Annotated in this window: 59 protein-coding genes (1 of these 59 cut by a window edge); 34 read left to right on the top strand and 25 right to left on the bottom strand. The window is 73.8% G+C overall.

From position 1 onward, the window contains the following. Together LG395_RS18990 and rhaI are read right to left on the bottom strand one after the other, a co-directional pair. On the bottom strand, window positions 1-49 hold the beginning of the coding sequence (locus LG395_RS18990) for a bifunctional aldolase/short-chain dehydrogenase (RefSeq protein ID WP_225810577.1). 1,991 nt of this gene lie to the left of the window's left edge; only the first 49 of its 2,040 coding nucleotides appear in the window; its start codon is at window positions 47-49; its stop codon lies beyond the left edge, outside the window. Between the two features lie 135 nt (window positions 50-184). Next, window positions 185-1,345 (bottom strand): L-rhamnose isomerase, encoded by a 1,161-nt coding sequence (gene rhaI, locus LG395_RS18995; protein WP_225810578.1) that lies wholly within the window; start codon window positions 1,343-1,345, stop codon window positions 185-187. A 305-nt stretch (window positions 1,346-1,650) separates the two neighbouring features. On the opposite strand from rhaI, the gene LG395_RS19000 reads away from it, so the two are divergent. The 9 genes from LG395_RS19000 to LG395_RS19040 all read left to right on the top strand — a co-directional run bounded on the left by LG395_RS19000 (window position 1,651) and on the right by LG395_RS19040 (window position 12,048). Next, window positions 1,651-3,168, top strand: coding sequence for a sugar ABC transporter ATP-binding protein (locus LG395_RS19000; RefSeq protein WP_171150529.1), 1,518 nt, complete (start codon window positions 1,651-1,653; stop codon window positions 3,166-3,168). Then, window positions 3,165-4,232: an ABC transporter permease gene (locus LG395_RS19005; RefSeq protein WP_171150528.1), complete on the top strand. Its 1,068-nt coding sequence runs from the start codon at window positions 3,165-3,167 to the stop codon at window positions 4,230-4,232. The genes LG395_RS19000 and LG395_RS19005 overlap by 4 nt, the downstream gene beginning before the upstream one ends. Further along, a complete protein-coding gene (locus LG395_RS19010) occupies window positions 4,225-5,199 on the top strand; it encodes an ABC transporter permease (RefSeq protein ID WP_225810579.1) in 975 nt (324 codons plus the stop codon). The genes LG395_RS19005 and LG395_RS19010 overlap by 8 nt, the downstream gene beginning before the upstream one ends. A gap of 123 nt (window positions 5,200-5,322) precedes the next feature. Then, a complete protein-coding gene (gene rhaS, locus LG395_RS19015; protein WP_225810580.1) occupies window positions 5,323-6,402 on the top strand; it encodes a rhamnose ABC transporter substrate-binding protein in 1,080 nt (359 codons plus the stop codon). Window positions 6,403-6,420: 18 nt separating this feature from the next. Continuing rightward, on the top strand, window positions 6,421-6,741 hold the full coding sequence (locus LG395_RS19020; RefSeq protein WP_225810581.1) for an L-rhamnose mutarotase: 321 nt from the start codon (window positions 6,421-6,423) through the stop codon (window positions 6,739-6,741). 939 nt (window positions 6,742-7,680) lie between these two features. Continuing rightward, complete coding sequence (locus LG395_RS19025) at window positions 7,681-8,718, top strand: LacI family DNA-binding transcriptional regulator (protein WP_225810582.1); 1,038 nt, start codon at window positions 7,681-7,683, stop codon at window positions 8,716-8,718. 257 nt (window positions 8,719-8,975) lie between these two features. After that, window positions 8,976-10,277 carry an alpha/beta fold hydrolase gene (locus tag LG395_RS19030; protein WP_225810583.1) on the top strand — a complete coding sequence of 434 codons (1,302 nt, stop codon included), beginning with the start codon at window positions 8,976-8,978 and terminating at the stop codon, window positions 10,275-10,277. 442 nt (window positions 10,278-10,719) lie between these two features. Then, window positions 10,720-11,034 (top strand): hypothetical protein, encoded by a 315-nt coding sequence (locus LG395_RS19035; RefSeq protein ID WP_171150522.1) that lies wholly within the window; start codon window positions 10,720-10,722, stop codon window positions 11,032-11,034. 162 nt (window positions 11,035-11,196) lie between these two features. Next, window positions 11,197-12,048 carry a pentapeptide repeat-containing protein gene (locus LG395_RS19040; RefSeq protein WP_225810584.1) on the top strand — a complete coding sequence of 284 codons (852 nt, stop codon included), beginning with the start codon at window positions 11,197-11,199 and terminating at the stop codon, window positions 12,046-12,048. On the opposite strand, the gene LG395_RS19045 is transcribed toward LG395_RS19040, so the two are convergent. Next, a complete protein-coding gene (locus tag LG395_RS19045) occupies window positions 12,010-13,593 on the bottom strand; it encodes a cytochrome P450 (protein ID WP_225810585.1) in 1,584 nt (527 codons plus the stop codon). The two genes, LG395_RS19040 and LG395_RS19045, sit on opposite strands and share 39 nt — an antisense overlap. Window positions 13,594-13,713: 120 nt before the next feature. Between LG395_RS19045 and LG395_RS19050 the strand changes: the two genes are divergently transcribed. Next, on the top strand, window positions 13,714-14,322 hold the full coding sequence (locus LG395_RS19050; protein ID WP_171150519.1) for a TetR/AcrR family transcriptional regulator: 609 nt from the start codon (window positions 13,714-13,716) through the stop codon (window positions 14,320-14,322). Window positions 14,323-14,352: 30 nt separating this feature from the next. Here LG395_RS19050 and LG395_RS19055 read toward each other — a convergent pair whose 3' ends face one another. Next, complete coding sequence (locus tag LG395_RS19055; protein ID WP_225810586.1) at window positions 14,353-14,613, bottom strand: hypothetical protein; 261 nt, start codon at window positions 14,611-14,613, stop codon at window positions 14,353-14,355. A gap of 96 nt (window positions 14,614-14,709) precedes the next feature. Between LG395_RS19055 and LG395_RS19060 the strand changes: the two genes are divergently transcribed. Then, a complete protein-coding gene (locus LG395_RS19060) occupies window positions 14,710-15,006 on the top strand; it encodes a GYD domain-containing protein (RefSeq protein WP_225810587.1) in 297 nt (98 codons plus the stop codon). Window positions 15,007-15,135: 129 nt separating this feature from the next. Here the strand turns inward: LG395_RS19060 and LG395_RS19065 are convergent, their stop codons facing one another. Beyond that, window positions 15,136-15,411 (bottom strand): hypothetical protein, encoded by a 276-nt coding sequence (locus LG395_RS19065; RefSeq protein ID WP_225810588.1) that lies wholly within the window; start codon window positions 15,409-15,411, stop codon window positions 15,136-15,138. 247 nt (window positions 15,412-15,658) lie between these two features. Between LG395_RS19065 and LG395_RS19070 the strand changes: the two genes are divergently transcribed. Beyond that, the gene (locus LG395_RS19070) at window positions 15,659-16,384 is read left to right on the top strand and encodes a DUF2470 domain-containing protein (RefSeq protein ID WP_225810589.1); all 726 of its coding nucleotides are present in this window, start codon (window positions 15,659-15,661) and stop codon (window positions 16,382-16,384) included. On the opposite strand, the gene LG395_RS19075 is transcribed toward LG395_RS19070, so the two are convergent. The 4 genes from LG395_RS19075 to LG395_RS19090 form a co-directional block, all read right to left on the bottom strand. Continuing rightward, window positions 16,352-17,467 (bottom strand): lactonase family protein, encoded by a 1,116-nt coding sequence (locus LG395_RS19075; RefSeq protein ID WP_225810651.1) that lies wholly within the window; start codon window positions 17,465-17,467, stop codon window positions 16,352-16,354. The two genes, LG395_RS19070 and LG395_RS19075, sit on opposite strands and share 33 nt — an antisense overlap. Window positions 17,468-17,712: 245 nt before the next feature. After that, the gene (locus tag LG395_RS19080; RefSeq protein WP_225810590.1) at window positions 17,713-18,792 is read right to left on the bottom strand and encodes a hypothetical protein; all 1,080 of its coding nucleotides are present in this window, start codon (window positions 18,790-18,792) and stop codon (window positions 17,713-17,715) included. A 112-nt stretch (window positions 18,793-18,904) separates the two neighbouring features. Beyond that, the gene (locus LG395_RS19085; protein ID WP_225810591.1) at window positions 18,905-20,155 is read right to left on the bottom strand and encodes an FUSC family protein; all 1,251 of its coding nucleotides are present in this window, start codon (window positions 20,153-20,155) and stop codon (window positions 18,905-18,907) included. Window positions 20,156-20,235: 80 nt separating this feature from the next. Then, window positions 20,236-20,730, bottom strand: coding sequence for an FBP domain-containing protein (locus LG395_RS19090; RefSeq protein WP_225810592.1), 495 nt, complete (start codon window positions 20,728-20,730; stop codon window positions 20,236-20,238). A gap of 81 nt (window positions 20,731-20,811) precedes the next feature. Here LG395_RS19090 and LG395_RS19095 point away from each other — a divergent pair, with 81 nt between their 5' ends. The 3 genes from LG395_RS19095 to LG395_RS19105 all read left to right on the top strand — a co-directional run bounded on the left by LG395_RS19095 (window position 20,812) and on the right by LG395_RS19105 (window position 23,773). After that, window positions 20,812-21,705 (top strand): DUF3626 domain-containing protein, encoded by an 894-nt coding sequence (locus LG395_RS19095; protein ID WP_225810593.1) that lies wholly within the window; start codon window positions 20,812-20,814, stop codon window positions 21,703-21,705. Window positions 21,706-22,013: 308 nt separating this feature from the next. Further along, entirely contained in the window at window positions 22,014-22,397 is a 384-nt protein-coding gene (locus LG395_RS19100; RefSeq protein WP_225810594.1) for a hypothetical protein, read from the top strand. Window positions 22,398-22,483: 86 nt separating this feature from the next. Next, window positions 22,484-23,773 carry an ROK family transcriptional regulator gene (locus tag LG395_RS19105; protein WP_171150511.1) on the top strand — a complete coding sequence of 430 codons (1,290 nt, stop codon included), beginning with the start codon at window positions 22,484-22,486 and terminating at the stop codon, window positions 23,771-23,773. 177 nt (window positions 23,774-23,950) lie between these two features. Here the strand turns inward: LG395_RS19105 and LG395_RS19110 are convergent, their stop codons facing one another. The 4 genes from LG395_RS19110 to LG395_RS19125 form a co-directional block, all read right to left on the bottom strand. Next, window positions 23,951-24,190 (bottom strand): hypothetical protein, encoded by a 240-nt coding sequence (locus tag LG395_RS19110; protein WP_225810595.1) that lies wholly within the window; start codon window positions 24,188-24,190, stop codon window positions 23,951-23,953. Window positions 24,191-24,232: 42 nt separating this feature from the next. Next, entirely contained in the window at window positions 24,233-25,264 is a 1,032-nt protein-coding gene (locus LG395_RS19115; RefSeq protein ID WP_225810596.1) for an SDR family oxidoreductase, read from the bottom strand. A 320-nt stretch (window positions 25,265-25,584) separates the two neighbouring features. Then, window positions 25,585-26,241, bottom strand: a complete 657-nt coding sequence (locus LG395_RS19120) for an HAD family hydrolase (protein WP_171150509.1) — start codon at window positions 26,239-26,241, stop codon at window positions 25,585-25,587. Between the two features lie 55 nt (window positions 26,242-26,296). Then, entirely contained in the window at window positions 26,297-27,364 is a 1,068-nt protein-coding gene (locus LG395_RS19125) for a PHP domain-containing protein (RefSeq protein ID WP_225810597.1), read from the bottom strand. Window positions 27,365-27,530: 166 nt separating this feature from the next. On the opposite strand from LG395_RS19125, the gene LG395_RS19130 reads away from it, so the two are divergent. Genes LG395_RS19130 through LG395_RS19140 form a run of 3 tightly spaced genes read left to right on the top strand, consistent with a single transcriptional unit; the run spans window position 27,531 to window position 29,681 of the window. Next, window positions 27,531-28,334, top strand: a complete 804-nt coding sequence (locus LG395_RS19130) for an SDR family oxidoreductase (protein ID WP_225810598.1) — start codon at window positions 27,531-27,533, stop codon at window positions 28,332-28,334. Window positions 28,335-28,374: 40 nt separating this feature from the next. Further along, entirely contained in the window at window positions 28,375-29,400 is a 1,026-nt protein-coding gene (locus LG395_RS19135) for a DNA topoisomerase IB (RefSeq protein ID WP_225810599.1), read from the top strand. A gap of 35 nt (window positions 29,401-29,435) precedes the next feature. Then, window positions 29,436-29,681, top strand: a complete 246-nt coding sequence (locus LG395_RS19140) for a hypothetical protein (RefSeq protein ID WP_171150505.1) — start codon at window positions 29,436-29,438, stop codon at window positions 29,679-29,681. 18 nt (window positions 29,682-29,699) lie between these two features. On the opposite strand, the gene LG395_RS19145 is transcribed toward LG395_RS19140, so the two are convergent. Together LG395_RS19145 and LG395_RS19150 are read right to left on the bottom strand one after the other, a co-directional pair. After that, window positions 29,700-30,932 (bottom strand): glycoside hydrolase family 16 protein, encoded by a 1,233-nt coding sequence (locus LG395_RS19145; RefSeq protein ID WP_171150504.1) that lies wholly within the window; start codon window positions 30,930-30,932, stop codon window positions 29,700-29,702. Window positions 30,933-31,066: 134 nt separating this feature from the next. After that, window positions 31,067-31,735 carry a VanZ family protein gene (locus LG395_RS19150; RefSeq protein ID WP_171150503.1) on the bottom strand — a complete coding sequence of 223 codons (669 nt, stop codon included), beginning with the start codon at window positions 31,733-31,735 and terminating at the stop codon, window positions 31,067-31,069. Window positions 31,736-31,965: 230 nt separating this feature from the next. Between LG395_RS19150 and LG395_RS19155 the strand changes: the two genes are divergently transcribed. The 6 genes from LG395_RS19155 (at window position 31,966) to LG395_RS19180 (ending at window position 35,810) form a co-directional block, all read left to right on the top strand. Next, a complete protein-coding gene (locus LG395_RS19155; RefSeq protein WP_225810600.1) occupies window positions 31,966-32,160 on the top strand; it encodes a hypothetical protein in 195 nt (64 codons plus the stop codon). Further along, on the top strand, window positions 32,157-32,609 hold the full coding sequence (locus LG395_RS19160) for an MrpF/PhaF family protein (RefSeq protein ID WP_225810601.1): 453 nt from the start codon (window positions 32,157-32,159) through the stop codon (window positions 32,607-32,609). Before LG395_RS19155 ends, LG395_RS19160 begins: the two co-directional genes overlap by 4 nt. Window positions 32,610-32,690: 81 nt before the next feature. Continuing rightward, on the top strand, window positions 32,691-32,951 hold the full coding sequence (locus tag LG395_RS19165; RefSeq protein ID WP_225810602.1) for a Na(+)/H(+) antiporter subunit B: 261 nt from the start codon (window positions 32,691-32,693) through the stop codon (window positions 32,949-32,951). Beyond that, window positions 32,948-33,694 (top strand): MnhB domain-containing protein, encoded by a 747-nt coding sequence (locus tag LG395_RS19170; RefSeq protein ID WP_171150499.1) that lies wholly within the window; start codon window positions 32,948-32,950, stop codon window positions 33,692-33,694. The genes LG395_RS19165 and LG395_RS19170 overlap by 4 nt, the downstream gene beginning before the upstream one ends. Then, on the top strand, window positions 33,694-34,041 hold the full coding sequence (locus tag LG395_RS19175; RefSeq protein ID WP_225810603.1) for a sodium:proton antiporter: 348 nt from the start codon (window positions 33,694-33,696) through the stop codon (window positions 34,039-34,041). The genes LG395_RS19170 and LG395_RS19175 overlap by 1 nt, the downstream gene beginning before the upstream one ends. Beyond that, on the top strand, window positions 34,041-35,810 hold the full coding sequence (locus LG395_RS19180; protein WP_225810604.1) for a complex I subunit 5 family protein: 1,770 nt from the start codon (window positions 34,041-34,043) through the stop codon (window positions 35,808-35,810). Before LG395_RS19175 ends, LG395_RS19180 begins: the two co-directional genes overlap by 1 nt. On the opposite strand, the gene LG395_RS19185 is transcribed toward LG395_RS19180, so the two are convergent. The 3 genes from LG395_RS19185 to LG395_RS19195 all read right to left on the bottom strand — a co-directional run bounded on the left by LG395_RS19185 (window position 35,811) and on the right by LG395_RS19195 (window position 38,038). Beyond that, window positions 35,811-36,461 (bottom strand): DUF4230 domain-containing protein, encoded by a 651-nt coding sequence (locus LG395_RS19185; RefSeq protein ID WP_171150496.1) that lies wholly within the window; start codon window positions 36,459-36,461, stop codon window positions 35,811-35,813. Between the two features lie 118 nt (window positions 36,462-36,579). After that, window positions 36,580-36,960, bottom strand: a complete 381-nt coding sequence (locus LG395_RS19190) for an anti-sigma factor antagonist (protein ID WP_225810605.1) — start codon at window positions 36,958-36,960, stop codon at window positions 36,580-36,582. A gap of 127 nt (window positions 36,961-37,087) precedes the next feature. Further along, window positions 37,088-38,038: an NADP-dependent oxidoreductase gene (locus tag LG395_RS19195; RefSeq protein ID WP_171150495.1), complete on the bottom strand. Its 951-nt coding sequence runs from the start codon at window positions 38,036-38,038 to the stop codon at window positions 37,088-37,090. Between the two features lie 71 nt (window positions 38,039-38,109). Between LG395_RS19195 and LG395_RS19200 the strand changes: the two genes are divergently transcribed. The 4 genes from LG395_RS19200 to LG395_RS19215 all read left to right on the top strand — a co-directional run bounded on the left by LG395_RS19200 (window position 38,110) and on the right by LG395_RS19215 (window position 41,017). Next, window positions 38,110-39,066 carry a GlxA family transcriptional regulator gene (locus LG395_RS19200; protein WP_171150494.1) on the top strand — a complete coding sequence of 319 codons (957 nt, stop codon included), beginning with the start codon at window positions 38,110-38,112 and terminating at the stop codon, window positions 39,064-39,066. Window positions 39,067-39,126: 60 nt separating this feature from the next. After that, entirely contained in the window at window positions 39,127-39,981 is an 855-nt protein-coding gene (locus LG395_RS19205; protein ID WP_171159509.1) for a hypothetical protein, read from the top strand. 126 nt (window positions 39,982-40,107) lie between these two features. After that, entirely contained in the window at window positions 40,108-40,572 is a 465-nt protein-coding gene (locus LG395_RS19210) for a pyridoxamine 5'-phosphate oxidase family protein (RefSeq protein ID WP_225810606.1), read from the top strand. Window positions 40,573-40,624: 52 nt separating this feature from the next. Then, window positions 40,625-41,017 (top strand): VOC family protein, encoded by a 393-nt coding sequence (locus LG395_RS19215; RefSeq protein ID WP_171150492.1) that lies wholly within the window; start codon window positions 40,625-40,627, stop codon window positions 41,015-41,017. Between the two features lie 108 nt (window positions 41,018-41,125). Here LG395_RS19215 and LG395_RS19220 read toward each other — a convergent pair whose 3' ends face one another. Together LG395_RS19220 and LG395_RS19225 are read right to left on the bottom strand one after the other, a co-directional pair. Further along, window positions 41,126-41,428 (bottom strand): DUF4235 domain-containing protein, encoded by a 303-nt coding sequence (locus tag LG395_RS19220; protein WP_225810607.1) that lies wholly within the window; start codon window positions 41,426-41,428, stop codon window positions 41,126-41,128. Window positions 41,429-41,456: 28 nt separating this feature from the next. Continuing rightward, on the bottom strand, window positions 41,457-42,473 hold the full coding sequence (locus LG395_RS19225; RefSeq protein ID WP_225810608.1) for a glutathione S-transferase family protein: 1,017 nt from the start codon (window positions 42,471-42,473) through the stop codon (window positions 41,457-41,459). 515 nt (window positions 42,474-42,988) lie between these two features. Here LG395_RS19225 and LG395_RS19230 point away from each other — a divergent pair. Next, window positions 42,989-43,915: a cation diffusion facilitator family transporter gene (locus LG395_RS19230; protein WP_225810652.1), complete on the top strand. Its 927-nt coding sequence runs from the start codon at window positions 42,989-42,991 to the stop codon at window positions 43,913-43,915. A 79-nt stretch (window positions 43,916-43,994) separates the two neighbouring features. On the opposite strand, the gene LG395_RS19235 is transcribed toward LG395_RS19230, so the two are convergent. After that, on the bottom strand, window positions 43,995-44,444 hold the full coding sequence (locus tag LG395_RS19235) for a nitroreductase family deazaflavin-dependent oxidoreductase (RefSeq protein ID WP_171150489.1): 450 nt from the start codon (window positions 44,442-44,444) through the stop codon (window positions 43,995-43,997). A 233-nt stretch (window positions 44,445-44,677) separates the two neighbouring features. Between LG395_RS19235 and LG395_RS19240 the strand changes: the two genes are divergently transcribed. From LG395_RS19240 to LG395_RS19250, 3 genes are all read left to right on the top strand, one after another. After that, entirely contained in the window at window positions 44,678-45,136 is a 459-nt protein-coding gene (locus LG395_RS19240) for a nuclear transport factor 2 family protein (protein WP_171150488.1), read from the top strand. Window positions 45,137-45,336: 200 nt separating this feature from the next. Beyond that, window positions 45,337-46,566 carry a cytochrome P450 gene (locus tag LG395_RS19245; protein ID WP_171150487.1) on the top strand — a complete coding sequence of 410 codons (1,230 nt, stop codon included), beginning with the start codon at window positions 45,337-45,339 and terminating at the stop codon, window positions 46,564-46,566. Window positions 46,567-46,578: 12 nt separating this feature from the next. Continuing rightward, window positions 46,579-46,779 (top strand): ferredoxin, encoded by a 201-nt coding sequence (locus tag LG395_RS19250; protein WP_014676634.1) that lies wholly within the window; start codon window positions 46,579-46,581, stop codon window positions 46,777-46,779. 66 nt (window positions 46,780-46,845) lie between these two features. Here LG395_RS19250 and LG395_RS19255 read toward each other — a convergent pair whose 3' ends face one another. Next, entirely contained in the window at window positions 46,846-47,700 is an 855-nt protein-coding gene (locus LG395_RS19255; RefSeq protein WP_225810609.1) for an endo alpha-1,4 polygalactosaminidase, read from the bottom strand. Between the two features lie 139 nt (window positions 47,701-47,839). Here LG395_RS19255 and LG395_RS19260 point away from each other — a divergent pair, with 139 nt between their 5' ends. Both LG395_RS19260 and LG395_RS19265 read left to right on the top strand, forming a co-directional pair. Beyond that, on the top strand, window positions 47,840-48,808 hold the full coding sequence (locus LG395_RS19260; protein ID WP_171150485.1) for an aldo/keto reductase: 969 nt from the start codon (window positions 47,840-47,842) through the stop codon (window positions 48,806-48,808). A gap of 371 nt (window positions 48,809-49,179) precedes the next feature. Further along, entirely contained in the window at window positions 49,180-51,213 is a 2,034-nt protein-coding gene (locus tag LG395_RS19265; RefSeq protein ID WP_225810610.1) for an RICIN domain-containing protein, read from the top strand. Window positions 51,214-51,249: 36 nt separating this feature from the next. On the opposite strand, the gene LG395_RS19270 is transcribed toward LG395_RS19265, so the two are convergent. From LG395_RS19270 to LG395_RS19280, 3 genes are all read right to left on the bottom strand, one after another. Next, entirely contained in the window at window positions 51,250-51,738 is a 489-nt protein-coding gene (locus LG395_RS19270; protein WP_171150483.1) for a universal stress protein, read from the bottom strand. Between the two features lie 27 nt (window positions 51,739-51,765). Beyond that, a complete protein-coding gene (locus LG395_RS19275) occupies window positions 51,766-53,019 on the bottom strand; it encodes an SLC13 family permease (RefSeq protein WP_225810653.1) in 1,254 nt (417 codons plus the stop codon). Window positions 53,020-53,082: 63 nt separating this feature from the next. Further along, window positions 53,083-54,324: a polysaccharide deacetylase family protein gene (locus LG395_RS19280; protein ID WP_225810611.1), complete on the bottom strand. Its 1,242-nt coding sequence runs from the start codon at window positions 54,322-54,324 to the stop codon at window positions 53,083-53,085. Window positions 54,325-54,496 lie beyond the last annotated feature (172 nt).

A 54,496-nucleotide genomic window follows, 5' to 3' on the forward strand; every position in this document is an offset into this window, starting at 1 on the left:
GCCGGTGGGAGCGGTCGAGGAGAGCGTCGACTTCGGGATGGGTGGTCATGAGCATGGGTTCCTTTCCAGGAGGGGGGAGTGTCGACAGGGGCCGCGGGGCCGTGTCGATATGCGGCTCCGCCGCGTGGGCGCGGGAAACCACGACGGGCCCGCACCCCGCGACGGCGCTCGAGTTGCGGACGCCTCACGCCCCCCAGCCGGCCTGCTCCCCGCCCACCCGCTCGGCGACGATCCGCTCGGCCCACCCGGACCGGGCGTACGCGCCCATCGGATCGGGATCCAGCCCCAGTTCCTGGCGGACCTCGCCGAGCAGGGCCCGCACATCCGTGTTGTACGCGTCCATCAGCACGGCGTTGGCCCCCAGCACGTCCCCGGAAGCCTGCGCCTCGGCCAGCGCCGCTCGGTCGACCAGCAGCGCCTTCGCCGTGGCCTCCTGCACGTTCATGACCGACCGGATGATCGCCGGGATCTTCGCCTCGATGTTGTGGCACTGGTCGAGCATGAAGGCGACGTCGGAGGTGAACCCCCCGCCGCGGATCACCTCGTACATGATCCGGAACAGCTGGAAGGGGTCGGCCGCACCCACCATCAGGTCGTCGTCGGCGTAGAAGCGCGAGTTGAAGTCGAACCCGCCGAGCTTCCCCTCCCGCAGCAGCAGCGCCACGATGAACTCGATGTTGGTCCCGGGCGCGTGGTGCCCGGTGTCGACGACCACCCGGGCCTTGTCGCCGAGCTTCAGGCAGTGCGCGTAGGCGGTGCCCCAGTCCGGCACGTCGGTCGTGTAGAAGGCCGGCTCGAAGAGCTTGTACTCCAGCAGCATCCGCTGCCCCTCGCCCAGCCGCGCGTACACCTCGGCCAGCCCCTCGGCGAGCCGGTCCTGGCGGGCCCGTACGTCGTCCTGCCCGGGGTAGTTCGTCCCGTCGGCGAACCACAGCTTCAGGTCCCGTGACCCGGTGGCGTCCATGATGTCGACGCACCGCAGCAGGTGGCCGACGGCCTTGCGCCGCACCGCCGCGTCCGGGTGGCAGATGCTGCCCAGCTTGTAGTCGTCGTCCTGGAAGGTGTTGGAGTTGACCGCGCCCAGCCGCACCCCTCGCTCCTCGGCGAACTTCGCGAGCGCCGCGTAGTCCTCCACGGTGTCCCACGGGATGTGCAGGGCGACCGTCGGCGCGACCCCGGTGAAGGCGTGCACCTGGGCGGCGTCCTGAAGCTTCTCCCAGGGCGAGCGCGGCACACCGGCCTGGGCGAACACCTTGAACCGGGTGCCCGAGTTCCCGTACGCCCACGACGGCGTCTCGACGGCCTGGGTCTTGAGCGCGGCCTTCACCGCGGCGAGGTCGGTCACTTCGGGGCTCCTGTGGTGTCGGGGGGCGACTGAGCGGATGTCGGACGGAACGACCGAGCATGTGGACGCCGGTTATGAAACGATTCAGAACGGCAAGCTAGGTGCCGCCCGCAGGGGTGTCAAGGACTCCGGCGCGCCCCGCCGTTCGTGATCCGGCTGTGACGTTTGGATATCGCAAGTTTTTCGACACGGACCCATTGACGTGACATGACTGTGGTGCCTACGGTCCCCGCAATCCACTTGAAACCTTTCACGACACCGTGGCGGCCTCGCGGCCCCTCCGCCGGTGTCGTCGAGGAGCCCCCATGACCCACCCGCCTGACACGGGACCGGCCCCGGTGCTGGCACTGAAGGGCGTCTCGAAGTCCTTCGGCGCCGTACGCGCCCTGAGGGACGTCTCCCTGGAGCTGCTGCCCGGCGAGGTGCACGCCCTCGCCGGTGAGAACGGCGCGGGCAAGTCGACGCTGATCAAGACCCTCGCCGGAGTGCACCGGCCGGACGCCGGTCAGGTGCTGCTCGACGGCGAGCCCGTCGTCTTCCACGGCCCCGGCGACGCCCGTGACGCCGGCATCGCCGTGATCTACCAGGAACCCACCCTCTTCCCCGACCTGTCGATCGCCGAGAACATCTTCATGGGCCGCCGTCCCAGGCGCGCCCTCGGCCGCATCGACCACAAGGCCACCCACGCCGCCACGGCGGCCCTGATGCGGCGGCTCGGCGTCGACCTCGACCCCGGCCGGCCGGCCCGCGGCCTGTCCATCGCCGACCAGCAGATCGTGGAGATCGCCAAGGCGCTCTCCTTCGACGCCCGGGTCCTGATCATGGACGAGCCCACCGCCGCGCTCACCGGCAGCGAGGTGGCCCGTCTCTTCGGCGTGGTCCGCACCCTGCGCGAACAGGGCGCGGCCGTGCTGTTCATCTCGCACCGGCTGGAGGAGATCTTCGAGATCTGCCAGCAGGTCACCACGCTGCGGGACGGCGCCTGGATCGCCGGTGAGCCGCTCGCCGGCATGAGCGAGGACGACCTGGTGCGCCGCATGGTCGGCCGCGACCTGGCCGAGCTGTACCCGAAACAGGAGGTCCGCGCGGGCGAGGTCGCGCTCAGCGTGCGGCGGCTGACCCGCGAGGGTGTCTTCACCGACGTCTCCTTCGAGGTCCGGCGCGGTGAGATCGTCGGCCTCGCCGGGCTGGTCGGGGCCGGCCGCACCGAGGTCGCCCGGGCCGTGTTCGGCGTCGACCGCCGGGACGCGGGCGAGGTCGAGGTCGGCGGGCGCCGGCTCGCGAACGGCGCCCCGTCCGCCGCGATGGCGGCCGGACTCGCCCTCGTGCCGGAGGACCGGCGGGCCCAGGGACTGGTGATGGACATGTCCATCGAGCGGAACATCGGCCTGACCGGGCTCCGTACGACCTCCCGGGCCGGGCTGGTGAACCGGACCGCCGAACGCAGCCGGTCCCTGGACTGGGCCGTGAGGCTCCAGGTGAAGTACGCCCGGATCGCGGACGCCGTGTCCACCCTGTCCGGCGGCAACCAGCAGAAGGTCGTCCTCGCCAAGTGGCTCGCCACCGGCCCCCGGGTGCTCATCGTGGACGAGCCGACCCGGGGCATCGACGTCGGCACCAAGGCGGAGGTGCACCGGCTGCTCGGCGAACTGGCCGCCGACGGCGTCGCCGTCCTGATGATCTCCTCCGACCTGCCCGAGATCCTCGGCATGGCCGACCGCGTCCTCGTGATGCACGAGGGCCGGATCACCGCCGAGATACCCCGCGCCGACGCCACCGAGGAGACCGTGATGGCCGCAGCCACCGGGAGGGCCACCGCATGACGGTCACCACCGACGAGACCCCCGTCGCCGGGGTGCCCCGCTCCGGCGGCACCCGGCTGGTCGACCGGGTCTTCAAGATGCGCGAACTCGCCATCCTGGCCGTCTTCCTGGTGATGATCGCCGTCACCCAGGCCGGCAACAGCGAGTTCCTGTCCGAGCAGGGCATCAAGGACCTGCTCCTGAACGCGACGATCCTGGTGCTGGTCGCCACCGGCCAGTCACTGGTCGTCCTCAGCCGCAACGTCGACCTGTCCGTCGGCTCCACGCTCGGCATCAGCGCCTTCGCCGCCGGAACCTACCTCCAGGGCGGCGGCAACGCGGTCGTCGCGATCCTCCTCGCCGTCCTGCTGGGCGTCGGCCTGGGGCTGCTCAACGGCCTGCTCGTCAGCCTCGGCCAGGTCCCCGCCCTCGTCGTCACCCTCGGCACCCTGTACGTCATCCGGGGCGTCGACTCCATCTGGGTCGGCTCCCGCCAGATCACCGCGGCCGACCTGCCCGGCGGCTTCGTCGACTTCGGCTCCGGCGGCGTCTCCGCGATTCCGTGGCTCGCCGTGATCGCGCTGGTGGTGCTCGTGGCGACGGGCTACTACCTCAAGCACTACGGCAGCGGGCGGGAACTGTACGCCCTCGGCTCCAACCCGGAGGCCGCCCGGCTGGCCGGCATCCCGGTCCGCAAACGCATCCTGGCCGCGTACACCTTCTGCGGAGCGCTCGCCGGACTCGCCGGCGCCATGTACCTGGCCCGGTTCGGCAACGTCGACTCCGGCACCGGCAACGGCTACGAACTCACCGTCGTCAGCGCCGTGGTGGTCGGCGGCATCGCCTTCACCGGCGGCTCCGGCAGCGTCTACGGCGCCGCCCTCGGCGCCCTGCTGCTCACCTCGATCAACAGTGTGCTCCCCGCGCTCGGCGTCAGCTCCGTGTGGGTGCTCGCCATCAACGGCGTCCTGCTGCTGCTCGCCATAGCCGTCGACCGGATCGTGGCGCTGCGCGTGGCCGCCGCCCTGAAGAAGACATCGGCCCCCAGGAGGTCCGCCATGGCGAAGGAGAAGGCCGGTGCCTGAGTCGCTCACCCGCGCGGTCCGCTGGGACACGGTCGTCGGCGCGCTGCTCATCGTCCTGTTGCTGCTGTCGTTCGGCTTCGTCGACGGCTTCGGCAACGCCCTCAACCTGTCGTTCCTCATCGGCAACACGCTCCCGATCGCGCTGATCGCCCTGCCGATGACCCTGCTGGTCGTCGCCGGCGAGATCGACCTGTCCGTCGCGTCCACGGCCGGGCTGTCCGGCGCGGTGATGGGCAAGCTGTGGAACGAGGGCATGGCCATCGAGACGATCATCCCGCTGTGCCTGCTGCTCGGGGTGGCGTGCGGACTGGTCAACGGCCTGCTGGTGACCCGGCTCGGGCTGCCGTCGCTGGCGGTCACCATCGGCACGCTGGCCGCCTACCGGGGTGTCGCGCAGATCGTGCTCGGCTCCGACGCGGTGACGGACTTCCCCTCGCGGTACCTGGACTTCGCCGCCGGCCGCATCGGTGACTCCTTCCTGCCGCAGGCCTTCCTGCCCTTCCTGGTGCTGCTCGCCGTCGCCGTGGTGCTGCTGCACGCCACGCCGTTCGGCCGCTCGCTGTTCGCGATCGGAGCGGGCGAGGAGGCGGCGCGGTTCGCCGGGATCCGGGTGAAGCGGACCAAACTCCTGCTGTTCGTCGCCACGGGGGCCATGTCGGCGCTGACCGGCGTCTTCTGGGCGCTGCACTACGCCAGTGCCCGGTACGACAACGCCACCGGGCTCGAACTGTCCGTCGTCGCCGCCGTGCTGCTGGGCGGGATCGACTTCGACGGGGGCAGGGGCACGATCGGCGGTGCCGTCGCCGGTGTCTTCTTGCTCGGTGCGCTGCAGAACGTGATGAGCCTGCTGAACGTCTCGGCCCAGTCGCAGATCGTCGTCACCGGCGTGCTGCTCGTGGTGTCCGTGCTGGGCCCCCGGGTCGCGCGGCAGATCTCCCTCGCCCGGGCGGCCGGTTCCACCGGATAGCCGGTCCGCCGGCCGCGGGCCGTCCGCGGCCGGCCGCGCCCACACGGCGGAGCCGCACCGCCGTACCACCCCGCGCCCCTGGAAGGGCGCACCACCCACACCTGACGACAAGGGGCCCATCCGATGCTCAAGCCGAACCTCCGCCGCACCTGCGCCGCCCTCGCCGCCGGTACCTCCCTCGCCCTCGCGCTCACCGCGTGCGGCGGCACCACCAAGAAGGACGTCAAGGACGACAACGCCTCCGCCGCCTCGGCCGGCAAGGCCGACCCGAACGCCGCCACCAAGAAGGGGCTGACCGTCGGCTTCCTGCCCAAGCAGGTCAACAACCCCTACTTCACCACCGCCGACAAGGGCGGCGAGAAGGCGGTCACCGAGCTCGGGTCCACGTACAAGGAGGTGGGGCCCAGCAGCGCCACCGACACCGCGGGGCAGGTGAGTTACGTCAACACGCTCACCCAGCAGCGGGTGAACGCCATGGCGGTGTCCGCGCAGGACCCGGGCGCGCTGTGCACCGCGCTGAAGCAGGCGATGAGCAACGGCATCAAGGTCGTCACCTACGACTCCGACACCAGCCCCGGCTGCCGCAACGCCTTCGTCTCGCAGGCCGGCGCCGAGGACCTGGGCCGTACCGAGGTGCAGTTGCTCGCCGAGCAGATCGGGTACAAGGGCGAGATCGCGATCCTGTCGGCCGCGCAGACCGCGACCAACCAGAACACCTGGATCGGCTACATGAAGGACGAGCTGAAGGACCCCAGGTACAAGGACGTCAGGCTCGTCAAGATCGCCTACGGCAACGACGACGCCCAGCAGTCCTTCCAGCAGACCCAGGGCCTGCTCCAGGAGCACCCGAACCTCAAGGGGATCATCTCCCCGACCACCGTCGGCATCAAGGCGGCGGCCCAGTACCTGTCGGGCTCCAAGTACAAGGGCAAGGTCAAGCTGACCGGGCTCGGCACCCCCAACGACATGCGCAAGTACGTGAAGAACGGCACCGTCGACGCCTTCGAGCTGTGGGACCCGGCCAAGCTCGGCGACCTGGCCGCCCGGACCGCGGTCGCGCTGGCCTCGGGGCAGATCACCGGCAAGGAGGGCGAGACCTTCAAGGCCGGCACCACGACGTACACCATCGGCAAGGACGGCGTGATCAACCTGGGCAAGCCGACCGTGTTCGACACCAAGAACATCGACCAGTTCGACTTCTGAGACGACGGGGGCCAGTTGATGCGGCGTGTGTGCTTCCTGCTGAAGGTCAGGGCGGACCGGCTCGACGAGTACCGTGAGCGGCACGCGGCCGTCTGGCCGGAGATGCTCGACGCCCTGAAGGCGACCGGCTGGCACAACTACTCGCTGTTCCTGCGCGACGACGGCCTGCTCGTCGGCTATCTGGAGACCGACGACTTCGCCGCCGCCCAGGCCGGCATGGCCGCCACCGACGTCAACGCGCGCTGGCAGAGGGACATGGCACCGTTCTTCGAGTCGCTGGACGGTGCCCGGCCCGACGAGGCCATGCGACCGCTCACCGAAGTGTTCCACCTCGCGTGACGCGGGAGCCGAGCGGATGAGACCGTCCACCAGCAGGCAGGGCGCCGCCCCACGGGACGCCCACGCCGTCCGTGCCGTCCGCCACCGCGGCCCGGCCGGCACCGACTCCTGCCGGAGGAACGGCCCGTCGACCTGCCAGGGCCACCGGCGCACCGCCGCGTCCACCGCGGGACACGGGGCGCTCGTGGCCCGCCGGGCGGACGACGGCTCCTCCCGCGCCGAGTCCGCCGCCGGGCCGCCGGACCACCCGGCGTCCACGGCCTGGACCTGGTCCGCCTCCGGGGCCGCGGGGACGACCCTGGACGGGCCGGCGACCGCACCGCGCCTCACCTGCCCGCGGTTCGTCACCACGCCCGGGGGCCGGCACCGGTCCGGCTGCCGCGCCGGCGTCCCCTCCAACGGCCGCAACACCCGCGCCGGCGTCCCCTCCAACGGCCACAACACCCGTGCCGGGCACGGCGGTTCGCGGTGGGCCGAGCCGGGGGAGGGGACCGGCACCCGCACCGCCGAGCACGTCCCCGGCACCGTCCGGTGCACCGGCCCGGCGGGCCGCCCGCACGCCGCCGTCGCCCATGTTCCGGGCCGTCCCGGGCAGCGCGGCACGGACGGCGGCGCCGACGGCACCGCGCACGGACGCGCCTGCCACCTGTGCGAGACTGCCTCCAGGCGGCCGGCGGAAGACCGGGACCCCCGTCCCGCTCCGCTCCGGTCAGCGCACCGAGCCCCTCCCCGACCGGTACGGCAACGCCTGCGCCGTCCTCCCGTTCCGGCCGGATCGCCGCGGCCCGCGGGCCCGGACACCGTTCGTCGTTCCCGTACCGGGGGAAGTCCGCCGGCCTGACGCCCTCGGCGTCGCCGGTGACCGGCTTCGCCCTGACGGCGTGACGGTAATGTGAAGGTCGTCCCGCCGCATCCCCGTTCCCTGGAGGTCCAAGCCCGATGGCCCAGTCGGTGGGTATCAAGGACGTCGCCCGCGCCGCCGGAGTGTCGGTGGGCACGGTGTCGAACGTCATCAACCGCCCGGACACCGTCGCCGGCGAGACCCGTGCGCGCGTGCTGTCCGCGATCGACCGGCTCGGCTACGTCCGCAGCGAGTCGGCGCGCCAGCTGCGGGCGGGCCGCAGCCGGATCATGGGGCTGCTCGTGCTCGACATGGGCAACCCGTTCTTCGTGGACGTGGCGCGCGGGGCCGAGCGCGCGGCCCGGGACGCCGGGCTCGGCGTGATGGTCTGCAACAGCGCGCAGGACGCCGCCGAGGAGGCCGAGTACCTGTCGCTCTTCGCCGAACAGCGGGTGCGGGGCGTCCTGCTCACCCCGGCCGACGCCACCGGCCGCAACATCGCCGCCTTCCGCCGGCACGGCATCCCGTTCGTGCTGGTCGACCGGGTCGCCGAGGGCACCACCGAGTGCTCGGTCTCGGTGGACGACATCGCGGGCGGCGCGCTGGCCGTCCGGCACCTGGTGGACGCCGGGCACCGCTCGATCGCCTACGTCAGCGGGCCGCCCGGGCTCAACCAGGTCCGCGACCGGCGCACCGGCGCGCTGAACGCCCTCGCCGAGGCCGGGCTCGGCCCCGAGGCGCTGCGCGAACTGCCCACCGAACGGCTCGACGTGGCCGCCGGCCGGGACGCGGGCGCCCGGCTGCTGGGCCTCGCCGACCGGCCCACCGCCGTGTTCTGCGCCAACGACCTGCTCGCCCTCGGCGTGCTCCAGGCCATGTACGCGGCGGGCGTGACCGTCCCGGACGACCTGGCGATCGTCGGCTACGACGACATCGAGTTCGCCGCCGCGGCCGCCGTACCCCTCACCTCGGTGCGGCAGCCCGCCGTCACGATGGGCGCCCTCGCCGCCGGACTGCTGCTGGAGGAGACCGAGCAGGGCGAAGGCGAGGGCAAGGGCAGACGGGCGCACGAGCACCGGCGGGTGGTGCTCCAGCCGGAGCTGGTGGTGCGCCGCTCCAGCCTCGCCGCACGCTGAGCCCCGCGGTGCACTTGCCGCGCCGGTGCACCCGCCGCGCCGGGGCGCGCGCCGACCGGAAGCGCCGACGGGAGGCGCCGATCGCGGACGTCGATCAGAGGCGCCGACGGGAGGCGTCGATCGCGGACGTCGACCGGAGGCGCCGACCAGAGGTGCTGACCGGAAGTTCAGTAACAATCCATGATCCCGGGGCTCGGCCCACACCGGCTCATGTGCTCAACTGGGAGACGTCCAGCCCGTCCGTCCCAGGAGACCCGTTGAGCCTCAGTTACCGCCAGCCCGGCGTCGTGCTCACCGACCGCCACTTCACCGTGCCCCTCGACCACGCCGATCCGGGCGGCGAGACCATCGAGCTGTACGCCCGCGAGGCGGTGGCGAGCGACAAGGCCGGGCGGGACCTGCCCTGGCTGGTGTACCTGCAAGGCGGCCCCGGCTTCGGGGCGAATCGTTTCGTCGGACGTCAGGCCTGGCTCGACCGGGCCTTGGACGAGTACCGCGTCCTGCTCCTCGACCAGCGCGGCACCGGACGCTCCACGCCCGCCACCCGGCAGACGCTCCCGCTGCGCGGCGGCCCCGCCGCCCAGGCCGACTACCTCACCCACTTCCGCGCCGACTCCATCGTCCGCGACTGCGAGGCCATCCGCCCCCAGCTCACCGGCGGTGCCCCGTGGACCGTGCTCGGCCAGAGCTTCGGCGGCTTCTGCACGGTGTCGTACCTCTCCCTCGCCCCCGAGGGCATCGCCACCGCGATCATCACCGGCGGCCTGCCCTCCCTGCACGCCCACGCCGACGACGTCTACCGGGCCGCCTACCCCCGCATCGAGCGCAAGGTCGCCGCGCACTACGCCCGCTACCCGCAGGACGTGGAGCGGGCCCGCCGGATCGCCGACCACCTCCTCACCCACGACGTGGTCCTGCCGAACGGCTACCGCCTCACCGTCGAGGCCTTCCAGTCCCTGGGCCAGATGCTCGGCACGAGCGACGGCAGCCACCGGCTGCACCACCTCCTGGAGGACGCCTTCGCGGTGACCCCGGCCGGCCTGGAGCTGTCCGACGCCTTCCAGGAACAGGCCCAGTCCCTGCTGTCGTACGCCTCCCACCCCCTCTACGCCCTCGTCCACGAGACGATCTACGGCCAGGACGCGCGCCCCACCGCCTGGTCGGCCGAGCGCGTCCGCGCCGAGTTCCCGCAGTTCGACGCGGCCAAGACACTCACCGGCGACGGTCCGGTCCTGTTCACCGGCGAGACCGTCCACCCCTGGATGTTCGACTCCGACCCGGCCCTGCGCCCCCTGCGCGAGACGGCCGGCCTGCTCGCCGCCCGCACCGACTGGCGCCCCCTCTACGACCCCGCACGGCTCGCCGCCAACGAGGTCCCGGCCGCCGCGGCCGTCTACCACGACGACATGTACGTCGACAGCGGCCACTCCCTGGAGACGGCCGGCGTGATCCGCGGCCTGCGCCCGTGGGTCACCAACGAGTACGAGCACGACGGCCTGCGCACGGGCGCACCCCGCGTCCTGGACCGGCTGCTGGCGCTGGTGCGTGACGAGGTATGAGGGCGGTAAGCGGATGTTCAGGTCGTAGCCAGAAGGATACCCAGCGTAATTGAAACGATATAAACTGGTGGCCTGTATCACAAATACGCCGGGAACGATATTGCGACAGTCTTTTTGATCAAGGGAAAGCGCAGGTGGGCGGGGTGACGCAGGCGGTCTGCCCGGCTTTGTTTCCCCGGCCCACATGGTGAGATGAGCGCGGTGTAAGTCGATCCATTGCTGTACATAGGAATCCACTAGGCGGCGCTGAGCCCTGGAGACCCAAAAGGCCGACGGCTCCCTGCGCCAACAGGAAGCCGCCGTATGGGATTTGACAGCGCTACCGAAAGGTGGTCGACCATCAACACCAACACCTTGCCACGCGGTGACGCGGACGCCACTGGCATAGACCAGTGCGCTGGTGCGTACGTAGTGTGCCACGGCCTCGCAGCCGGGAGCCACCGTGTGTAACACGTTCACCAGCCGACAGGTCGACTTCTGGCTCGACGATCTGAACCAGTTACAGCGTCGGGACGAGCGGATCCTGTTCGGTTGCGCGATCGCCACGTGGATTATCGCGGTCGCATGTTACTGCGGGGTTGCGTATTGCGGCATCACCGGGAAACCTGCGGCGACAGCTGCGTGTGTGTTCTTCGGAACCCTGATCGGAGGCTGGGGCCTCGTCCTGTTCAAAAAGGCCAAAAGGCTCCGCCACCACCGCCGTGTCCGCAACCGGCAGGTCGAGCAGCTGCGCCGGCAGCCCCCGGCCGTGACCTGAGCCGACTCGACTCGCGGAGCGAAGCCGCTCATGCCGGAAGACCCCGGCCATGAGCGGCTTCGCTCCGCTGTGAGGGGAACGCCGCGGCGTCGCCACACGTCACGGCACACCTGGTGGCACAGGCGCGAGGACGTGTGCCGCCAGGTCAGTACGCTGGACCCCATGCCGGATCAGATAGCCGACCCCTCCGACCTGCGCGCCGACTGCGCCCGGTGCTTCGGGCTGTGCTGTGTCGCCCTTCCCTTCGCCCGCTCCGCCGACTTCGCGCTGGACAAGCCCGCGGGCAAGCCGTGCCCGAACCTCCAGGGCGACCACCGCTGCGGCATCCACGCCGGCCTGCGTCGCAAGGGCTTCACCGGCTGCACGGTCTACGACTGCTTCGGCGCCGGCCAGAAGGTCTCGCAGGTCACCTTCGGCGGGCAGGACTGGCGTACGGGGTCCGAGGAGCACGCGCGCCGGATGTTCGACGTCTTCCCGGTCGTACGGCAACTGCACGAACTGCTGTGGTACCTGACCGAGGCGCTGGCCCTGCCCGCCGCCCGGCCCGTCCACCCCGACCTGCGCCGGGCGCTGGAGAAGACCGAGGGGCTGACCCGGCGGACTCCCGGGGAGCTGGCCGCGCTGGACGTGGCCGCGCACCGGCAGGAGGTCAACGTGCTCCTGCTGCGCACCAGCGAGCTGGTCCGGGCCGGCGCCGGCTCCGGCAAGGGCAAGGGCAAGGGCCGGGGCAAGGACCGCAGGGGCGCGGACCTCATGGGCGCCCGCCTCAGGGGCGCCGATCTGCGCGGGGCGAGCCTGCGCGGCGCCTATCTCATCGCCGCCGACCTCACCGGTGCCGACCTGCGCGGCGCGGATCTGATCGGGGCCGACCTGCGCGATGCCGACCTGACCGACGCGGACCTCACCGGCGCCTTCTTCCTCACCCAGCCGCAGCTCAACGCCGCGCGGGGCAGCGCGGGAACGCGTCTGCCGGCTTCAGTCGGTCGCCCCGCGCACTGGACAGCGGCTCGCTGACCGGGGCTCCGCCGGTTCGGCCGGGTGGTGCCGCCGGTCGTCCGCGGCCGCTGCCCGGTCCGGTCGCGCCCACGCGTCGCCGGCCTCCTCGCGAGCCGGCCGCCGCTCCAGGCGCAGCCGTAGCCCTTCGGGCATCAGGGTCAGCCGTTCGGCCACGCTGAGCCGGTAGCCCGGGTCGGCCGACAACTCGTAGCGGCGCAGCAGCAGGCCGAGGACGAGGGTCGCCTCGTGGAGGGCGAACTGGCGGCCGATGCAGGCCCGTGCGCCGGTGCCGAACGGCTTGAAGGTGTGCGGTGGCCGGGCGCGGACGGCCGCCGGGGTGAAGCGGTCGGGGTCGAACCGTTCGGCGTCCTCGCCCCACACCTCCGGTTCGCGGTGCAGCATCGGCGTCAGCACCAGGGCCCACGCGCCCCGGCGCATCGGATGGTCCCCGGCGAGGACGGTGTCCCGCCGGGCCTCGCGGGCGAAGGCCGGCGCGGTCGGCCACAGTCGCAGCGACTCGTCCAGTACCCGGCGGACGTAGCGCAGCTTGGCGACCTGGTCGTAGCCGGGCCGCGGGGTGTCGCCCCAGACCTGGTCGACCTCGGCGCGGGCCCGGGCGGCGACGGCGGGGTGCAGGGCGAGGTAGTGGAGGGCGAAGGAGAGCGCGCCGGAGGTGGTCTCGTGGCCCGCCACCAGGAACGTGATCACCTGCTTGCGGACGTTCTCCGGTGACAGCTTCTCCCCGGTCTCCGGGTGCGCCGTCGCCAGCATGCGGTCCAGCAGGTCACCCTCGCCGCCACCGCCGGACCGGCGCCGGGCGGCGACCAGGCCGTCCACCGTGCGGTTGAGGTGGGCCATGTCGGCCGCGTTGCGCCGGGCGGCGGCGCGCAGCAGCAGCGGGGCCAGCGGCCCCGGCACGCTGTTCAGCCGTTGCGCGTAGGTCAGCGTGCCGACCATCGCCGTGACGAAGGGGTGCGGCCGGTCCCGCTCGAAGGAGCCGAAGTCGTGCCCGAAACCGGTCCGGGCGATCGTCTCCAGGGTCAGCCGGGTCATGTCACCCGGCACGTTCACCGTGCGCCCGGCCGCCAGGTGGCGGTCCCAGTGATCGGTGAGCCGTTCGGCGACCGACAGCATCATCCCGTGGTAGCCCTCCATGGCCTCCCGGCTGAACCCGGGCGCCAGGACGTCGTGCGCGAGCTGCCAGTTGGGCTCGTGGTTGTAGGCGGTGAACAGGCCGTCGCCGGCCACGGGCCGCAGATTGGCGACGCCCAGGCCGACGTGCTTGGCGAACCGGGACTCGTCGGCGAGGTCGGCGACCAGCCGCGCCCCCCACACGAACACGAACTCCTTGCCGAACGCCCGGCGCCGGAAGATCGGCCCCAGCTCGCGCGCGTAGCGCATCGAGTCCTGCAACGGCCGGTGCCGGTCGGCGCCGAGCACATCGCCGAGCAGCGGCAGCCGGTGCGGCGGACGGGGGATGCGGCGCAGCTCCGGCCAGCCCTGCTCGGCGCTGCGGAAACCCCTGGGCAGCCCGGTCTCCATGGTCTCCGTCGTCGCCGCCATGACGCGATCTCCCTTGATCCAGCGGATGGTTGAGCAGTGACGCGCGTGTGTTGTACGTGAGTTCAATAACGTGTTCCAGTGTGGTGCGCCTGTTGAACCGACGTCAAGTAAAGTGACGCCATGCCCGCGAACCAGGGGGAGCGCGCCCGGCGCAGACTCAGCACCGGCGAACGCCGTGAGCAACTGCTGTCGGTCGGCGCGAAGCTGTTCTCGGAGAGCCCCTACGACGACGTGTGGATCGAGCAGGTCGCCGAGATCGCCGGGGTCTCGCGGGGGCTGCTCTACCACTACTTCCCGACCAAGCGGGACTTCTTCGCCGCCGTCGTGGAGCGGGAGAGCGCGCGCATGCTGCGCATGACGGCGGCCGAGCCCGGGGTGCCGGTGCGCGAGCAGCTCACGGCCGGTCTCGACACCTACCTCGGCTACGTCCAGGCGCACGCCCACGGCTTCCGGGCCTTCCACCGCGCCGACGCGGCCGGCGACCAGGCCGTGCGCCGGGTCTACCAGCGGGCGCTGGCCGCCCAGGAGAAGCAGATCCTGGCCGCGCTCGCCGCCGATCCGGAGTTCGGGTCCGCCGTCGAAGCCGCCCCGCAGGTGCGCCTCGCGGTACGCGGCTGGCTCGCCTTCACCACCGCCGTCTGTCTCGAATGGCTGCGTGGAGAAGGCGAGTTGAGCCGCGAAGAGGTGCGCGACCTGTGCGCCCGCGCTCTGCTGGGCGTTCTCGCCTGAAGGGGTGGCGCCGGCGGCGGGGCCGTCCCGTCACCCGAGGACGCGCAGGACGGTGCGTTCGTTGACCGTCCCGCCGGGCACGTACCAGCCCGCCTTCTTGCGGACCGCCGGGCTCGCGTCCAGGCCGTGGGCCGCCCACAAGGCGGCGACGGCGCGGGCGTCGGTGGAGGCGAACGTACCGACGAGTTCGCACGTGCGGGTCGGGGTCGCGGGCCAGGTGCCGCGGGGCGGGCGGGAGGACCCGATCCGCGCCGGGTGCGGGGGTGTCGCCGCCGTCCGAGGCCCGCCCACGCCCGTCCTGCTCGTTCGGGCGCGTACCGCGCGCGCGTTGCGGCCCGGGTGCCCAGGCTTGACCCCGGGATCAGTCTTCGCGTGAAGGTGGTGGACATGCCGACGTACGTCGCCCTGCTGAGCTGGACCGATCAGGGGGTCCGGAACTACAAGGACACCGCGAAGCGCGCCGAGAGCTTCGGCTCTGCGGTGCAGAAGCTCGGGGCGAAGCTCCTGAGCATCTACTGGACCGTCGGTCCGTACGACCTCGTGGCCATCGTCGAGGCGGCTGACGAGGAGACCGCCACCGCGGCACTCCTCCAGCTCGGTGGGGTGGGCAACGTCCGTTCCACGACCCTGCGGGCCTTCGGCCGGGAGGAGATGGAACGCATCATCGCCAAGGCGGCCGGCTGACGCGCACCCCGTGGTGCGGGCGGTGGCGTCCGCCGAGGAGAGGGCCCCCGGCGGACGGCGAGTTCACGGGGCGCTCCGCACGAGGCCCGCGAGGCGGGGCCGGGGTCACCCGGTCGCCCGCACCGGCCTCTAACGAGGTTCGTGGGCCGCCTGCCGGCAGGCACCGGTCGCGGCACCGCCCGCCACTCCGGCCCCGGTCAGTCCGGTCACACAACCCTGCGTGTCTCCGACCACGCCACGGCCGCAGGCCGCCGTGACGGCGTCGGAAGCGGTGGCACCGGCCAGTTCGGCCATCCGCGTGCAGGCGGGGATGTCCGCCCGGGCCGTGGGAGCGGCGAGGACCGCACCGCCGAGGGTGAGGGCCAGGCCGGTGAGGGCACCGGCGATACGGGTCGACGTACGCATGGGACGCACCTGCCTTCCGGTTCGTCACGCGGCCCCGGTCCCGTCGGGCCGGACCGCGCGATACGGCCGCCTGGCGACGCCCGGTGAGTGTCCTTCACCCGGGAGCCCCTCACTCCAGCGTCGCATCGTCCGTCCCGCCCGTCCTGGGCACCCGGGTGCGGCCGGGCGCTCCCGGGTGGGACGGCGTGGTTGGCGTGCGCCTCGATCTCCGATAGGTTAGGCAAGGCTTACCTAAAGGAGGCCCCGGATGGGTGACACGCAGGACTGGACGGCCGCCCCCGGCGCGGCGGAACGGGCACGCTCGGTGCCGGCCGCCGCCTGGTCGTGCGCGGTGACCGCGGACGGCGTCCGCGAGGAGTACGTCGGCGCGCACACCGTGACCGAGGACGGCGCGGTACGGCTGGCGGTGCCCGACGACAGCGCCCTGTTCGGCGCGGTGCTGTGCGCCCCGCGCCAAGAACCCTCCGCCCTGCTGGAGTTCGCCGACGTGGCACCCGTCCCGGTGCGCGACCGCATCCGCGCCCGGCTCTTCCTGTCCGGCTGGTTCGCCCCGTTCGAGGGCACCCTCCTCTTCCGGCCCACCCGCGTGGTGCTGCGCCGGTCCGCCGGGGCCGTGGTGGTCGACCCGGACGAGTTCCGCGCCGCCCGGCCCGACCCCCTGGCCGCGGCCGAGGCCCGGTTGCTCACCCACCTCGCCGACGCCCACCCGGACGCCGTCGAGCGGCTCACCCGCCTGGTGCGGCCCGAGAGCCTGCTCGCCGCGACCCGGGTGGCGCCGCTCGCCGTCGACCGGCACGGGCTCACCCTGCGCATCGAACGCGTCCGCACCCACGACGACGTACGACTGCCCTTCCACACACCCGCCGACGACGTCCCCCAGCTCACCGAGCGCGTGCACGCCCTGCTCGCCCAGGCGAGCGCCGCCGCCCGCCCCCGGGCGCTACAGCGGCAGCGCGCAGACGGCGACGGGTGACGCGAACGGCTCACCGGTCAGGCGCAGTCCGCCGTCGTCGGCGTCGACGCGGAAGACGGTGACCGTGCCCGAGCGCTGGTTCGCCGCGAACAGCAGCCGGCCGTCGGGCGAGAACGCGATCTGGCGGGGGAAGTCCCCGCCCACCGGCACCGTGCCGAGCAGCCGCAGCCGGGCTCCTCCGTCCTCGACGGCGTAGCGCGCGAGGCTGTTGTGGCCCCGGTTGGCGAGGAACGCGTACCGGCCGTTCGCCGTCACCAGGACCTGCGCCGGATAGTTGGTGCCGCCGCCGGAGCCCGTCGACTGCGGCTCGCCGATCGTCAGGCGCCCGGTTCCCGGCTCGTACCCGCACACCACCACGGTGTCGTCCACCTCGTTGGCCAGGTAGGCGTGCCGGCCGCCCGGGTGGAAGGTCAGGTGGCGCGGCCCCGCGCCGGGCCGGGTGCGCGCCCGCGCCACCTCCGTGAGCGTGCCCTTCACCCGGTCCAGGCGGTAGGTGTAGACCGTGTCGGTGCCGAGGTCCACGGCGAGGACGTGCCCACCGTCCGGACTCGTGAGGAACTGGTGGGCGTGCGGCCCCTGTTGGCCGGGGCCGGGCGGCGGGGAGCTGTGCGTGACCAGGGCGGTGCGCTCACCCAGCGCGCCGGAGGCGCCGATCGGGTGGACGGCGACACTGCCCGAACCGTAGTTCGCGCTGAGCAGCCAGCGCCCGGAGGGATGCACCGACAGATGGCACGGACCGGCGCCGCCGGTGCTCCGGGTGCCGAGGACGCGCCGGTCCGCGAGGCGGACGGCCGTCACCCCGCCGTCCTCGCGCTCGTCCACCGCGTAGAGCGTGCGGCCGTCCGGGTGCACGGCGAGATACGACGGGTCGGGGACCCCGGTGAGTGTGCCCGACCCGGTGATCCGGCCCGACCGCGGGTCGTACGACGCCAGGCCGATGCCGGTGCCGCCGCCCTCGACGGAGGTGTAGGTGCCCACGTACAGCGGGCGCGGCCCGGACGGCTTCCGGGGCGGCGGGGCGGCCTCCGGCTCGTCCTGCCCGGCCGGCGTGTCCACCGGCGGGGCCGCAGGGGACGGCACCATCACGACCGCCGCCGTACCGGCCACGGCGCCGACGAACCGCCGTCGGGTCCAGCCCCCCTGCTCCCGCTCCGGGTCCCGGTCCCGCCGGGGGAGGCGGGACCCGCCTGTCGCCGTCTGTTCCTCCGTGCCCATGCCACTGCCCCAGGTCGTCGGTCGTCCCGCTCGTGACAGCCACCTTGGCCCGCGCACCTCGCCGGGGGCAAGCCGGGCAGCAGCCGTCACGCGGCACACGACGCCGGCGCCCCCTACCAGTCCCCGTCCGCCACCGGCTTGCCCGGCGCGTCCTTCAGGGGTGTCACCTGGCCGGCGGACGGTGCCTGCCACGGCTCCAGGTCGTCCCCGAGCCACTCGCCGACCGGTTCGACCGCCTCCAGGGTGCCCGTGGGGGCGAGGTCCCCGGCGTCCGCGTCGTAGTAGTCGTACCAGGGCAGGCCCGCCCGGGTGTACGCCGCCCGGTCCACCGGTGACGGCGGCGGTTCCTCGCCGGTGATCCGGCGCCACTGCGGGGGCGTGACCAGGTGCACGAACACCCGCCCGGCGGGCTGCTCGGACCAGTCGCCCAGCGGCCGGTCGTCCTGGTACACCTCCTGCCGCGTCGAGCCGCCGACGCCGAGCCCCATGGCGGCGGCACGCCGCGGGGGAGCGGCGGCCGGGGCGGACGGGCCGCCGAAGGCCATGGCGGGCGCGGGCGGCGGTGATCCGGGGGGCCCGCCCGGGGCCGGGGCCGACAGTGGCAGGGCCGCGCCGTAGCCGCCGCGCGCGCCCGCCAGGCGCCGCTGCCGCTCCCGCTCCCGGCGCCGCCACCCGTCGAGGGCGTCCTCCTTCAGCGGGAACGACTGGAGCTGGACGCCGCCCCACACCTCCTCGCCGGTGACCTGCCCCTCCACGGTCGCGCCCAGCCCCAGCGGTACGGCCACGAACTGGCGGACCGTGCCCTTGCCGGAGTTGATGCCGTCCAGCCAGGGCTGGCGGGGCAGCACCACGTAGTTCTGCGGACGCCGGGACAGCCGGTCGCTCCAGGGCTCGCCGGAGACCGCGCACACCTTGCCCACACCGACCTGGAGCGCGGCCGGCTCCGGCGCCGCGAAGCTCAGCCACATCGCCTCGCGCAGGTACACCGGCAGCATGACGCCGCCGCGCGCCCCCATCCACTCGGGCACCCGGCCGACGTGGTCGGCGACCCGCCGGACCGGGAACTCGCCCAGCCCCGGCGGCAGCGGATGCGTACCGCTCTCGGGCAGGCGCAGCGTGCGGACGAACCGCACCGCCACCCCGCCGGGCAACCGCAGCGTGTTGCCGTCGATCCGCACTCCGTCAGCGGTCATCCGTGCGCTCCGTCTCTTCCGGTGCCGTCAGCGGGCATCCGGACGCCCCGTCTCCTGCGACGCCGTCCACCCCTGCGCTCGGCCGCGGCGCCGGACCGCCCCCGCGGCCTCCTCACCGATAACGCCCACCGAACCCCGCGCGGTTCCGCCACAGCTCCTCCTGGACCCCGAGGCGGTCGCGCAGCCAGGCGATCCGCGGCAGCTTGGCCCGCTGTCCGCGTGAGACCCGGTCCAGCTCCTCCAGCAGGCGGCGGGTGCGGTGCTCGGTGTTCAGCTCGTCGATGATCCTGGTCGTCTCGGTCAGGACGGCCCCGAGCAGCTGCCAGTGCGCCCAGTCCTTGCGGATCTCCTCCTGGAGCAGCTCGGCCAGCCGGTCCCGGGTGCCTGCCGCCGTGTGCAGCTCGGCCGACAGCCGTGCCTCCGCCGACTCGGCGTTCTCGCTCAGATGGGTCGTCACCAGCACCGCGAAGCTGACCACGGCGTCGGCGATCTCCGACAGCAGCTGCTCCACGGTCGCCCCCACCCGGGGCGGGAACAGTTCCCGCGACCCGCGGGCCTTCGCCAGGTCCGTGAACGAGCGGGCCAGCACCCGCAGCACCACCGTGCAGATCTCCAGGGTGTCCAGGCCCGTGCGCAGCACCACCCGGTGCAGCAGTCCCTCCTTCACGCGTGGATTGAGCCGCAGGCTGTCCTCCGCCTGCCGCAGCGCCGCGTCCACCTGCACGATGTCGTGATCCAGCCGGCGCGCCTCGTGCAGCCGCTCGGCCGCCCGCTCCCAGGGGATCCGGGCCCCGGCCTCCTCGCCCATCCGCAGCATCAGCTGGCGCACCCGGCGGGCCAGGTCCTCGATGGACCGGCCGGCCGCGTCCACCCACACCGGGGGTGGCAGCAGCAGGTTGCAGGCGGTGCCCACGACCGCGCCGATCAGCGTCTCGACGATCCGCGCCCAGGCGGTGAACCCGACCGTGGTGACCCCGAGCACCAGCATGGCGCTGATCGCCACCTCGGCCACGTATTCGTCGACGCGGACCAGGTGACCCACGGCCAGCGCGGCGACGATCAGCAGGGCGAGGCTCCACCAGGTCAGACCCACCAGCACGCTGAAGGCGATGGCGACCAGGACGCCGGCGACCACCGAGTTCACCCGGCGGATGCCGTTGGTGAGCGTGGCGTAGAAGGTCACCTGGACGACCAGCAGCGCGGTCAGCGGCGCGGTGAGCGGGGCCGGCTCGGGGCTCAGCCGGAGCGCGATGACGTAGGCGATGGTCGCGGCCGTGGCCGACCGCAGTGTCTGGACGACCACCGGCTCCCGGCGGCGTTTCGCCAGTCGCAGTAGTTCGTTGGTCAACTTTCGTTCGCGCATCCCTTGGCCTGTTCCCGTTCATGGGGTGCGTCGAACGTAGCCGTTTGCGGACTGATTGCGCCTGATTCGCGCCAGGGTGCCTACGCGTACAGCTTGTCGACGAAGGCGGACAGATTGCCCGTCATGCGCGCGATCTGCTCCTCCAGCGTCAGGCTCTCCTCGAACCGGGCGCCGGACTCGGGGACCTTCCTGCCGCGCACGTACAGCGAACAGGCCAGGTCGGTGCACATGTACAGCCCGACCGAGTTGCCGTCCCGGCCGGCCGCCCCCGCCTTCCGCGCGGTCATCAGCGACACCCCGCCGCCGGGATGCGTGGTCAGGCACAGCGAACACATGCTCCGGTGCAGGAAGCCGCGCTGTGAGGGCGGGAAACGCAGGGCCACGCCGACGAGGCGGCCCTCCCGCTCCATGACCAGATAGCTGCGGTCGGGAGCGCCTGGATCGCGCCAGCCGAGGAAGTCCAGCTGGTCCCAGGGGCGGTCACCGAGATCGCGCGGGACGGCCAGGCGCTTGGCCTCGCCCTTGGAGCAGTTGATAAACGAGTTGCGGACGTCCTGCTCGGTGAGCGATCTCATGAGGGTCCTTCCGATGTTCCGGTCGCAACCTAGGAGCTCTAGGCTGACGGCTATCCTATTTAGCTGTACAGGGGTGATCCAATGGATTTCCGGCTAAGGCCGCCCGGGCTGCCCCGGAGCGCCCGGCGAGCGCTGGAGCACGTCACCGGCACCGCGTCCGGCCCGCCGCTCGACCCGGACCTGCGGATCACGCTCAACTTCCACCCCGACCGGACCTCGGGCGGGCTGCCGATCCTGGAGTCGCTGGCCCGGGACGGCGCGTACCACTCGCAGTTCGTCACCGGGACCAGCAACGGCGGGCTCACGGCCCACCCGGGCGGCGACCGGACGCGCTGGGAGAGCCGGATCTTCGGCGGCGCCTACGACGACGCCGACCCGGCCGAGCGCCCGGTGTACGGCGCGCTCGACTTCCGGCGCCAGGTGGTCGGCGCGGCCCCCCGCTTCGGCTCCTCGCACCTCAGGCTCCGCGGGGCGGTCCTGGCCCGGGCCACCTTCTGCTACCCGGACAGCTCGACCGGGCCCGGCGACTTCGGCGTGGCCGGCGCCATGCCGCTGATCGCCCTCGCCGAGGCGGACCGGCAGGACGCCCTCAACGACTACGTCGAGGCACATGTGCACGGGGGCGTGCTGCTCGGACGGGACGTGGAGGCGCTGGTACTGGACGCGAGCTACCGGGGCACACCGGTGGAGACGGCCTCCCGGCGCCTGCCCTTCCCGCTCGCCTGGCACCCCGGCTACCGCCTCACCGTCACCGGGCTGCGCCGGCACGCCGACTACCGCGGCCCCCAGTACGCCGACCTCGGCGCGCGCATCGCAGAGCGCGGCCTCGTCACCCCCCGCGTCATCGGGGACGCGGCCCGCAGTGGCCGGTACGACCTCCAGGCCCTCAAGATGGTCTGGCACACCCTGGCCCGCTTCGGCGCCCCGCAGGGCGCGGGAACGGCGAGGACACCCCCGCCGGAGCGCATCCGCTGAGGTTCTCGGGAGGCCCGGCGCCGAGGGCGGGGAGGGGCGCCGCCGCTGGGGTTCGCGGCCGGGGCGGGGTGCCGCCGCCGGGGCTTCGGCGGGTGCGGGTCCCCGCCGGGCCGACTGCCGGGCGCCGGCGCCCGGACGGCTCCCGGCGTCCGCCCGGCCTTCCGTACCCTGGACACCCTGTACCGGGAGCGGACCCCCGGCGCCGACGAGGCCGCGGCCGGACGGTGCCCCGGCACGCTGGTGGCGGACGGGCGTTGCGTGGAGGACGTGTACGCGGCGGGCTGAGCCGCCGGGGGAGGGGGAGCGGGGTGCGGGACACCGGGGAGCGGGCCCGGCGGATCCCTGCCGTGGCGGGCCCGCCGCCCGCCCGGCCGGGCGGGGTGCGCCCGCTCGCCGGCGGCCCCCGCAGGGGTGACCCGGTCGCCGGCTTCCTCTCCCTCGCCCCGCTGGACGACGTCGGGAAGGACCATGGCCTCCTCGCCGGCCACCGGGACGCCGGAGGCCGCGTCGGCTTCGGCCGGTCGGGGCGGCTGTGGCTCGCGCTCTCCCGCGCCTGCCGCCGCCTGATCACGCTGGTCGAGACGGTCCCCCGGGCGGCCGGCGTGCGACGACGGCGGTGGACCGGCGACACCGTCGGGCCGGAAATGGTCGCGGCACTGGACGAGATCAAACGTCTCCGCCTTAGCTCATAGCGTGAACTAAGGGTTGGGGAAATGTCGCGCCCCGGCTGTCCGAAGGGGTATGTTGCAGGTCGGGCAGGGTTCGTGAAGGGAGCCACATGGCGGCGCGCAACGGGCGCACGGTACGCGACCTGAGACGAGGCAACCGGACGGCGGTGCTCCAGAGGCTGTACTTCGACGGCCCGCTCAGCCGGTTCGAGCTGGGCCCGGCCACCGGACTCAGCTCCGGCTCGGTCAGCAACGTGGTCGCGGACCTGATCGCCGACGGCCTGGTCGAGGAGGCCGGCAGCGTCGACTCCGACGGCGGCCGGCCGCGCACGCTGCTGCGCGTCGCCCCGCACAGCGGCCAGATGATCGGCGTGGACGTCGGCGAGACCCGGGTCCGGGTGGAGCTGTTCGACCTGGCCCTCACGGAACTGGCCCGCGTCGAGCGCCCGTTGACCCCCCAGGGCTACGACGTCGACGTCATCACCGGTCACATCCGCGACGGCGTCGCCGAGGTCCTCACCGCCGAACAGGCCGTGCCCGACCGGCTGCTCGGTGTCGGTGTCGGCGTCCCCGGAATCGTGGAGCACACCCCGGACCGGGGCGCCGTCGTGCACGGGCAGACCATCGGCTGGGACGCCGTCCCGCTGGAGCAACTGCTCCGCTCGGCCTCCCGGCTTCCCGACGGGGTGCCGTACTTCATCGACAACGGGGCCAAGACGCTCGGCCAGGCCGAGATGTGGTTCGGCGCGGGACGCGGCGCCCGCAACGCCGTCGTCGTGCTCTTCGGCTCCGGCGTCGGCGCCTGCCTGGTCACCCCCGAGGTCGAACACGGCCGGGCCGTGGAGTGGGGCCACCTGACGGTACGGGTGCGCGGGCGCCGCTGCCGCTGCGGTGCGCCCGGCTGCCTGGAGGCCTACGCGGGCGCCGAGTCGCTGCTCGCCCGCTGGCGCGAGGAGGGCGGGCGGCCGCCCGAGGACACCGACGAGGAGACCGCGCTCACCGCGATGCTCGCCGCCGCGTACCCGTCCGAGGGCGGTACCGCCGACCCGGTCGCGCTGGCCGTCCTGGAGGAGACCGCCGAGTACCTCGGCGCCGGCCTGTCCGACCTGATCAACCTCTTCCAGCCCGAGCGGATCCTCATCGGCGGCTGGGCCGGGCTCCAGCTCGGCACGCGGTTCCTGCCCGCCGTACGGCGGCACGCGGCCACGTACGCGCTGCGGCACCCGGCCGACAAGGTGACGATCGACCTCGGCCGGCTCGGACCGGACGCGGTCACCGTCGGCGCCGCGATCCTGCCGCTCGCCGACTTCTTCGCCAGCGGCGGCCGCCGCCCCGAACCGGCCGCCGAGGACCGCCTGCCCGCCTGGCGAACCGCCCTCCAGGAACGCGCCCCGCACTGAGAGGCGGCCCGGGGGCGCTCCGGGCCGGGCCGCCTGTCCGCCGGGTGAGGTCAGGCGCTCCGCGCGACCCGCGTCGTGGGCGGAGGAGCCGTGCCCGGTCCGAGCCGGGCCCCGGCCGCTGCGGACCCCGGGCCGGCCGGAAGCGCCGCCCTGAGCATCAGGCGCCCCGCCCCGCGATCAGTCCGACGGCTCGTCCGGAACCGGGTGCTCCGACTGTGCCGTGGCGGGCCGGGCCGCGCCGCGGGGCCCGGTGCCGGCCTCGTCCGTGTCCGGTGCGACGTCCCGGTCCGGCTCCTCGCCGGCCGCGCGCCTCGTGGACACGTCCCAGGGATCCTCGTCGGGCCGGGCCTGCTGGTCGGGCATGTCCCGGGGCACCGGCCGCTGCTCCGCCCCGGACCCGGGTTTCCGCACCGTCATGGTCTTCTCCGCTCCTCGTCGGCTCGTTCGGTGCCTGTGCGCTCAGCCGGCCTTGCGCCCGCGCATCGGCTCGGTCTCCGCCCCGCCGCCCTTGCGCAGTCCGTCCAGGAACTCCTGGATCACCTCGGTCGCCGTGTACCGGGGCTCCCAGCCCAGCTCGGCGCGCGCCCGCGCGCAGTCCATCAGCGGCAGCCGCAGCACGGCGTCGAAGAGGTGCGGCGAGGCGGGCAGCAGGTGCAGCCCCCAGGCGGCGGCGATGGCCGTGCGGGCCGCCGTACGCGGCAGCCGTACCGCCCGGGAGCCGAGCAGCTCGGCGAGGACACCGGCGTCCAGCGCGGGGTCGGCGGCCAGGTTGAAGGCGCCCCGGGCGTTGTCCGAGCGCACCGCGAGCCGGTAGGCCTCGGCGGCGTCGTCCGTGTGCAGCGCCTGGACCCGCAGACCGGGGACGTCCGGCAGGAACGGCAGCAGGTCAGGCCGCGCCAGCGGACCGGGCAGGAACCGCCCGCCGAAGATCCGCCGCTGCTCGCTCGCCGACTCCCATTTGAACAGGAACGCCGGGCGCATCCGGACCACCCGCACCTCGGGGTGGTCGCGCTCGAACACGTCGAGCGTGCGCTCCAGGTAGGCCTTCTCCCGGCAGTACGCGGCGTCCGGCCAGCCGTGCGTCGGCCAGGACTCGTCCACCGGGCGGTCCTTCGGTCCCGGCGAGTACGCCCCGACGGACGAGGCGTGCACCAGCACCGGTACCCGGGCCGCGGCGACCGCCTCGAACACCCGGATGCTGCCGAGCACGTTGGTCCGCCAGGTCGTGGCCGGATCGTGCGTCGGCTGGAAGGCCCAGGCCAGATGGATCACGGCGTCGGCACCCTCGAACCGCTCGGCGAGGTTCGCCTGGTCCCCGGCGACGTCGACGGCGGACCACTCGGTCTTCGGCGGCGACCACGCGGGCGTCCGCCGGGCCAGCCCGCGCACGGACTTGATGTCCGGGTCCTCGGAGAGCAGGCGCACCACGCTCGTCCCGACATTGCCGGTGGCGCCGGTCACGACGACCCTGCTGCCCACTGAGCTGCTCACCCTCGGCTCCTCTCGTCGGCGCGGCGGAGGCTGCGACGAGCGGCCGGGTACCCGGCCGCCGCCCGCGCACACGCGGCCCGGGCGGCATGAGGAAGCCCCGGCCGTGACGGGGGAATCACGACCGGGGCGGTCGGTGGTGGGGGCGGATGGCGGTCGCCTCTCGGCGAGACGCTCCACAGGGCTTCAGCCGAACGATCGTCCCTGTGGGCAAAAGGTGAGGCCCGGGGACACTGTCCCATCCGCACCCACGGCTAGTTCAACGGGCAACCACACTCGGGTGTTCCAGCCCCCCACGTGACGTGCGTCACCAGGGGAACGGCTCACGCCAGCGCGCTCCCGGCCAGCCGCGCCAGCAGGTCCGCGGGGTCCGCGTACACCGCCTCCGCCCCCGCCTCCTCCAGGTCGGCCCGGGGAATGCCGCCGCACAGCACGCCCACACAGCGCACCCCGGCCTTGCTGCCCGCCCGCATGTCCCACACGGTGTCCCCTACGAACACCGCCCGCGAGGCGGGCACCCCGGCCAGCTCCAGCGCGTGCTGCACCGGCTCCGGGGCGGGTTTGCCCTCCCGCACGTCGTCCGCGCTCGCCGTGGCCGTGATGGCGTCGTCCGCGCCGATCGCCCGGCGCAGCGCACCCAGCTCGGCACCGCTCGCCGACGTGGCGAGGACCACCGTCCAGCCGTCCCCGTGCAGCCGCCGCAGCAGCTCGCCGGCCCCCGGCAGGGCGGGGAGCCGGTCGAAGTACTGGCCGTACAGCGCCGTGTGCGCGGCGCTCAGTTCCGCGTCCTGGTCCCGGTCCCGGTCGTCACCGAGCAGATGGGCGACGAGGTCGCTCGAACCGAGGCCGACGGCCCGGTGCACGGCGTGCATGGGCACCTCGTGGCCCGCCTGCCGGAACGCCTCCCACCAGGTCACGACGTGCAGGTGATTGGTGTCGACGAGGGTTCCGTCGACGTCGAACACGGCGGCACGGTCCATTCCAGGTCCTCTCCGTCAGCCCCGGGGCCTTCCCGCCGGCCCCAGGTCCTCGCTGTCAGCTCCGGGAGCGGGTACCACGCCGGGAACCCGCCACGCGTGCCGGCAGCCGTCCCTCGCGCGTCCAGCCCAGCAGCTCGTCGGCCGACCAGGTGGTCACCACGCGCTCGGGCGGCACCCCGCACTCCTCGGCCCGGGCGCAGCCGAGGATCTGCCAGTCCAGCTGCCCGGGTGCGTGCGCGTCGGTGTCCACCGCGAACAGCACCCCCGCCTCGACCGCCCGGCGCAGCAGCCGCCGGGGCGGGTCCAGTCGTTCCGGGCGGCTGTTGATCTCCACGGCGGTCCCCGACTCGGCGCACGCGGCGAACACCTCGTCCGCGTCGAACTGCGACTCGGGCCGCCCCCGGCCCGTGACCAGACGGCCGGTGCAGTGCCCGAGGACGTCGGCGTGCGGATCGCGCACGGCGGCGACCATCCGCCGGGTCATGGACCGGGCGTCCATCCGCAGCTTGGAGTGGACCGACACCACGACCACGTCCAGCCGCTCCAGCAGTTCCGGTTCCTGGTCCAGCGAGCCGTCGTCCAGGATGTCGCACTCGATGCCGGTCAGCAGCCGAAACGGCGCCCAGCGAGCGTTCAGTTCCGCGACCACCGCCAACTGCTCGCGCAGCCGCTCGGGCGACAGCCCACGGGCCACGGTCAGCCGCGGCGAGTGGTCGGTGAGCACGGTCCACTCGTGCCCCAGCCCGGCCGCCGCCCGCCCCATCTCCTCGATCGGGCTGCCGCCGTCGGACCAGTCCGAGTGCGTGTGGCAGTCCCCGCGGATCAGCGCCCGCAGACCGGCCCCCGGCCCCTCGGCGCCGGCCGCCTTCCCGGCCTCCTCCTCCAGCCTGCGCAGGTACCCGGGCACCTCACCGTCCAGCGCCTCCCGCACCACCTGGGCGGTCTTCGGCCCGACCCCCTTCAGCGACTCCAGCGTCCCGGCGGCCGCCCGCTCGGCCACCTCGCCCCCGGGCAGCGCGGCCAGCGTCCGGGCGGCGGTGCGGAAGGCCCGCACCCGGTAGGCGGGGGCGAGCGCCCGCTCCAGGAGGAACGCGATCCGGTCGAGGGCGGCGACGGGGTCCATGAGATCCAAGGGTGCACCAGGCGCCCCGCAGCGGCGCGGGGAACCGCGCGTCCGGCCGCGGCCCGTCCGCGGCCCCTTCCGTGCCCGCGGTGGCGGTTCCGTTTGTGCCCACCGCCGCCGGGTACTGCGTGACCCGTCCACGTGACCCACCGTGAGGAGGTTCGTCATGTCCGTACCGGATGCGCAGCGCACGGCCGTGGTGACCGGCGCAGACAGCGGCATCGGCCGGGCCACCGCCGTACGGCTGGCCGAGGCCGGCCTGGACGTCGGCATCACCTGGCACACGGACGAGAAGGGCGCCGAGCGGACGGCACAGGAGGTCCGCGCGCACGGCCGCCGCGCCGCCGTGAGCCGGCTGGACCTGACCCGGCTGCCCGAGGCCGCCGACGCCGTGGACGAGCTGTGCGAGGAGCTGGGCCGGATCGACGTGCTCGTCAACAACGCCGGTACCGGCACGATGACCCCCTACCTCGACCTGACGCTCACGGACGTGCGCCAGGTCCTGGACGTCGACCTGGTCGGCCCCTTCCTGCTCGGGCAGCGGGCCGCGCGGCGGATGATCCGGCAGGGCGACGGTGGCCGGATCGTGAACGTCACCTCCGTGCACGAGCACCAGCCCCGGGTGGGCGCGGCCCCGTACTGCGCGGCCAAGGGCGGGCTCGGCCTGCTCACCCAGGTCATGGCCCTGGAGCTGGCCGAGTACGGCATCACCGTGAACGCGGTCGCGCCGGGGGAGATCGCCACCCCGATGACCGGCCAGGAGGACACCGACGTGCGCACCGAGCGCCGTCCCGGCGTGCCGCTCGGCCGGCCCGGCGACGCCCGCGAGGTCGCCGCCGTGATCGCCTTCCTCACGAGCCCGGACGCCTCCTACGTCACCGGCGCCTCGTGGAGCGTCGACGGCGGCATGCTGCGCATGGGCCCGCAGGCCGGTTCCCACCTGACCAGCGACGACTGGCGGCGGCCCTGAGGAGGCGGGGACGACGCGAGGAGAGCGGGGGGAGAACGCGGTGAGGCTGCGTACCAGTTCGTCCGACGGCCCCGGGTACCGGCGCGTCCGCTGCGGCCGGGGCTTCCGCTATCTCGACAGCGCAGGCGAGCCCCTGACCGACTCCGGGCAACTCGCCCGCATCCGGGCCCTGACCATCCCCCCGGCCTGGCGCGACGTGTGGATATGCCCGTGGCCCAACGGCCACCTCCAGGCCGTCGGCACCGACGACGCCGGGCGCCGCCAGTACCTGTACCACGAGCGGTTCCGGGCCGAGCAGGACAAGGCCAAGCACGAGCACGTGCGGCAGGTGGCGCGGGCCCTGCCCGAGCTGCGCGCCAGGGTGGAGCGGGACCTGGCCGGGCGCGGGCTGAGCCGGGCCCGGGTCACCGCCTGCGCGGTCCGCCTGCTCGACCTCGGCTTCTTCCGCATCGGCAGCGACCGGCACACCCGCACCAGCGAGACCTACGGCCTGACGACCATGCTCCGCGAGCACGTCAGCTGCGCACGCGGCGAGATCACCTTCGGCTACCCGGCCAAGGGCGGTACCGAGATGCTCCGCGCCCTGGTCGACGACCAGGTGCACGCGGTCGCCCGGTCCCTGCTGCGCCGCCCGCGCGGCGGCGACCGCTTCCTCGTCTACTGGGACCGCGGCGCCTGGCACGACCTGCACGGCGACGACCTCAACGAGGCCCTGCGCCGGCTGTCCGGCACCGACGTCACCGCCAAGGACTTCCGCACCTGGCACGCCACCGTGCTGGCCGCCGTGGCGGTCTCCGTGACCGCGCGGGGCGCCCGGGCGACCGAGGCCGCCCGGCGCCGGCAGATCGCCCGGGCGGTGCGCGAGGTCAGCCACTACCTGGGCAACACGCCCGCGGTGTGCCGGGCGTCGTACATCGACCCGAAGGTCTTCGAGCTGTTCGAGCAGGGCGTGACCGTCGCCCCCGCGCTCACCCGGCTGGGCGAACACGGGGAGTTCGGGCGTCCGGCCACGCAGGGGGCCGTCGAGGCGGCCGTGCTCGGTCTTCTGGACGGCTCCGCCGGATGACCCGTCGGAGCGGGTTGCGTTCTACCCTCGATTGCATGACCGAACAAGCAGCCCCCTACATCTCCCGCCCGCGGATCCTCGTCCTCGGTGTGTGCCCGGGCCGGCACGGCGAACCGCCTTTCCGGATCATGGAGATCGACGGTGAGGTGGTCGGTGAGGCCAGGACCATCACGGACGTGCTGGAGACGGCCGCCGCCTACGGCATCCCCATCCACGACCTGGACGACCCGGACGCGGTCCGCTGGGTGGGCGGCGACAAGTACACCTGGACGCTGCACTGACCTGCCCGAGGGGCAGGCTCAGCCGACCGTCCACTTCTGGTTGGCGGCGCCCGTGCAGGTCCAGATCTGCAGCCGGGTCCCGTTGGCGGAGTTGTTCCCGGTCACGTCCAGGCACTTGTTCGCCTGCGGGTTGACGATGTCGCGGGCCGCGGGCAGTGCCCACTTCTGGGCGGCGCTGCCGTTGCAGTCCCACAGCTGGACGGGCGTGCCGTCGGCGGTGCCGCCGCCGCTGACGTCCAGGCACTTGCCGAGCGCGCGGAGCGTGCCGTCCGAGCCCACGGTCCACGTCTGGGCGGCCGAGCCGTTGCAGTCGTAGAGCTGGACCGGGGTGCCGTTCGCGGGGTTCGCGCCGGCCACGTCCACGCACTTGCCCGCCAGGCCGCGGATCGGCACGCCGGCGGCGCTGTCGCTCGTCGTCACCGACACCGAGTCCACCACCAGCGTCTGCGGGAACTGGGTGGAGCCGTCGGGGTCGCCCGGCCAGTAGCCGCCGACCGCGAGGTTCAGGATCAGGAAGAACGGCTTGTTGAACACCCAGGTCTTCCCGCCCAGGTCGGCCGGGGTGCGCCGCTGGTAGACGTTGCCGTCCACCGACCAGGTGATCGAGTCGGGCGCCCAGTCGACGGCGAAGGTGTGGAAGGCGTCCGCGAAGGCCTGCCCGTTCGGCAGCGAGTAGGGGGCGCCTATGCCGCCCGAGCCGGAGTAGCCGGGGCCGTGGATGGTGCCGTGCACGGTCGACGGTTCAAAGCCGACGTTCTCCATCACGTCGATCTCGCCGGAGTCCGGCCAGTTGACCGGCGTGCCGAGCATCCAGAACGCGGGCCACATGCCCTGGCCGCGCGGGATCTTCATCCGCGCCTCCACATGGCCGTACTGGGCGTTGAACTTCCCGGCGGTGTTCAGCCGGGCCGAGGTGTACTGGCAGCTGCCGTACCAGCACTGGTAGCCGGCCGGGTTCTCCTTGCGGGCCGTGATCACCAGGTGGCCCTGGCCGTCCAGGGCCGCGTTCTTCGTGCCCGAGGTGTAGTACTGCCGCTCGTGGTTGTTGACGTTGTCGCCGGTCTCCAGGGTCCACTTCGAGGAGTCGACCGCGGCGCCCGCGGGCCCGTCGAAGGAGTCGGAGAAGGTGGTGACGGCCGCGGCCGTGGGGGCGGCGGTGCCGGCCTGGGCCGGGCCGACGGCGGCCGAGCCGATCAGCGCGGCGGACAGGGCGGCGAGGAGACATCTGCGGAGCAGGCGTGGGGAGGCCATGGCTCTCCGTTCATGTGGGGGTGTGAGCGGTGCGCCTCTTGATTTAAGGAGTGAGATAAGGGCACGTCAATACTCTGGTACAGACCTGCCCCTGACGACCCGCCAGCCGCCCCGCACCCGCCCGCCGCCGACGCTCAGCCGGCGGACGGTTCGTGCACCCGCCGGTGCACACCCCGGCCGAGCCGCCGCCCCAGCAGCAGCCAACCCAGCAGCGCCCCGGTGGTGTTGAGGATGACGTCGTCGATGTCGAAGGCCCGCCCGGTGACCAGCGCCCCCTGCACCAGCTCCACCATCAGCATCACCAGGGCCGTCAGCGCGAGCACCTGGAGCACCCCCCGGGCGCGCGGCGCGAGGACCGGCACCAGCACCCCGAACGGCACACCGAGCAGCACGTTGCCGCCGAGCTGGCGGAGCGCGTCCCGCATCGACGCGTTCTCCAGATAGGCCCTGAGCGAGCGGCCCGGGTGCAGGTTGCTGTGCGTCAGCGGCACCGACGCGGGCGACGGCTGGAGCGTGATGCGGGCCAGGGCGACGGCGAACGCGACCATGCACGCGAAGGCGATGAGGATCGCCAGCAGCCGGACGGGCAGCGGCCACACGTGCCGGGGCCGGCCCTCGGCGGCCGGCCGCGGGTCGGGTGCGGATCCGGCACGCGGCCGCCCGGCCGGCCACCACCGCCGGGCGGAGGAGGGGCGGACGTCGTCGGCCGGCCGCTGTTCCCGGGCAGGGCGGCCCTCCTCGGCCGGCTGCTGTTTCCGGGGGGCGCGCAGGATGCCCGGCAGGCGCTGCACGGTACGGGCCATGTGGTCCTCCACTCGTGAACTTCCGCGTCGTGAACCTCGGTTACCCGCACCTCGGCCCGGGATGCCCGCCGCCCGGCCCTGGCGCGGTTTCGGTTCACGCCTGCGGGGCACTCCGGGCGCGGGCCCGCGTGCCGCCGCTCCCGCCCGGCTCCGGTGGTGCTTGGATGCCCCCAGCGGCACTCCGGACACATCGCCGCATATCAGAGCGGAGCGGTCCGAGGAGGTGCTGCATGACCCGTCGTGCGGCGCCCCGCGCGGTCCTCCTCGCCGCCGGTGAACTCCTCGCCTGGTGGGTGGTGCTCGCCCTGCTGTGGCTGGTGCTGATCAGCACGGTCGACACCCTGGAACGGATCGTCGGCGCGAGCTGCGCCGCCGTGGGCGCGGTCCTCGCCCGGGCCGGGCGGCGGGCGGTGACGTGGCGGTGAACGGCTGGATCCTCGCGGCGACGATCGAGCTGGGCGGGGGAGGCGCGGCCGCCCTGTGGGGCGTGGCCACCGGCCCGCCGGCCCGCCGGGTCATCGCCCAGAACATGACCACGTCCGCCGTCTGCCCCGCCCTGCTGCTCCTCGCCCAGGGCTACGGCCGCCCCTCCTACGTCGACCTCGCCCTGCTGCTGGCCCTGCTCGGTCCGGTCGGCACGCTCGTCTTCGCCCGGCTGCTCGGCGACGACCTGGCCGGTCAACAGCCGAGCGCGTGGGCGCTGACGTGGACGGCGGCGGGCCTGGGCGCGGCGGTCGTGCTCGCCCTGTGCGTGGCCGGCTCCCCGGGCCGGGCGACGGTGAAGCTCCTGGTGATCGGCGCCCTGCTGATCAGCGGCAACCTGGTCGCCTCCCGCGCCCTGGCGGGCGGATTCCGGGGGGTGCGGGGTGGCTGACGGGACGCCGGGTGCGGCCGGTGGCCGGCACACGCCGCGCGACGGGCGCACGCCGGTCCGGACGGCGAAGGCGGGTGCCGTGTGTCCGACGCCCTGACCGTCGTCGTCCTGCTGCTCGTGGCCGGTTCCGCCACCGCGACCGTTGCCCAGCGCGACCCCGCCCGCCAGGCGCTCGTGCTGTCCTTCCTCGGCGTGCTGCTGGCCGCGCTGTTCACCGTGTTCCAGGCGCCGGACGTCGGCCTGTCCCAGCTCGCCGTCGGCTCCGTCCTCACCCCGCTGCTGATCATGCTGTCCGTGCGCAAGGTCAGACGCCGGGCCCGCTCCGAGGAGGGAACCGAGTGAGCCGGCTGCGGCTGTGGCTGCTGGCCGTCGGCGGCGCCGGCCTGGCCGCCCTGCTCGCCGCCGCCTGCCTCGAACTGCCCGGCTTCGGCGGGTCCCGCCACCCGTACGGCGACCGCGCCGTCCACGCCTCCCTTTCCCGGCACACCGCCAACACCATCGCCTCCGTCAACTTCGACCAGCGCGCCTACGACACCCTCGGCGAGATGAGCATCCTGTTCGCCGCCGTCCTCGGCTGCGTGGTGCTGCTGCGCGAGGCCCGCGACGAGCACCGGGCACGCCCCGAACCCACCGATGTGGCCCGTCCGGTCCGCCGCTACGCCCTGCTCGTGCTGCCCGTCGCCCTGGTCACCGGCCTGTACGTCATCGCCCACGGCCAGCTCAGTCCCGGCGGCGGCTTCCAGGGCGGGGTCGTCGCCGCGACCGCCCTGCACCTGCTCTACCTCGGCGCCGACTACCACGCGCTGGAACGCGTCCGCCCGCTCGGCGTCTACGAGACCACCGACGCGCTCGCCGTCTCCTCCTACCTCGCGCTCGGCGCCGCGGGAGTCCTCGCCGGCACCGCGTTCCTGGCCAACACCCTGCTGCCGTACGGCACGTTCAACACGCTGTCGTCCGGTGGTGCCGTCCCCCTGCTGAACGCGGCCGTCGGCATGGAGGTGGCGAGCGCGGTCGTCGTCCTGCTCGCCCACTTCCTCGACCAGGCCGTCGAGATCGAGGAAGAGCCCGGGAGGGGAACACCGTGATGCACGTCCTGCCGTACCTGGTCGGCGCCTACCTCTTCCTGACGGGCTGCTACGGCCTCGCCACCAGCCGGAACCTCATCCACGCCGTCGGCTGCCTCGCGGTCTGCCAGTCCGCCACCTACGTCCTGCTGCTCGCGGTCGGCTACCGCGACGGCGCCACCGCGCCCGTCTTCTCCGACCTGAAGCCCGGCTCCCGGCCGGTGGTCGACCCGGTGGTGCAAGCCCTCACCCTCACCGACATCGTCGTCGGAGCCACCGTCACCGCGCTGCTGCTCGCCCTCGTCCTGCAGATCGCCAAACGGCACGGCACGGTCGACCCCGACGAACTGCGGGAGCTGCGCGGCTGATGCACCACCTGATCCCGCTGCTCGTCGCGGTCCCGCTGTTCGGCGCCGCCCTGCTCGTGGCCACGGGCCGCCATCTGCCCCGGATCGCCGCCGAGATCACCGGATTCGTCTTCTCCGGCGGTACGGCCGCCCTCGCGCTCGTGCTGCTGCTGAACTCGTCGCCGCCGATGACCGAGTGGGCCGGCGGCTGGCTGCCCGTCGCCGGCGAGAGCGTCGGCATTGTCGTGGTCGGGGACGGCCCGGCGCTCGGCATGGCGGCGCTGGCCTCCCTGCTCACCCTGGCCGCGCTCGCCTACTCCTGGCGCTACTTCGACGAGCCCCCGCGCGACCGCACCGGCTCCTTCACCGCGCTGATGCTGGTCTTCCAGGGCGCGATGTGCGGCTTCGCCGTCGCCGGCGACCTGTTCAACGCGTTCGTGTTCTTCGAGCTGATGAGCGTGGTCGCCTACGCCCTGACCGGCTACCGCATCGACGAGGCCAAGGCGGTACAGGGCGCCCTGGCCTTCGGGATCGTCAACTCCCTCGGCGCGTACGCGATGCTGACGGGTATCGCCCTGCTGTACGCCCGCACCGGCGAACTGGCCATGGCGAAGATCGGCCACGGGCTCGACGTCGCCGCCGGGCAGGACGGTCCGGACGCGCTGGTCCTCGCCTCCTTCGTGCTGGTGCTGACCGGGCTGCTCGTGAAGGCCGCGGCCGTGCCGTTCCACTTCTGGCTCCCGGACGCGCACGCCGTCGCCCCCACCCCGGTCTGCATGCTCCTGTCCGGCGTCATGGTGGAGCTCGGCGCCTACGGCGCGTGGCGGGTGTACGGCACCGTCTTCGCCGGACCCGGCGGCATCCCCGCCGCCGACCTGACCCGCGCCCTGGTCGCGCTCGGCATCCTCACGGCCGTGACCGGCGCCGTCATGTGCTGGTACCAGCGGCACATCAAACGGCTCCTGGCCTGCTCCACCGTCGCCCACACCGGCCTGTTCCTCGTCGGCCTGGGCGTCCTCACCCCCGAGGGCGACGCCGGGATCGCCCTGTACCTCCTCGGCCACGCCGGCGTGAAGGCCGCGCTGTTCGCCTGCGCGGGCGTCCTGCTGGACCGGTTCGGCAGCGTCGACGAGCACGCGCTGCACGGCCGGGCCCAGGGGCAACTGCGCGCCACCGCCGTGATGTTCGCCGTCGGCGCCCTCGGCCTGGCCGGCCTGCCGCCGTTCGGTACGGCCCTGGGCAAGTCGCTCACCGAGGAGGCGGTCGGCGGCCCGCTCACCGTGGTGTACGTGGCCGCCTCCGCGATCACCGCCGGCGCGGTCCTGCGGGTCACCGCCCGCGTCTTCCTGGGCCTCGGACCGCGCCCCGAGGACGCCGAGTACGAGACGAGCGGCTCCGGGGAGGAACCCGAGACGTCCGGCCCGCTGCGCCGGATCCCGGACACCATGACCACCGTGCCCGCCGTGCTGCTCGCCGCCGCCCTCGCCGTCGGGGTGATCCCCGGCTTCGGCGCCCTGGTCGCCCGCTCCGTCGACGAGGCCGGCTCGGGCGGCGTCCACGCCCCGGCGCACTGGACCCTGCCCGGCGTCCTGCTGGGCGTGGCCTCCACCGTGCTGGCCGCGGCCCTGGCCGGCCTCGCCGTCACCCGGCTGGGCTGGGTGGCCGCGCCCGGCTGGGCCACACCGCTCAGGCGCCTGCAGTCCGGGCACGTCGGCGACTACGTGGCCTGGCTGCTGGTGGGCGCGACCCTGCTGGGGGCGCTGGCCCTGCCGGGGATCCTTGGCTCCTGATCAGGTCCCGTACGTGACGCGCACCTCCGTGAAGCCGAGGGAGTGCAACAGGCCCTGGAGCATACCGGTGGTATTGCGCTCGGCCCGGGCGGTCAGCCCGCTGGAGCGCGCGGCGTCCCCGATGTGCCGGACGGCGAGCTTCTGCACGGCCTGCTCGCTGTTGGGGTTGTCGGAGAACAGGTCACCGAGCCGGTCCAGCAGCCCGCGCTGTTTGGACACGGCGTAGGAGTGGTCGGGGTCGAGGGCCGGTTTGCCGAGCCGCGCGTGCGGCAGCCGGATGGTGGCGGACGTACGGTCGTCGTCGACCGTCACGTCCTTCTCGCCGACCCGGCCCAGGTCGACGTAGGCGTCCACGGTGCCCGCGCCGACGTACAGGGTGCGGGTGCCGCGGATCGCGTCGGGCAGGAACTTCGCGTCCTTGTCCAGGTCCACGACGACCTGGAAGTTGCCCGACGCGGCGTCGTAACGGCTCATGTCCTGGATGGACTTGAGCAGAGCCGGGCCGGAGCGGTCATGGGTCTCGGTGCCGAACAGGTCCTTGATGCCGGGCAGTACGGCCAGCCGGATGCCGGCGAACAGTACGGCGAGCACCAGCACGAGCGCCGCCACTGCCTTGGCCCATCCCGGCAGGCGTCTCACGGAAGTCGTCATCGCGACGGTCCTCCTTCCTGTTGACCGCATGCCCGCCAACCGCCCGAGCAGACCGGCGCGTCGGCCGAATCCCACGCATGACGTAGGCGGGGCGGTCAGCGCCGCGCGGCGGCCGCTGTCACAGCGAGCCGGACGCGGCCCCGGAGCGGGCCAGGGCCGCGTCCAGGCTCGGGTGCGCGGGCAGCAGCCGGGTCAGACCGGTGACCCGGAACACGCGCAGCGTCAGCGGATGCGTGCACACGAGGTGCAGCCGCCCGCCGCGCTCCAGCACCCGGGCGCGCGCCCGGTACAGCAGCCGCAGCCCCGAGCAGTCGAAGAACTCCACGGGCCGCAGGTCGATCACGACCCGGGCCCCGGGCCGGTCGGTGGCCCGGTCGACGAACGGGCCGATCTCCGTCGCCGAGACGATGTCGATCTCACCGCGGAACTCCAGCACCGTGTGTCCGCGATACGCGTACATGCCCAGTTGCCGGGGGAGAGGCACGGGTTCGTGTCGCACCTCGCCACCACCTCCCACCCGCGCCCGGACGTCGTTTCCCGATCGTCAAGTTACCCTCGATGGAAGGAATTTGAGCATGTTCGATTGACATATGTCTTCGAGTTTGCGGCGTGTCGGCGCGCCGCGCTCAGTCCACCAGCAGCACCAGCTTCCCCGTCGTCCGCCCGGTCTCGCCCAGCTCGTGCGCCTTCGCCGCGTCGGCCAGCGGGAACGTCCCGGCGATCGTCGCCTTCAGCCGGCCCGACTCCGCCAGCTCCGCGACCGCCCGCATCCCGGCCCGGTCGGCGTCGACCAGCATCCGCACCGCCCGCACCCCGAGCCGCTCGGCCTCCTCGTGGAACTCCGCGGACCCCATCGGCACGATCGACACCACGGCCCCGCCCGGCCGCAGCACCCGCAGCGAGCGCACGGAGGTCTCACCGCCGAGGGTGTCCAGGACGACGTCGACGTCCCGCACCGCCTCCGTGACGTCCGTCGTGTGGTAGTCGACCGGCTCGTCCACACCGATCTCGCGCAGGAAGCCGTGCTTGCCCGCGCTCGCCGTCCCGATCACGTAGGCCCCGCGTGCCTTGGCGATCTGCACGGCCACATGGCCCACCCCGCCGGCCGCCGCGTGGACCAGCACCCGCTGCCCCGGCCCGACGTCCGTGTGCTCGGTCAGCGCCTGCCAGGCGGTCAGGGACACCAGCGGCAGCGCGCCCGCCTGCACATGGTCGAGGGAGGCCGGCTTGTGCACCAGCGCCCGCGCCGGGACCGTGACGTACTCGGCGTGCGTGCCGTGGCCGAAGGGGTACGGCACCATGCCGAAGACCTCGTCGCCGGGCCGGAACGCGGCCACGCCGATGCCCGTCTCCGCGACCTCGCCGGAGACGTCCCAGCCGAGGACGAACGGGGGCCGGCCCAGGAACCCGCCGGTGGCCCGGTGCTTCCAGTCGGTGGGGTTCACCCCGGCGGCCCGCACCCGGACCAGCACCTCGTTCGGGCGCGGCTTCGGCCGCTCGACCCGCACTTCCCTCAGCACCCCGGGACCGCCGAGGACGTCCTGGCTGATGGCTCGCATCGTGTTCACATCGCTCATGGTCACCCAGCCTGCCGAAGTCCGCACGGCCGGGAAATGGCATGAATGCCAACCTTCGATAGGATCGTGCCATGCGTGGCACACCGACTCCCGAACGCGTGGTCGTCCTGGCCCTCGACGGCGTCTACCCCTTCGAGCTGGGCATCCCCAGCCGCATCTTCGGCGCCGCCGACGGCCACTACGAGGTGCTCACCTGCTCGGTCGACGGCCGCCCGGTGCGCACCAACGCCGACTTCACCATCGGTGTCGCCCACGGCCCCGAGGTGCTGGAGACGGCCGGCACGGTGGTCGTCGCCTCCATGGCGCCCTCCCACATCCCCACCGAGCTGCCGGCGGAGGTCACCGCCGCGCTCGACCGGATCCGCCCGGACGCCCGGATCGTCTCCATCTGCACGGCCGCCTTCGTGCTCGCCGAGGCCGGACTGCTCGACGGCCGCCGGGCGACCACCCACTGGCAGGTGACCGACCCGTTCCGCCGCCGCTACCCCCAGGTGGACCTCGACCCGGACGTCCTCTTCGTCGACGACGGCCGCATCCTCACCTCCGCCGGCGCGGCCTCCGGCGTCGACGTCTGCCTGCACATCGTCCGCACCGACCACGGCAGCGAACTGGCGAACGCCGTCGCCCGCCGCTGTGTCGTGCCCCCGTTCCGGGACGGCGGTCAGGCCCAGTACATCGAGCAGCCGGTCCCCGAGAGCAGTGCCGCCGGCACGGCCGCGACCCGCGCCTGGGCGCTGGAACGGCTGGACCAGCCGCTCACCCTGGCCGACCTCGCCGGGCACGCCCGGATGAGCCTGCGCACCTTCGCCCGCCGCTTCGGCGACGAGGTCGGCCTCAGCCCCGGCCGCTGGCTGATCCAGCAGCGGGTGGCCCGCGCCCGGCACCTGCTGGAGGCCAGCGACCTGCCGGTCGACCGGATCGCCGCCGAGGTGGGCTTCGCCACCGGCGCCTCGCTGCGCCAGCACCTGCACGCGGCGATCGGGGTGTCCCCGCAGGCCTACCGGCGGACCTTCCAGCGGGCCCGCTGAACGTTCCGCCCGGCTCCGGCGTCGAAGGACCGCACAGAGCACGGGAGGACAGGGGTGGCGATGCGTACAGGGCTGGTGGCGACGGCGGTACTGACGGCCGTGACGGCGGGGGTGGTGGCGGGGTGTGACGACGGGCCCCGGCCCGGCCTGGTGGTGCGGGGCACCCCGCCTGCGACCCCCTACAGCGGTCCGCTCTCCGTCCCCACCAGGGAACTCGACGAGAGCACACCCCGGGCGCTGCGCCTGGCCTCCGGGGCGGCCGGCCGGGCGCTGGAGTGCGACGGGCAGATCTTCGACGGCGCCGGACCCGACGGCTGGAGCGGGTCCGACGGCGGGGACACCCCGGAAGAGGGGCTGGCCCTGTACTTCCGCATGGTCCAGCCCGAAGTACCCGACCACGGATACCGCGTGGAACGCCAGGCGGCGGACCGGGTCCTGTACTCCTACGACGTGGACGGCCGCACCAAGGTGGCGGTCGTGGTGGCCGAGGACCAGCCGGGCCGGCCCGGCTGGGGCCCGGAGACGTACGCCTCCTGCGACCCGGCCGAACTCCCCGAGAGCTTCACGGCCACCACGGACTGGCAGATCTGGAGCGACCGCGCGGGCCGGAGGGTGCCGGTGTCCCGGCTGCACGGCTCGTCGGGCCCGGAGCACTGCGGCTGGCAGTCCGCCGACTTCCTCGCCCTGGACGGCCGGACCTACGCACGCGACCCCGAGGGCGTGCTGGGCCGGGACGGACTGCTCCGGGCGCCCTACCGCGCGCGGGTCCGCATGCCCGCCGACGCCCGGGACACCGGGTACCACCTCCGTGACCGGCGGCTGTGGCTGACGGCGGACAAGGACACGGCGTACGTCCGCACGGACCACGGGGTCGAGGCGTGGCCGCGGGTGAAGCAGGGCGTGGGGTGCGACTGACCGGGCGTAACGTCCGGCTCGCCGGCCCGCTCCGGCCCGCCCGGACACGCCTCGGGCGACTCCGTGCCGGGACCGGGGCCCACGGCCACACTGATCGGGACGATCACCCAGAGGAGGCCGTACGCCATGACCCCGCCCCCCGCCCGCACCGCCGGACAGCGCAAGAAGGACACCCTGCACCGGCTGGACCACGACGTCGACGCGTGGGTCGCCACCGCCGGCCCCGACGGCGGAGCGCCGTACCTCGTGCCGCTGTCGTTCGTGTGGGACGGCAGCTGTCTGCTGATCGCCACCCCGGCGGACAGCCCCACCGGCCGCAACCTCGTTGCCACCGGCCGCGCCCGCCTCGGCATCGGCCCCACCCGGGACGTCGTCCTGGTCGACGGCGACGTCCGCGCGGTGACACCCGAGGACCTCCCCGAGGAGGACGCCGAGGTCTTCGCCGGGAAGACCGGGTTCGACCCGCGCCGGCTGGCCGCCCGCTACCTGTACTTCAGGGTCTTTCCGGAGCGGATCCAGGCCTGGCGCGAGGAGAACGAGCTGCGCGGGCGGGAGTTGATGCGCGACGGACAGTGGCTGCCCGCCGACTGAATCCGGGGGCCGGGGATATCCGCTGGGAAGAGGACACTTCCCGGGAGGACCCATGACACTGGTGAAAGCGGGCGTCGTCGTGCTGGACTGCGCCGAGCCCGAGAAACTCGCCGAGTTCTACCGTGAGTTGCTGGAGGGGGAGCGGGTCAGCGCGTCCGCCAACCTCGTGGAGATCAGGGGCGCCGACGGCGTGCGGCTGGCCTTCCGGCGCGACGTCAACGCGACCCCGCCCAGCTGGCCGCGCCCGGAGAACTCCCTCCAGGCCCATCTCGACTTCCTCGTCGAGGACTTGGACGAGGCCGAGCGCCGCGTGGTGGGACTCGGCGGCCGGCCGATCGAGACGAGGGACGCGGCGGGCCCGTACGAGGAACGGGGCTACTCCGACCCGGCCGGCCACTCCTTCACCCTGCGCCTGCTGCCGCCGACGGCACCGAAGCAGGGCTGACCCGAGGCGAGGCGGGGCGGACCGGCCGCTGTGGTGCCGGGGCGGGGCGCACACCGGCGCCGCGGCGGTGGTCCGCCGCGACGCCGGGTCAGGGGGCAACCGGTCCGGTCAGTCCCGGCCACCCTTGTCGGCCGCCGGCCACACGCCTGTCGTCCGGGCGATGGCCTTCGCGCCGGTGCGGTCCACGGCGCTGCGCACCACCGCGAAGATGGCGCCCTGGACCGCGGCGGCCAGCAGGATCTCGCCCCAGCCGCGGTCCGGGTCCAGCGCGTCGGGGGCGTCCTCCTCGTGCCGGATCGCCATCCACGCCTTGCGGAAGGCCATGCCGGCCAGCGCGCCGCCCGCCCAGCTGAGCACGAATCCCACCGGCTGATAGACGAGAGGGAGCTTCTTCTTCTTGTTCTTGGCCATGTGTGACTACTTCCTCGTCATTCGGCCCTCATGCGGGCCGTCCTAGCGGGGCCACCCGTTCGCCCGGGGGCACCGGACCCGGCGGCGTACCGTCACCGAACGGCCGGCCGCCCAGCTCGGCGCGGCCGTGCGGGCTCAGCCAGCCGCCGAGGTCCGGGCCGAGCGGCACGATGCCCGTCGGGTTGATACCGGTGTGCACCTGGTAGTAGTGCCGCTTGATGTGGTCGAAGTCCACGGTGTCACCGAACCCCGGCGTCTGGAACAGGTCCCTGGCGTACGCCCACAGCACCGGGTGCTCCAACAGTTTCCACCGGTTGCACTTGAAGTGGCCGTGGTAGACCGCGTCGAACCGGACCAGCGTGGTGAACAGCCGGATGTCCGCTTCCGTGAGGGTGTCACCGACCAGATACCGCTGCCCGGACAGCCGCTCGCCGAGCAGTTCCAGCCGCCGGAACACCGCCGTGCACGCCTCCTCGTACTCCTTCTGGTGAGTGGCGAACCCGGCCCGGTACACCCCGTTGTTCACGTCCTCGTAGACCTCGGCCATCACCTCGTCGATCTCGTCGCGCCGGCCCGCCGGGTACAGGTCCGGCGCGCCGGCGCGGTGCAGGGCCGTCCACTCGGTGGCCAGGTCCAGGGTGATCCGCTGGTAGTCGTTGGTGACCAGCCGCCCGCTGGGGACGTCCACGAGGGCGGGCACGCTCACCCCGCCGGGGTAGCCGGTCTCGCGCTTGTCGTAGGCCTCGCTGAGGAACCGGATGCCCAGCACCGGGTCACGGCCGTCCGGGTCCAGGGTGAACCGCCAGCTGCGGTCGTCCTGCACCGGATCGGTGACCGCCATCGAGAGCGCGTCCTCCAGACCCAGCAGCCGGCGCGAGATCACCGCGCGGCTCGCCCAGGGGCAGGCGCGGGAGACCACCAGCCGGTAGCGGCCCGCCTCGACCGGCCAGCCGTCCCGGCCGTCGGCGGTGATCCGGTCCTGGAAGTGGCTCCTGGACCGGCTGAAGGTCCGGTGTCCATAGGCGCGGTTGCCGTCGCCGCTCATGTCTCCTCCTCGCCGAACGGGTGGTCCTGGCCACCGCGTTCCCCGTTTCGCCCGGCCGGCACGGTGTGAGCGGCCCGGTCGCGGGCAACCGGCGAGAGATGAGCGGGACATCCTCGGAACACGAGCCGGCCGCACGAACGGCCGAGAGCAACGGAACACGCCCGTCCGGCACCCCGGACGGCACCCCGGCACGGGCGCGGGCTTCGGACGGCGTACCGGCGCGAGCGCATGCCCCGGACGGCGCGCCGCGACGGGAACCCGCCACGGACGGCACCCCGGCACGGGCTGAGGCGCCGGAAGACGGCACCCCGGCGCGGGCAGAGGCCGCGAACGGCGCGTCGGCACCGGCGCACGCCACGGAACGTGCCACCGACCGGGCGGCGTCGCCGGCCCAGCCGTCGCAGCCGGAGGCGGAGGCGGCACACGCCGAGGACGGCGAACCGGACGCCGCACGCGCCCGCGCCGACGGCGACTTTGGCGGTCGGGACGATGCCAAGAGCGACCGGCACACCAAGATCACCGTCCTCGTGGCGCTCGCTGCCAATCTGGTGATCGCCGTCGCCAAGGCGGTGGGCGGCGTCCTCGCCGGCTCGCCCGCGCTGCTGTCGGAGGCCGCGCACTCGGTCGCCGACAGCCTCAACGAGGTCTTCCTGCTGGCCGCCCTGCGCCGCAGCCGCCGCCCCGCCGACGCCCGGCACCCCTTCGGCTACGGCAAGGAGCGCTTCTTCTGGTCGCTGCTCGCCGCCGTCGGCATCTTCGTCATGGGCGGCTGCTTCTCCGTCTTCCAGGGCGTCGAGGCGCTGCGCAACGGCGCCGAGGAGAAGTTCAGCGGCTATGTGGCGGGTCTGATCGTGCTGGGCGTCGCCCTGCTCGCCGAGGGCGTCTCGCTGCTGCGGGCCCTGCAGCAGGTGCGCAGACAGGGCGGCGGCCTGAGCGCGCTGCGCGACCCCGCGCTGCGCACGGTGGTGGCCGAGGACGGCACCGCGGTGCTCGGCGTGACCCTCGCCTTGATCGGCATGGCCCTGCACATGGTGACCGGGCAGGTCGTCTGGGAGGCGTCCGCCTCGCTGGCGATCGGCCTGCTCCTCGTCTACGTCGCCTACCGGCTCGGCCGCGACGCCCGGGCCCAGCTGATCGGGGAGGCCGCCGACCCGGAGCTGAGCGGCAGGATCCGCGCGCAGCTGCGGGCGCAGCCGGAGATCGACAGTGTGGAGGCGCTGTTCACGATGAAGATGGGCCTCGACTCCATGCTGGTCGCCGCCCGCGTCGACCTGGCGCCGGGCCTGGACAGCGAACGCGTCGAGGAGGTCGCCGTACGCATCAAGCGGTCCATCGCCCGGACGTTCCCCGAGGCCGACCAGATCTTCCTCGACGTGACCGACCGGCCGGCGGGCGAGGCACGACAGAGCCCCGCCGCGACGGGGGAACGCGGCGGGGCCTGACGCACGAGTGCCCGTCCGGAGGCCGGTTCACACCTCCCCGGAACAGATTTTTCTGGAACCGGGGGGTGCCCGGCCTGAATCAGCTCTCGTCGAGCGGCTCCAGCACGAAGACCGGGATCTCGCGGGACGTCTTCGTCTGGTAGTCGGCGTACGCCGGGAACGCGGCCACCGCACGCTCCCACCACTCGGCCTTCTCGGCCCCGGTGACCTCGCGGGCCCGCATGTCCCGCTTCACCGGTCCGTCCTGCAACTCGACGTGTGGGTCGGACTTCACGTTGAAGTACCAGACCGGATGCTTGGGCGCGCCGCCGAGGGAGGCGACCGCCGCGTACCGGCCCTCGTGCTCCACCCGCATCAACGGCGTCTTGCGGATCTTCCCGCTCTTCGCGCCCCGCGTGGTCAGCACGATCACCGGCAACCCGGTGTCGAGCAGCGTCGTCCCCTTCGTCCCGCCCGAGCTCTCGTACAACTCGACCTGTTCGCGCACCCACTGCGTCGGGCTGGGCTCGTACTCGCCCTCAAGAGGCATGGGATCGTGTTCCCTTCGTCGGTCCAAACGGCTGCCTGCCACCGGGACAACGCCGGTGACGCCGCGAATCATCCGTACCGCGCGCCGACTGCGCCGACGGGGTGACCGCCGTCTGCTCCCGGTGATCACCCGCTGGGCCGCGGTGATTACCTCCGGGGTCATCGCGCCGCCCCGCCGCGCGCGGCACAGTGGTCCGCGTCCCGATCACTGCCCACCCCGGGAGGGAACCACCCATGTCCGCCGACCGCACCGCCGCGACCCGAGCCGTCGTCCGGGAACTGCTCCACAGGATCGGCCAGGGCGATCCGGAGCGGATCGCCGAGCTGTACGCGGAGGGCTGCGACTGGCGGCTGGACTGGCCGGAGGAGGAGCACGGCCGCGCCGACACCCCGTGGATCCGGCACCGCGCCACCCGCGCCGACGCCGCCGCCCACTACCGGGAGCTGGCCGCCCACCACGTGCCCGGACAGGCCGGCACCAGCGTCGAGCACGTCCTGGCCGACGGCGAGGACGCGGTCGTGCTCGGTGTCATCCGGCAGACCGCCGCCCCGACCGGACGCGCCTACGCCGCCCGGTTCGCCCTGCGCCTCACCGTCCGCGGGGGCCTGGTCGTACGGCACCACGTGTACGAGGACAGCCTCGCCGTCGCCCGTGCCTTCGCCCCCGGGGAGCGGGACGTCCGGGTGCCGTGACCCGGCGCGACGAGGGGCGGCCCCCGGCCGCGGTCCCCGTGCGGCGCGCGCCCGTGGCCGGTTTCCGCCGGTCGGACCCCGGGTACTTCGGCCAGATGACGAAGGTCACCCATGTGGCCGAACTTGGCGTCGACCCATAGGTGCCTGGGGCATCTAATGAAGATCGGCACGACGCACCTCTTCGTCTGCGAGGTCTTTCCATGACGGAACTGACGGACATCACCGGCCCGGCTGCCCCGCCCGCCCCCGTCGCTTTCCCCCAGGACCGCACCTGCCCCTACCATCCGCCCACCGGCTACGGCCCGATGCGCGACGGGCGCCCCCTGTCCCGTGTCACCCTCTACGACGGCCGCGAGGTCTGGCTGGTCACCGGGTACTCCACCGCCCGCGCCCTGCTCGCCGACCCCCGCCTGTCCAGCGAGCGCCGCCGCCCCGGCTTCCCCGTGCCCACGCCGCGCTTCGAGGCAGGACGCGACCGCAAGGTGGCCCTGCTCGGAGTGGACGACCCCGAGCACCACCGGCAGCGGCGGATGCTGATCCCGTCGTTCACCGTCAAACGCGCGGCGGCGCTGCGCCCCTGGATCCAGCGGATCGTGGACGAACTGCTGGACGCGATGATCGCCCAGGGGCCGCCCGCCGAGCTGGTCTCCGCCTTCGCGCTGCCCGTGCCGTCGATGGTGATCTGCGGCCTGCTCGGCGTGCCGTACGCCGACCACGAGTTCTTCGAGGAGCAGTCCCGCCGGCTGCTGCGCGGTCCGACCGCCGCCGAGACGGTTCAGGCCCGCAACCGGCTGGAGGACTACCTCGGCGGACTGATCGACGCCAAGGCGGGGGAGGCCGAGCCCGGCGACGGCATCCTCGACGAGCTGGTCCACGACCGGCTGCGCACGGGGGAGCTGGACCGCGCCGACGTCGTGTCGCTGGCCATGATCCTGCTGGTCGCCGGCCACGAGACCACCGCCAACATGATCTCCCTCGGCACGTACACCCTGCTCCGGCACCCCGGCCGGCTGGCCGAGCTGCGCGCCGACCCGGCGCTGCTGCCCGCCGTCGTGGAGGAGCTGATGCGGATGCTGTCCATCGCGGAGGGGCTCCAGCGGGTGGCGCTGGAGGACATCGAGATCGCCGGCACCACGATCCGGGCCGGTGACGGCGTGCTCTTCGGGACCTCCGTGATCAACCGCGACACGTCCGTGTACGACGACCCCGACGCCCTGGACTTCCACCGCTGCGACCGCCACCACGTCGCCTTCGGTTTCGGCATCCACCAGTGCCTGGGCCAGAACCTCGCCCGCGCGGAACTGGAGATCGCCCTCGGCAGCCTCTTCACCCGGCTGCCGGAGCTGCGGCTGGCCGCGCCGGCACAGGACATCCCCTTCAAACCCGGCGACACGATCCAAGGAATGCTGGAACTCCCCGTGACCTGGTAAGAGGCTCTTCTCATGCACATCGACATCGACAAGGACGTCTGTATCGGCGCCGGGCAGTGCGCGCTGGCCGCGCCGGGCGTCTTCACCCAGGACGACGACGGCTACAGCACACTCGTGCCCGGACACGAGGACGGCGGGGGCGACCCCATGGTCCGGGCGGCGGCCCGCGCCTGCCCGGTCAGCGCGATCACCGTCCGGGACAGCACCGGCTGACGGCCGCCCGGCGGTACGGCGCCCGGACCGCCGTACCGCCGGACGACCACCCTCCGGACGGCAAACCTAGCCCGTCTCGCGGACGTACCCGGCGCTGCCCGGCACGGACACGTCCCGGTCCCGGCGGACGATGCTGAGCCGGTCGCCCCAGCGGGCGCGGGCCGCGCGCAGGCCGGCGTCGGTGTACTCGATGTCCACCACCCGGTCGTCGAACGCCTTCGCGTACACCTCGCACTCGTCGTACTGCCCGCACTCCTCCGTCACCGCGAAGTCCAGGCCGGCCCGCGCGCGCCGCCCGGCCAGCTCCGCGGTGTTCTTCTGCCCGACGGCCAGCCGCCGGGTGTGCGCGTGCCGGGACAGCAGGCGCATGAAGGCCGTCGCGTCGGACGCGGTGAGCAGCCCGCGGGAGCGGGTGTAGCTGTCGTAGTTGTCGGGCTCGACGGCGTCGAAGCCCTTGTCCGCGCAGCCGTCGATCCAGCGGTTCACCCGCCGCGCCACCTGCTCCCGCTTGGCCGGGGTGCCGATGTCGAGCAGCGGCTCGTCCCAGTCCTCGTCGACGACGGTCCGGCCCCGCGCGTCGCGCAGCAGCAGACCGGCCGGCCAGGAGGAACGCTCGGCGGGCTGGGCCTGGAAGGCGTTGACGTAGCAGATGTTGTACAGGCCCGGTGCGGGGGAGTCCGACCGGTCGCGGCTGACGATCCGCACGCCCGCGGGCGGGGGATAGGCACCGCCGATCTGGTAGTCGAACCCGGCGTGCCGCGGGGGCAGCCGGAGCGTGGTGCCGCGGGGCACCCCGTCCCCCTCCCGGTGCCCGTCGGTGGCGCACCCGGACAGCGCCGTCACCGCGACGGCCAGGGCCGCCGCCAGGGCGCCCAGGGCCGTGCGCGCACCCGTGGCGCCGTGAACACGTGTCGGGGGCACATCCGCTCCGTCCTGCCCACGCCGGGCGGCGCGGACGTACGAAGATCACATCGCCCGCGCGCCGCGGACGTCAAGTCGGCCCCGGCCGCACGTCGTAGGCTCGGCCGTGACCATCGTCCCGAAGGCAGGAGCAGCAACGATGCAGTACGTGAAGCTCGGTTCCACCGGCCTGGACGTCTCGCGGATCTGTCTGGGCTGCATGACCTACGGAGTGCCGGACCGGGGCACGCACGAGTGGACCCTCGACGAGGAGGCGTCCCGCCCGCTGATCCGGCAGGCGCTGGAGGCGGGCGTCAACTTCTTCGACACCGCGAACGTCTACTCCGACGGCACCAGCGAGGAGATCGTCGGCAAGGCCCTGCGGGACTTCGCCCACCGCGACGAGATCGTGCTCGCCACCAAGGTGCACGGCCGGACGCGGCCGGGTCCCAACGGGGCCGGCCTGTCCCGCAAGGCGATCATGAGCGAGATCGACCACAGCCTGCGCCGCCTCGGCACCGACTACGTCGACCTGTACCAGATCCACCGCTACGACCACACGACCCCCGTCGAGGAGACGATGGAGGCGCTGCACGACCTGGTGAAGGCGGGCAAGGTCCGCTACATCGGCGCGAGTTCGATGTACGCGTGGGAGTTCTCCAAGGCGCAGTACACCGCCGAGCGGCACGGCTGGACCAAGTTCGTGTCCATGCAGAACCACTACAACCTGCTCTACCGCGAGGAAGAGCGGGAGATGCTGCCCCTCTGCGCCGACCAGGGCGTCGGCGTGCTGCCGTGGAGCCCGCTCGCCCGTGGCCGGCTCACCCGTGACTGGGGCGCGGTGACCGAGCGCAGCGCCAACGACGACTTCGGCAGCCGGCTCTACCTGGAGAGCGACCACGCGATCGTCGAGGCCGTGACCCGGATCGCCGGCGAACGGGGCGTGCCGCGCGCCCAAGTGGCCCTCGCCTGGCTGCTGCACCAGGACACCGTGGCGGCACCCATCGTCGGCGCGGCCAAGCCGCACCACATCGAGGACGCGGTGGCCGCCGTCGAACTCGAGCTCAGCGAGAAGGAGATCGAGGAGCTGGAGCGGCCGTACACGCCGCACGAGATCAGCGGCCACTGACCGGTCCGTGCGGTCCGTGCGGCGCGGACTCCGTGCCGCACGGACCGCCGGCGCTCCGGCTGGGCCCCGAGCCGTGCGCCACGCCGCCGTCGGGGAACAGCACGTCAGCCGGTGCGAGAACCCCCGGCGCCGCGGCGCCGGCCCGGGCGGCGGCAGGTGCTCGCGGGGGGCATATCGGGCGGGTGCCCGGCGGTAAAGGGCGGAAATGGCTGCCCTTGACGAAATGTCAACAGAGGAAAAGGGGGGTGGGAAATTGCGAGAACCGGGAGATCGCTTGTTCCGGTGTGTCCGGCTGTGCGAAAGTGCCGCCTCAGGCGGACGTCGAGCTGCCATGACCTCGCCGTACCGTTGGGTACGGACTATTTCCCGTAATGCCCTGGAGGAATTCGGCCGTGACCGACGCAGGCCTGTCGGACGAGCAGCTGAGCGCCGAACTGAAGAAGTGGACGGGAGCGTCGCCCGCCCTGCACCCCGTCGGTGAACTCCTCGACCGGCACTGGGCCGCGGCCTTCGCCTACGCCCGGCTGTGCACCGACGGACCGCGCGCCGCCGGCATGCTCACCACCGCCGCCTTCACCCGGCTCTTCGGCGCGTCCCTCCGGCAGTCCGGCCCGACCGCGGCGTGGCGGCCCCATGTCCTGGTCGCCGTCCGCCGGATCGCGGCCGAGTGGGACACCGACGGCCGCCAGGAGCTGCTGCACCCGGCCCTGCGCTCCGGGCACGGCACCGGCGAGCCGGCCTCGGCCCGGCTGCTGCCGCCTCCCGGCCGGCGGGTGCTGTCCCGCGCGTTCCAGCGGGTCCCCGAGACCTCCCGCGCCCTGCTGTGGCACACCGAGGTCGAGGCCGAACCGCCGGCCGTGCCCGCCGCGTTGCTCGGCCTGGACGAGGAGGGCGCCCGCCTCGAACTGCGCCGGGCCCGCGAGCGGTTGCGGGAGGAATGCCTCCAGGTCCACCGCGAACTCGCGCCCGAGGACGACTGCCAGCGCTACGTGCGCATGCTCGACGTGACCTTCCGGCGCGGCGGCACCGACGTCGACCCCGACCTGCGACAGCACCTGGCCGGCTGCTCACACTGCGCCCGGACCGCCGACCAACTCGCCCGCTTCAACGACGGCCTGGCCCTCGCACTCGCCGAGGCGGTCCTCGGCTGGGGAGCCTCCGGCTACCTGGAGTCCCGGGCGGCGGACACGCAGGAGCCGCCGGCCCCGGCCGCCGCCGTCGCGCCCGCGGGCCCCCGGACCGGGGAGGAGTTCGCCCCGGCCGGATCCGCCGCACCGGGCGAGGGGGCCGGCCCCGGCCGCCCGGCCCACCGCCGCGCCTCGTCCGCCCGCCGCCCGGGGGAGGCACGCTCCACCGTCGCCGAGGGCACCGACGCCGCCGGCTTCGGGGTGCCGGGCGCGGGCGGCGCCCGGCGGCCGGAGGGGCGCGGTGCGTCGCGTGGGCGGCGCGGAGGAAGAGCCTCCTCCGCTGCGGCCGACGGCACCGGGTACGCCGAACCGGACGGGCCGGGCGCGCGGGACGCGGGCCGCGCCGTCGGCCGTGACGTGGTCTCCGCCCGCCGCCGCGGCCGGGCCTCCTCGGCCGCCGCCGAAGGCGTCGAGCGCCTGGTAGCCGCCGTGTCCGGTCCCCGCAGCGCCCGGCGCCGCACGCCCGCCGGCCCCGTCACCGCGCCCGGCACGGAAGGCGCCGGACCCGGGCCCGCCTCCCGCCGTGCCGTCCAGCGCGCCGCCCGTCGGGCCCGGCGCCGCAACCTCGCGCTGGCCGTCCTCACCGTCAGCGGTCTGGTCGTCGTGCCCCTGGCGCTGTGGTCGGCGCTGGGCTCCGACGACGTGCCGGCGTCGGGCGCCGCCGGGACGCCCTCCCGCGCGCCGGGCGGGGACGCCGCCTCCCCGGGCCCCTCGTGGGCCGGCCGCCACGCCCAGGGCCAGGGCGCCCTGCGGGGCCGGCTGCGCGACCTCGCCTCCGGCCTGTGCGTCGCAGTCGCCGGCGACAAGGCCGTCCGGGGCGCCGAGACGGAACTCGCCGACTGCTCCGCCGTCCCGACCCAGCAGTGGACGTACGAGACCGACGGCTCGCTGCGCAGCGCCGCCGCCCGCGACCTGTGCCTGGACTCCCGCCTCGGCTACTCCGTGCGCCTCGCCCCCTGCGCGGCCACCGGCGAGGCCGCCCGCGACCTCCGCTACGACTTCACCCTCCAGGGAGCCCTGGTACCGCGCTCCGACCAGGGGCTGGCCCTCACCCCGGCCGCCACCGACGGCTCGGGCGCCCTCGTGCTCAAGACCCGCGCCCCGGGCGCCGCCCAGCGCTGGACCATCGACACCGCCCACCCGGACCTGCGGATGGAGAACGTCGACTGGGACGGAGGCAGGACGCCGGTCCCCACCCGGACGCCACACCGCCCCTGACGGAGGCCGGCAGCGCAGGACGCCACCGCGGCCGGCTCAGGGATGGTGGTGCGGCGGGGGCGGCGGGATCGTGTCCAGGCGCGGGGCCGGTTCCGGCCAGACCAGCAGGACCGGGCAGGGCGCGTGGTCGACGGCGAAGCGGACGGCGGGGCCGAGGCTCCTCGGACCCAGCCGGGAGCGGTCCCCGTCCCGCGCCAGCACGAGCAGCCCGGCACCCTCCGCGGCGGCCACGACCTCCCGTTCGACCCGGCCCGACCGCTCCTCGCGCACGCAGGGCCGGCCCAGCCGTTCCGCCGCCGCGCCGAGCAGGGCGGTCGCCGACGTGCCGCCGAGCGCTTCGAGGCGGTCACCCGGATCCTGGCCGCGCCGCCCGAGCAGTCCGGCGAAGGCCCCGTGGGCCACCGCCGGCACGTCCGGTCCGCTCACATGGAGCAGCACCACCTCGGCGTCGCCCGGTGCGTGGGCGCGTACCGCGTCCACACAGGCGGGCCAGGTGCCTTCCACGAGCCAGGCGATCACGCGCATTCCTCGGCCTCCTCCGCTCCCTGCCCGTCACATGATGCGCAGCGCCCCCCACAGTGCCACCACCGCCACGGCGAGGGAGGAGGGCACGGCGAGCAGCCCGAGCCGGGTGAACTCGCGCAGATCCACGTCGTGCTCGTGCTGGTGGACGATCCGCCGCCACAGCAGGGTCGCCAGCGAGCCGGCGTAGGTGAGGTTGGGGCCGATGTTCACGCCGAGGAGCACCGCCAGGACGGCTCCCGGTCCGGCGGGCGCCGCCAGCGGCAGCAGGACCAGGACGGCGGGCAGGTTGTTGATCAGGTTGGCCAGCAGGGCGGCCAGCGCGGCGACCCAGAGCAGCGCGGGCAGCCCGGTGCCGCCCGGCATCACCCGCCCGAGCACGTCCGCGAGCCCGTTGTCGACCACCGCCCGCACCACGATGCCCAGCGCCAGCACGAACGCGAGGAAGGCCGGGGCCGCCGCCCGGACGACGGTCAGCGGACCCGCCTTCCGGCGCACCAGCGCCCGCCCGGCCAGCACCAGCGCGCCCGCCGCGGCCACCCACGCGGGCTCCACGCCGAAGGCCGAGGCCACCACGAACCCGGCCAGCGTGCAGCCCACGGTCACCAGCGCGAACAGGGGCAGCTCGGGCGGCTCACCGGTGTCCCGGCCCGCCGGGGCCGCCGCCGCCAGGTCCCGGGCGAAGAACCGCCGGAACACCAGGTACTCGACGCCGATCGCGGCCAGCCACGGCAGCGCCATCAGCGCCGCGAACCGGGTGAAGCTCAGCCCGCTCGCCGCGAACGCCAGCAGGTTCGTCAGGTTGGACACCGGCAGCAGCAGCGACGCCGTGTTCGACAGGTGCGTACAGGCGTAGACGTGCGGCTTGGGCCGGACGCCGGTCCGCGCGGCCGTGGCGAAGACCACCGGGGTGAGCAGCACGATCGTCGCGTCCAGGCTGAGCACGGCGGTGATCACCGACGCCAGCGCGAACACCGCCGTCAGCAGCCGCACCGGACGGCCCGCCGCCCACCGCGCCGTCCACGCCCCGCACGCCTGGAACAGCCCCTCCACGTCACAGAAGTGGGCGAGCACCAGTACCGCCGCGAGAAATCCCACGACCGGGCCGAGCCGCTCCGCCTCGGCGCGCGCGTGGCCGAGGGAGATCGCGCCGGTCGCTACGGCGATCCCGGCGGCGGGCACGGCCATGACCGCCTCCGGCCAGCCGAAGGGCCGTACGACGGCCCAGGCCAGCACGGCGACCAGCAGTACGGCGGACAGCGCCTCGGCGAGCGGGGTGTTCAGGGCGGGTCCTTCCGGAGTGGATCTGTGGGTGCCCGCCCATCAAAACAGATGATCCCGAGCCGGTTACGACGCCCCTGCGCCCGCCGCGCCAAGGAACTCCGCCCAGCCGCCCTGCGGGGACTGTCCGGGCGCCAGCGTGCGCAGCTTGCGCAGCACCGCCGGGTCCTGCGCCTCCAGCCAGGCCACCAGCTGCCTGAAGGACACGAACCGCACGTCGTCGTAGGCGGCCATCCTCCCGACCGCCTCCTCGACGGCGTCCATGTAGATGCCGCCGTTCCAGCGTTCGAAGTGGTTGCCGATGAACAGGGGCGCGCGGTTGGACTCGTAGGCCCGCCGGAAACCGGCCAGGTAGGTGTCGCGGGCCTGCACGCGCCAGGTGTCGTACTGCGCGCGGTCGCCGAGCGGGTTGCCGGCGGACTGGTTGAACATCATGTTGTAGTCCATCGAGAGGACCTGGAAGGAGTGCCCGGCGAACGGTATGGACTGCAACGGGAAGTCCCAGAGTCTGCCGCCCTGCACCTTGCCCGGCCAGACCTGGAGGCCGCCGGGGGAGCTGGCGTCGTACTTCCAGCCGAGCGCGGCGGCGGCGGGCAGCAGCCGGGCCTGGCCCTCCAGACAGGGCGTCCGGCCGCCGATCAGCTCCTTGCGGTAGTCGAAGGGCAGGGGTTCGAGGTCGGTGAACCCGGTGTTGGTCTTCCACTTCGTCACGAAGTCCACCGCCTGGTCGATCTCGCTGCGCCACTCCGCCGGGGACCAGTTGCGCACGCCGGTCGCGCCGCAGAAGTGCCCGTTGAAGTGGGTGCCGATCTCGTGGCCCTCCAGCCAGGCCGCGCGCACCTGCTGGAGCGTGGCGTGGATGTGCCGGTCGGCGAGGTAGCCGATCGCGGAGGCGCCGACCGGGTGCTGCGGCGGCCGGTACAGGTGCTTCTTGGACTCGGGCAGGGTGTAGATGCCGCTGAGGAAGAACGTCATCGCGGCGCCGTGGTCGGCGGCCACCTTGCGGAACCGCGAGAACAGCTTGTTGCTCAGCTCGCCCGCGCCGTCCCACGAGAACACCACGAACTGCGGGGGCCGCCGGCCCGGACGCAGCCGCTCCGGCTTCGGCTGGTGCGGCTGGGCGCCGGTGTCGGCGGTGGAGCCGTCGCCGATCGGCTTCACCGGCCGGGCCTGCGCGGTGCCCTTCCCGTCCGCCGGGTCCGCTCCGCCGGTGCGGACGCCGGTGCCGGAGGAGCAGGCGGCCAGTGTCCCGAGGGCGCCCGCCGCCGCCCCCGTCGTCAGCACCCGCCTGCGTGAGATCCCGCTCATCTTCTCCCCGATTCCCTGGTCGGACCCCTGCTGGGGGCCACTTCGCTGTGCGGTCGACCGGGTTCGATGACCAGGGGGCGGGAAAAGATCGCGGCACACGGCGGCTGTTGCCGTCCTGTGACAGTCGTGGCGCCGGCATGACGAACGAGGCCGGCGCCGACATGACGGACCC

The organism is Streptomyces spinosus (assembly GCF_020400655.1).
GTDB lineage: Bacteria > Actinomycetota > Actinomycetes > Streptomycetales > Streptomycetaceae > Streptomyces > Streptomyces argyrophylli.

Bases quoted from the DNA above. Each gene is read 5' to 3' on its own strand.
- LG395_RS19000 (WP_171150529.1), top strand. From the start codon at position 1,651: ATGACCCACCCGCCTGACACGGGACCGGCCCCGGTGCTGGCACTGAAG.
- LG395_RS19005 (WP_171150528.1), top strand. From the start codon at position 3,165: ATGACGGTCACCACCGACGAGACCCCCGTCGCCGGGGTGCCCCGCTCC.
- rhaS (WP_225810580.1), top strand. From the start codon at position 5,323: ATGCTCAAGCCGAACCTCCGCCGCACCTGCGCCGCCCTCGCCGCCGGT.
- LG395_RS19020 (WP_225810581.1), top strand. From the start codon at position 6,421: ATGCGGCGTGTGTGCTTCCTGCTGAAGGTCAGGGCGGACCGGCTCGAC.
- LG395_RS19025 (WP_225810582.1), top strand. From the start codon at position 7,681: ATGGCCCAGTCGGTGGGTATCAAGGACGTCGCCCGCGCCGCCGGAGTG.
- LG395_RS19040 (WP_225810584.1), top strand. From the start codon at position 11,197: ATGCCGGATCAGATAGCCGACCCCTCCGACCTGCGCGCCGACTGCGCC.
- LG395_RS19045 (WP_225810585.1), bottom strand. From the start codon at position 13,593: ATGGCGGCGACGACGGAGACCATGGAGACCGGGCTGCCCAGGGGTTTC.
- LG395_RS19050 (WP_171150519.1), top strand. From the start codon at position 13,714: ATGCCCGCGAACCAGGGGGAGCGCGCCCGGCGCAGACTCAGCACCGGC.
- LG395_RS19060 (WP_225810587.1), top strand. From the start codon at position 14,710: ATGCCGACGTACGTCGCCCTGCTGAGCTGGACCGATCAGGGGGTCCGG.
- LG395_RS19065 (WP_225810588.1), bottom strand. From the start codon at position 15,411: ATGCGTACGTCGACCCGTATCGCCGGTGCCCTCACCGGCCTGGCCCTC.
- LG395_RS19070 (WP_225810589.1), top strand. From the start codon at position 15,659: ATGGGTGACACGCAGGACTGGACGGCCGCCCCCGGCGCGGCGGAACGG.
- LG395_RS19075 (WP_225810651.1), bottom strand. From the start codon at position 17,467: ATGGTGCCGTCCCCTGCGGCCCCGCCGGTGGACACGCCGGCCGGGCAG.
- LG395_RS19080 (WP_225810590.1), bottom strand. From the start codon at position 18,792: ATGACCGCTGACGGAGTGCGGATCGACGGCAACACGCTGCGGTTGCCC.
- LG395_RS19085 (WP_225810591.1), bottom strand. From the start codon at position 20,155: ATGCGCGAACGAAAGTTGACCAACGAACTACTGCGACTGGCGAAACGC.
- LG395_RS19090 (WP_225810592.1), bottom strand. From the start codon at position 20,730: ATGAGATCGCTCACCGAGCAGGACGTCCGCAACTCGTTTATCAACTGC.
- LG395_RS19095 (WP_225810593.1), top strand. From the start codon at position 20,812: ATGGATTTCCGGCTAAGGCCGCCCGGGCTGCCCCGGAGCGCCCGGCGA.
- LG395_RS19105 (WP_171150511.1), top strand. From the start codon at position 22,484: ATGGCGGCGCGCAACGGGCGCACGGTACGCGACCTGAGACGAGGCAAC.
- LG395_RS19110 (WP_225810595.1), bottom strand. From the start codon at position 24,190: ATGACGGTGCGGAAACCCGGGTCCGGGGCGGAGCAGCGGCCGGTGCCC.
- LG395_RS19120 (WP_171150509.1), bottom strand. From the start codon at position 26,241: ATGGACCGTGCCGCCGTGTTCGACGTCGACGGAACCCTCGTCGACACC.
- LG395_RS19125 (WP_225810597.1), bottom strand. From the start codon at position 27,364: ATGGACCCCGTCGCCGCCCTCGACCGGATCGCGTTCCTCCTGGAGCGG.
- LG395_RS19130 (WP_225810598.1), top strand. From the start codon at position 27,531: ATGTCCGTACCGGATGCGCAGCGCACGGCCGTGGTGACCGGCGCAGAC.
- LG395_RS19140 (WP_171150505.1), top strand. From the start codon at position 29,436: ATGACCGAACAAGCAGCCCCCTACATCTCCCGCCCGCGGATCCTCGTC.
- LG395_RS19145 (WP_171150504.1), bottom strand. From the start codon at position 30,932: ATGGCCTCCCCACGCCTGCTCCGCAGATGTCTCCTCGCCGCCCTGTCC.
- LG395_RS19150 (WP_171150503.1), bottom strand. From the start codon at position 31,735: ATGGCCCGTACCGTGCAGCGCCTGCCGGGCATCCTGCGCGCCCCCCGG.
- LG395_RS19155 (WP_225810600.1), top strand. From the start codon at position 31,966: ATGACCCGTCGTGCGGCGCCCCGCGCGGTCCTCCTCGCCGCCGGTGAA.
- LG395_RS19175 (WP_225810603.1), top strand. From the start codon at position 33,694: ATGCACGTCCTGCCGTACCTGGTCGGCGCCTACCTCTTCCTGACGGGC.
- LG395_RS19180 (WP_225810604.1), top strand. From the start codon at position 34,041: ATGCACCACCTGATCCCGCTGCTCGTCGCGGTCCCGCTGTTCGGCGCC.
- LG395_RS19185 (WP_171150496.1), bottom strand. From the start codon at position 36,461: ATGACGACTTCCGTGAGACGCCTGCCGGGATGGGCCAAGGCAGTGGCG.
- LG395_RS19195 (WP_171150495.1), bottom strand. From the start codon at position 38,038: ATGAGCGATGTGAACACGATGCGAGCCATCAGCCAGGACGTCCTCGGC.
- LG395_RS19200 (WP_171150494.1), top strand. From the start codon at position 38,110: ATGCGTGGCACACCGACTCCCGAACGCGTGGTCGTCCTGGCCCTCGAC.
- LG395_RS19205 (WP_171159509.1), top strand. From the start codon at position 39,127: ATGCGTACAGGGCTGGTGGCGACGGCGGTACTGACGGCCGTGACGGCG.
- LG395_RS19210 (WP_225810606.1), top strand. From the start codon at position 40,108: ATGACCCCGCCCCCCGCCCGCACCGCCGGACAGCGCAAGAAGGACACC.
- LG395_RS19215 (WP_171150492.1), top strand. From the start codon at position 40,625: ATGACACTGGTGAAAGCGGGCGTCGTCGTGCTGGACTGCGCCGAGCCC.
- LG395_RS19220 (WP_225810607.1), bottom strand. From the start codon at position 41,428: ATGGCCAAGAACAAGAAGAAGAAGCTCCCTCTCGTCTATCAGCCGGTG.
- LG395_RS19225 (WP_225810608.1), bottom strand. From the start codon at position 42,473: ATGAGCGGCGACGGCAACCGCGCCTATGGACACCGGACCTTCAGCCGG.
- LG395_RS19235 (WP_171150489.1), bottom strand. From the start codon at position 44,444: ATGCCTCTTGAGGGCGAGTACGAGCCCAGCCCGACGCAGTGGGTGCGC.
- LG395_RS19240 (WP_171150488.1), top strand. From the start codon at position 44,678: ATGTCCGCCGACCGCACCGCCGCGACCCGAGCCGTCGTCCGGGAACTG.
- LG395_RS19245 (WP_171150487.1), top strand. From the start codon at position 45,337: ATGACGGAACTGACGGACATCACCGGCCCGGCTGCCCCGCCCGCCCCC.
- LG395_RS19250 (WP_014676634.1), top strand. From the start codon at position 46,579: ATGCACATCGACATCGACAAGGACGTCTGTATCGGCGCCGGGCAGTGC.
- LG395_RS19260 (WP_171150485.1), top strand. From the start codon at position 47,840: ATGCAGTACGTGAAGCTCGGTTCCACCGGCCTGGACGTCTCGCGGATC.
- LG395_RS19265 (WP_225810610.1), top strand. From the start codon at position 49,180: ATGCCCTGGAGGAATTCGGCCGTGACCGACGCAGGCCTGTCGGACGAG.
- LG395_RS19270 (WP_171150483.1), bottom strand. From the start codon at position 51,738: ATGCGCGTGATCGCCTGGCTCGTGGAAGGCACCTGGCCCGCCTGTGTG.
- LG395_RS19280 (WP_225810611.1), bottom strand. From the start codon at position 54,324: ATGAGCGGGATCTCACGCAGGCGGGTGCTGACGACGGGGGCGGCGGCG.